Raw genomic sequence first — 57,037 nt, 5'->3', positions numbered from 1 at the left:
CCGCTTGCAGCAGCTTCTTCTTGTCGAAGAGATCTGCCATCTTGCCCCAGATGGGGGTGGTGGCGGCATTAGCCAGCAGCGTGGTGCTCAAGACCCAGTTGAAGTCGGTTTGCGAGCCGCCCAGGACATCCATGATGGTCGGCAGGGCAATGGACACGATGGTCGCCGCGAGCATCGCGGCGAAGAAGGATGCCAAGACTCCAGCGATGGATTTGAGCACCTCGCGCTGGTCCATCTGCGGCTGGTCCGCGGCCACCTCGGTGAGGTCGGTAGGACGGTTTTTTTCCGGCATGCTCTTATCCAAGGTCGGTATTTTCTGCGTTGTTTCCGGTGGTGCTTTGCTCGGTGCCGAACTGATCGGCGCGCTGGGATTGGATACCGCGGATCATCGTATCGTTCAACTCGCCCAAAGCGTGGGCAACACTGGCCATGCGGGAGCTGTCCCAGTCGGGAAGGACCTGGCGCATGCGCTCCAGGCGCAATCGGTCGCGGAATTCAAGCCGCTCGCACCCCGCCTCGGTCACCCAAAGCACATGGCGGCGGGCATCGATTTGGCTGGGCCGCCTGTCAACCAGGCCCGACTGCTCCAGTTCCGCCAGGTGCCGGCTCATTGCCGCAGTGCCGATGCCGAGTACCTGGGCAAGGTCGGCAGCATGCGTGGGTTCACGGGATTTCAGCGTCTTGAGCACATGATGGGAGGCGTTGGAAACCTCGGGATCCGTCTGGTCCATATGCGAGAACACGCGTAGGATCCTGGAACTGCGCGCCAGCTCGTCGAGCAGGCTCTTGAGCTCTGAATCCGAATGGCTGTCTGGAGACTTGTCCACGGTCTATCGGCTGCCTATCTATTATGTTTCCACCACAGTAAGTTTAATTAGTTGCTTTAGTCAACGTTTTGGCGTTGCGTGCCGGCGGTAAGCTGGACTTCGTGAATGATCAGCGAGTCCAATCCCGCACCAACAACGCCGAAGAACTGCGCCTTGCAGCGCTTGAAGCAGCTCGCCAGTCCGCCGAACTGCTGCGCGCTTCTTTCCGCGGCACCGTGCACGCCGAACACAAAACCAACACGCATGATCTGGTCACCGACATCGACCGGCGCAGCCAGCGGATCATCACCGACGCGTTGCTCTCGGCCTGCCCCGGTTCCTGGGTGCTCGGCGAAGAGCGGATCTCCGGCGAGCACGGCCAGCAGGCTCCCGGCAAGGTGCAGTGGATCGTTGATCCGATTGACGGCACCAGCAATTTCGTCCACGGCGTGGCATTCTTCTGCATCTCGATCGCCGCCGCCATCGGTGGCCAACTGGTTGCCGCCGCAATCCTCGATCCGATCTCCGGCGATGAATTCAGTGCCAATTCGGATACCGCATTCCTCAATGGACAAGTCCTTGAGCCCGGTGCCCGTCCCGAGCAGTCCCGCGCCAACCTGATGACCGATTACCCGGGAGCGGAATCCATGCTCAAGGACGGAGATCTGTCGCTGAAGCTTCTGGGCCAGTGGATCCAGGACTTCGCCACGGTGCGGCGCAAGGTCTGCGCCGCGTTGTCCCTGGCCCATGTGGCCGCAGGCTGGTGCGATGCCGTGATCGGTTTCGATACCAAGGTGTGGGATGTGGCCGCCGGCGCGCATCTGGTGCGCATGGCCAAGGGCACGTTCCGCGGCCTGTCCTACGGGCAACCGGGGCTGGCCGACCACCACTGCCCCGGATTCATCGCCCAGGGGCCAGGTGCCGACTATCCCTCACTGGCCTCCGCTGCCGAGCAAATCCACCAGCTGCGCACCGGCCGCTGAGCCAACAAAGCAGACAATATCGAAGTTATTGGCCCCACCCCTCGGCTTTGGCCGGTTTCGGACGTACCATGGCGGCATGGCACCACTAATTAACCGGACCGCACACTCCGCCGTGCGGCACCATGGTGGCGGAGGGGTGATCCTGGGAGGCATCGGAGCAATTCTGCTTTTCGCTACCTTCGCAGTGATGTTGGCAGCCCAGTCCCTGGACTGGGAGCCACTGCTCATCGGCATTTGCCTGGGCGTCTCGACAGTGCTTTTCGGCGTGGTATTCCACTTCACCCACTGACCTGCACCGTTTCACCATCTATTAATCACCACGGCCCCGGACCCACCGCTCGTGAGAGCAGTGGATCCGAGGCCGTCGACGTGTCCGGATGCCTTTACAGGTGCGTGGGCGCGAACATCTTCAGCAGGGTGCGGACCACAATGACGTTCGGCCCGTCCGCCTCCAGCGCCTCGGCGAGCGCGGCACCGATGCCTTCCGGTTCCACCGCCCGGGCGGGGATGCCGAAGGACTGGGCCAGCGCGACGAAGTCGGGCCGCGCCAGCTCGGTGGCTGTGGCCTTGCCGAAGGCTCCCTCCATGTACTCGCGCAGGATGCCGTAGCCGCCATCATCGACGATCAGCCAGGTGACCGGTGCATGGTGCTGCTTGGCGGTGGCCAGCTCGGCGATGGAGTACATCGATGAGCCGTCTCCGCTGACCGCCAGCACGCGCTGCTTCGAGCCGATGGCTCCGCCGATCGCGGCGGGGAAACCGAAGCCGAGGCCGCCGGCGCCCTGCGCGGAATGGAATTCGCCGTCCTTGGCGTCCCAGCAGCTCCACCCCCAGTAGGCGGCAATAGTCATGTCCCAGAAGGTCTGCATCCCTGCCGGGACGGCGGCCCGGATATCGGCCATGAACTTCCGCTCCTTGCCCAGGTCCTGGGCATCCAGGCGGGCCTGCACCTTCTCCAGGGTCTCGGCCACCACCTGCTGCGGGGTGTTCCCATGCCACGAGGCCTGGGCGGTGAAGCCGGTCTTGCGCATTTCCCCATCGAGGAATTTCAGGGCCTCGCGGGCATCGGCGCGGATGCCCAGGGCGGGGGTGTTGGATTCGAGCACGCGCGGCTCGGCGTCGATCTGGATCATCTTGCCGCGCGGTTCCAGGGTGAAGTAGTTGCTCGTGACCTCGCCCAGGGATGACCCGATGACCACCAGCACGTCGGCGTCTTCCATGACCTCCGAGACGTAGCGGTCCTCGACCCACGACTGCAAGGAGAGCTCGTGCTCCCAGGGGAAGGCGCCGTTGCCGCCGGGGCTGCACAGCACCGGGGCCTGCAGCTTCTCCGCCACGGCCAGCAGCTCGGCCTGCGCCCCGGCCCGGCGCACGCCGCCGCCGGCGATGATGGCCGGGCGCTTCGCCTCGGCCAGCCAGCGCATGGCTTCGCCGATCAGCTCTTCGCGCGGCGGATGCTCATAGGCTTCGGCCAGGGCGTCCTGCACCGGCGGCACCATCACCGGCGCGAGCAGCACGTCCTGCGGCACCTCGACCCAGACCGGCCCCATGGGCACGGTGATGGCCCGGGCCCAGGCGTCCTGGATGGCCGAGGGGATGCCGGAGGCATGGTGCACGGTCTGCTGGAACTTGGTGACATTGGCGGCCGAGGCCTTCTGGTCATCGAGCTGGTGCAGCATGCCCTTGCGGCGGGCGCCCAGCCCGTCCAGCGGGATCTGGCTGGCGACCACGACCATCGGCACACCGGTGGCGTAGGCTTCCTGCAGCCCGGCCAAGGAAGTCAGCGCCCCGGGGCCGGTGGAGAGGAACAGCACGCCCACTTCCCCGGTGGCCCGGGAGTAGCCGTCGGCGGCGAAGGCCGAGTTGTTCTCGACGCGCGAGGAGATGAATTCCAGGCTGGAGCGCGAGAGCGCGTCGAATAGTCCCAGGGCGTGCTGGCCGGGGATCCCGAACACGGTCTTGGCGCCGAGTGCGGTGAGGGTCTCGATGACCAGGTCGCCGCCGTTGCGTTGCGGTTGCTCGCTCATGAGGCATTCATTCCCTTGCTGGCGCGGAAGTCGCTGATTAGGCTGATCAGGTCGTAGGTGACGTGGCTGGCGGCCACTCCGGTCAGTTCCGCATGGTCGTAGGCGGGGGCCACTTCCACGATATCCGCGCCGACGATGTTCAGCCCGCGCAGCCCGCGCAGGATTTCAAGCAGCTCGCGGCTGGTGATGCCGCCGGCTTCCGGGGTGCCGGTGCCCGGGGCGTGCGCCGGGTCCAGCACGTCGATGTCCACCGAGATGTACAGCGGGCGGTTGCCGATGCGGTCCCGCAGCTTGTCCACGATTTCGCGCACGCCCTGGTAGTAGACATCCGAGCTGGTCACGATGCCGAAGCCGAAGCGCTTGTCGTCCTCCAGGTCCTTCTTGCCGTAAAGCGGGCCGCGGGTGCCCACGTGGCAGATCGCCTCGGTATCCAGGATGCCCTCCTCGACGGCACGGCGGAACGGGGTGCCGTGGGTGTATTCGGCGCCGAAGTAGGTGTCCCAGGTATCCAGGTGCGCGTCGAAGTGCAGCATCGCCACCGGGGCTCCGGCGCGTTGGGAGGCGGCGCGCAGCAGCGGCAGCGCGATGGTGTGGTCGCCGCCCACGGTGACCAGGGTGGAGCCGTCGCTGGTCAGTTCCAGTGCGTTGTGCTCGATGGTCTCGATGGCCTCGTTGATGTTGAACGGGTTGACCGCCATGTCCCCGGCGTCTGCCACTTGGCTCTGCGCAAAGGGCGAGGTGTCGGTGGCCGGGTTGTAGGGGCGGATCAGGCGCGAGGATTCGCGCACGTGGTTGGCGCCGAAGCGGGCGCCGGGACGGTAGGACACACCGGTATCGAAAGGCACGCCAACGATCTTGATGTCGGCCTGCTCCACCTGGTCCAGGCGCGGCAGCCGGGCGTAGGTGCCGCCCCCTGCATAGCGGGGAATCTCCGCGGCATTGATCGGTCCCAGCCGGCCATTTTCCTCGATGCGGATTTCCTTCATCGCAACTTCCTCCCCAGACGCACGAGGACCACAGCCCAAGTTGTCTAATATGAAACTTCAGTTTTCCATTATGCTATTTTGTCTGCTGGGTCACGTCAAGATCCAACGACAGGGCCAGGCAGAATGCGGGCATAAAAGGGCGCAAGCCGCAGTCCGGGAAAGGACTGCGGCTTGCGCTGGGATTCCAGGGAGGAGAAGTGAGGAGATCAGCTGGCAGCGCTGCGGATCTGCTGGGCAAGCACCCCCAATCCATCGCGCAGCAGTTCTTCGCCGATCACCAGCGGCGGCAGCAGGCGCAGCACGTTGCCGTGCGTGCCGCAGGTCAAGGTCAGCACCCCGGCGCCATGGCAGGCCTTGGACACTGCGGCGGCCACATCAGGGCGCGGCGCCAAGCTGCCCGCGTCGGCGAACTCGATAGCCAGCATGGCTCCGCGGCCGCGCACTTCGGCCACCACCGAGGTCTGCCGCACCAGCGGTTCAAGGATTTCGCGTGCTACCCGCTCAATGAGCTGGGCATTTTCCAGCAGCGCCCCGTCCTCGAACTGCTCGAAGACTGCCAGCGCCGCTTCGCAGGCCAGCGGGTTTCCGGCATAGGTGCCGCCCAGGCCTCCGGCGTGCGGGGCATTCATCAGCTCCTTGCGGCCGGTCACCGCAGACAGCGGCACTCCGTTGGCCAGCGCCTTGGCCGTGAGGATCAGATCGCCTGCCACGCCCTCGTGCTCCGAGGCAAAGAGCTTTCCGGTGCGCCCCATGCCGGCCTGGATCTCGTCGATGACCAGCACAATGCCGTGCTTGTCAGCCAGCTTGCGCAGGCCCGGGATGAATCCGGCCATCGGAACCACGAAACCTCCTTCGCCCTGGATCGGCTCGATGACCATCGCGGCGAAGGTCTGCGGGCCGTGCTCCACCAAGGTCTGCTCGACCGAGGCCAAGACCGCCTCGACGGTGGGCGCGCCGGCGGCGGGACGCAACGGGTTCGCCGAAGCGGCGCGCACAATATGCTCGGGCATCGGGCCGAAGTTCAGCTTGTACGGATTGACCTTGGCGGTCATGCCCATGGTCAGCAGCGAACGGCCATGGTAGGCCTCGTCGAAGACCAGCACATTGGCCCGCCCGGTGGCGGCACGGGCAATCTTAACCGCGTTCTCCACGGCCTCGGCCCCGGTGGAGAACAGCGCCGTGCGCTTCTCGAAATCGCCGGGGGTGTGCTGGTTCAACCAGCTGCACACCTGGGTGAAGGATTCGTATTCCGTGACCATGAAGCAGGTATGGGTGAAGTCCTCCAGTTGCTTGGCCACTCGTTCGGCCACACGGCGGTTGGAAGCACCCAGTGACGTCACGGCAATTCCCGAAGCGAAGTCGATCAGGCGATTGCCATCGACGTCTTCGATGATCCCGCCATCGGCCCGGTTGACGAAGACCGGCAGGGTGATGCCAAAGCCGCTGCTGACCTGCTGCACCCGCTGCTCGTGGAGCACAGCTGAGCGGGGGCCGGGAATGCTGGTGGCAAGATAGCGGGTCTGGGGCAGGGCTGGCGCGTCGATGGCGGCGAGGGTTTCAGTCATGGCTCAAGCCTAGAAATCCGCGTGACACGCGTCATTGGCCATTACATCCAAACTTGGCATCTTTCTTGGATAATTTACCCAATGATTACCCTTTTGCAGCTCGGCACGGAATTGGGTGCTGAATTCCTCCCCGCTACTGCCGGAACCTTCCGGGCCCTGCCGGTCAGCGGGGTGCATGTCTCCGAGCTGGAGGATCCCACCGCCTACTTGGATGGCGGCGAGCTGCTGCTGACCACCGGCATGCCCTTCGCCGCCAGCGCTGAAGCTTCCCGCGCCTACATGCGCCGGCTGCAGGCCAAGAAGGTATTCGCTTTGGGACTGGGGCTCGGTCCCTGGCTGCGCGCCGTGCCCGAGCATGTCGTCGAGGCCTGCGACCAGGCCGGCATTGAGCTGGGCATCGTCCCCGACCAAATCCCATTCCAGAATATTTCACGGGCTTACTGGCGCCTGGCCTCACGCGACCAGGAGTCGAACCTGATGGGCTCGTTGGGCACCCAGACTGCGCTGGCGCGGGCCGCGGTCCGTCCGGATGCCATCAATGCCGTAGTGCGCGGCTTGGCCGAAGCCCTGAAAGGCTGGGCCGCCTACCTCTCGGTCGATGCCCGCCCGGCGACCTGCTACCCGGCGTCAGCCGAAGCATTCCTGGACGAGCTCCACCATGAATCCATGCGTTTCCGGCGCAACGGCATGCCCGCTGCGTCCACGTTCGAGGTCCAGGGCCACGAAGTGGTGCTCTACCCTATCCTTTCCGGGACCAGGATCCAGGGATATCTCGGCGTATCCGCAGGCCGCAAGCCGACCAAGGCCGACCGGCAGATCATCATGACCGCGTGCACGCTGCTGTCCCTGCGCGCCAGGCAGCGGGAATTGGCCGCCAGCACGCATCAGGCGCTCAGCGCGGCCACCGCCAAATTGCTGCTGCATGGCCAACCCGAGGCGGCGCGCCTGGTCGGGGAAGACGCCGGGTTGGACAGTTTGCCTTCCCGCGTGCGGATCCTGGTGTACCGGGCAGGAGCCAATACCGATGCCGCGACCGCACTGCATGCGTTGCCTTCGCTCCAGCGTCCAGCGGCGTTGCCCGATATCTCCGCCGCGGTCGAAGAATGCCAGCTCCACTACCAGGATGGCTCCGAAAATTATCTGGTCCTCCCCGAACCAGCGGAACATCCCGGCACAGACGCGCCGCTGGCGCCGCCGGCCGGCAGCACCACGGAACCGATGGCGCGCGAACCATTCGATTCCCCGGCACCCGAGGTCCGGGCGGTGCTCTCCCACCCGCTGAACCTGGCCGAGATCCCCGCCAATCTCCCTGCCCTGCGCCACGCGCTGGATGCTGTCCCGGTGGGGACCATGGCCCCCAGCTCCCCGGGCTTCGATGCCCGCGCGGAAACCTGGGTCACAGCTCTCGCCGAATACCCGCGCGCCGATCTGCTTTCGGCGGTCACCTCCTATCTGCGCCACCGCGGGCATTGGGAGGAAGCCTCCCGCGAACTGGGCATCCACCGCAATTCCCTGCGCCACCGCATCAGCGTGGCGCAGGATGTGCTTGGCATCGACCTTGATGATCCGGATGCCGCCGCCTCGCTATGGCTGGCACTTCGCCGGATGCAGAAATAAGCATGCCGCGGGATCTGGCAGTACCAGATCCCGCGGCGTGCTTCGGGTGCAGCGGACCTCAGCCCTTGAGCCGCGTTGAGCTTGGGTTCGGCGCAACGGTGCGGCGCCCCGCCACTGCATCCGGCCCGGTGGCACCGAGCTTGGCCTGCTGGCGGATGCTCAGCTTCTGCAGCAGCTCGTCTTCGGCGAATTCGCCCGGGGCGACCCCGCGGGGAACCCGTAGCAGGAAGCCCGTGCCCAGCACCCACCATGCAGCGAAGAGCAGCCACGGCTGCCAGGCGATGGCCGCCGGCATTCCCGGAAGGTACAGCGAGATCAGCCCGGCGCAGAACACCACCGACAGCACGCCGATTACCTTGCCGCCGTTGCCCGCGCCGCCCACGCGCAGCGGGCGCGGCATCTGCGGTTCGCGCTGGCGCAGGATCAGGAAGGCCACGCCCACGAGCAGGTAGGCAATCACGATCGATGGCGAGCCGGAATCCACCAGCCAGCCGAGCATGGCGGAGCCGAAGAATGGAGCCAGCACCGACAGCCCGCCAATGAAGAGCAGCGCGTGGCTCGGGGTGCGGTACTTCGGATGCAGGTAGGCGAACCAGCGCGGCAGCATTCCCGAGCTGGCCATCGCGTACATCAGCCGCGACGCACCCATCAGCAGGGAATTCCACGACGTGAGGATCCCGGCGATGCCGCCGGCGATCAGCACCTTGGCCATGATCCCGGAATTGAACAGCGCCCCCATCGCGTCAGCCGTGGCCAGCTCGGATCCGGCGAGTGCGGAAGCGCCCATTCCCGAGGAGGTGGCCAGGATGATCCCCACGTACCAGGCGGTGGCGATGAGCACCGAAACCACCACGTACTTGCCGATTTTCCGCGGGGCGATGTCGCATTCCTCGGCGGATTGCGGGATCACGTCGAAGCCGACGAACATGAACGGCACCACGATCATCACGCCGAAGAAGCCGGCAACCCCGTTCTCGAAGAACGGTTCCATGTTCGTGCTCTGGCCGCCGCTGAATGCACCGGCAAGCAGCATGGCGCCGATGACAAAGAGGAAGATCACCACGAAGGTCTGCACCACACCGGCGGTCTTGATGCCGCGGATGTTGATCCAGGTGATCGCCACCGCCCCGGCTACACCGACCAGAGCCCAGGTCAGGTAGACCTCGGAACCGGCGATTTCCCATAATTTGATGTGCGAAAGATCCGGGAAGAGGTAGAGCACGGATTTGGGCAGGGCCACTGCTTCGAAAGCCACGATCGTGATATAGCCACCGACGATCGCCCACGAACCGGCAAAGGACCAGCGGGCGCCCATGGCGCGCAGCAGATAGTTGTGCTCGCCTCCAGCTTTCGGCATGGCGGCAACCAATTCGGCGTAGGTCAGGCCCACGACCGCCATGATCGCGCCGCCGACCAGCATGGCCAGCGCGGCTCCTATCGGACCGGCGGTGGTGATCCAGTCGCCGGTAAGCACGACCCAGCCAAAACCGATCATCGCGCCAACACCTATGGCCAAGGCGTCCCAGCGGCCCAGGACCTTCTTGAGTCTTGGTTCTGCGGAGTGGTTCTTTGCGGTGTTTCCTGCCATGGCATTCCCTCCTGGAAAGATGATCAGGATCACACTATGCGCAAACACGCCACAACGTATTGGATGTTTTGACTACATTTCAGGCCGTTTCATCCAAACCAGGAACTCAGGCCGCTTCGGAGCCCTTCTTGCTGGCATTCACCAGCGCCCGATCGACCTCATGGATGCCCAGTGCGAAGCCCGCGGACATCACCAGTGACTTGATGGTCAACTCGGAAAGGTCATCGGCCACGTATACCAGCTGGATCGGGCCGGCCAGGATGAGCAGGATGGCGGTCCACAGCGCATAGGTCCAGGAGGTGCGCGCCTGCGCCATCTGCGGGAAACGGGCACGCCGGCGAATTGTCCGCACGCCGATGGTCACGATGACAACAGCGAGAATCACGGCGCCGAGGAAGAAGAAATTGCGCTGGGTGCGGATCCAGGTCAAGGTGGTGCCGACAAGAACGCCGAAAAGCACCGAAGCCCACCAGCTGATGCTGCGCAGCTGGTCCTGCGTCGCGGTTGGTTCGCCTGTCTTCACGCCTCTCCCATCGCCAATTGTTCCGAGCGCCCGGAACAACGCATCGTTCCTAGAATACGCGGTTGCCCACCCCGCCAGCGAACGCGCAGCCGCATCGCGCCGAGCGTGCCGCGGCAGCGAACGCGCAGCCGCATCGCGCCGAGCGTGCCGCGGCAGCGGGCGCAGGGGCCGGGCTCAGGAGAGGATCAGCGTCCAGGTCACCACGGCCGGCTCATCGGAAGGGTTCTCCCAGCTATGCGGCTCGCGCCCCGGGAAGGTTACGGTGTCGCCCGCTTGAAGCTCCAGCCGCTGGTCGGGCAGGATCAGGATGAATTCTCCGGCGATCACGTGCAGCACTTCCAGCTCGCAATCCATCGAATACAGTTCCGCTTCGCCAGTGCCCCTCGGCGCAATCTCGGCGCGGATCATCTGCAGCCGCTTTTCGCTGCGTGGCGTCACCAGCTGCTCGGTGATCCCATCGCCACCCAGTGAAACCCGGGGTGCCTGGTCCAGGCGCACCAGCTTCGTTTCCGGAACCTCGAAAAGCGTGCCGACCTCGATGCCCAGCACCTCGCACAAGCGCAGCAGCGTCGCCACCGATGGGCTGGTCAGGTCGCGCTCCACACGCGAGAGGAAGCCCTTGGTCAACCCGGAGAGCTCGGCGACCTGGTCAATGGTCATCCGCTGGGTCTGCCGCACCCCGCGCAGCCGCGCACCGATGTTGATCGCAGCACCGGTTGGTTCAACGGGCAGGGTTTTCATCGTTTTGCTCCATCGACGTCGTGGGCGGCAGCTGCAGCCGCAAGCACTGGGTTTTCACGGCCTGCAGGCAAGTTTACCAATGGTAAACACGCGGTGTCCCCTACCGCGGGCCGGCCGCGATCATTAGACTCTGTCCATGGACAGCACCAAGGACAAGCTCTGCGGGTACCTGAATGAGGCGCGCGAGAATGCGATCTTCAAGGCCGAGGGCCTGGCCGAGCAGCTGGCCCGCACCCCGCTCACCCCTACCGGCACCCATATCCTGGGCGTGCTGCACCATCTGGTGATCAACGAATACGAGTATTTCGGCACCTGCCTGCAGCGCGAGGCCAACGACGCCTATGTCCGCGAGTTCATCTCGCCTCATGATCCCGACGCTGATTTCCTTCCGCCCGCGGACATGGACGGGCAGCAGCTGATCGGCCTGTACCGCAAGGCCATCGCCTTCGCGGACGAAGGCATCGCCGCCTTGGCCCTGGATTCTGCAGTGCACGTCCCGTGGTGGGGGCCGGCCGGGCATACCACCTTGGATCATCTGCTCATCCATGCCTTGGCCGAGACCTCCCGGCATGCAGGGCAGCTGGATATAATCCGCGAGCAGCTCGACGGCCGTGCCGGCTGGACCGCGACGCTGGATTTGCTGCCCGGCTACACCACGGCGCAGTGGGCTGAACACCGCCAGAAGCTGCAGCAGCTGGCCGATTCCCTGGCCCCGGAGAACTGACCGGAAGTCATATTACGCAGTACGGCTTCATCTGGCGCCGCATGCGGCGGTACGCTCGGAATTGTTGCTTCACGAGACGCGGCGCCAAGCTCCGACTGGCCGCGCACCAACCCCAAGTTCATGGGTGGTTCGGATGAAGAAGCGGTCCGCGCATCAACTGGTGCACGGGCAAGAGCTCGCCAGAGAGTTGATATCCATGGCTATCCCGATTCTTCCCATCATCGACCGCCAGACCGGCCAGGTGCAGTTCACCGCCGGGGGCCGCTGGTGCACCCGCTACGTTGCGGACCCGCTCAGGCTCGAACGCCTCATCGCCCGCTGCTCCCGCCGTCCGGCCTTCGACCCGGACACCTCCGAATTGCTGCTGGTGGTGCCGGAAGCAGGGAATCCGGCAGGCAGGCGCCATGCATTTAGCCTTGCCAAATTCCCAAGTCCAGGGGCGCTGGCTAAAGTGGAAAGCTGAGCCGATCCACGGGTTTCCATGGGAAACTCCACGTTCCAGGAGAGCCTTTTCGAGATGCCACAGCACCCAACCGCCGAACCGACCAAAGCGCAGATCCAGCGATGGCGCAAGTATCTCGCCGATGAAGTCGCCGAGGGCGCCATCTACCGGGCCCTGGCGGAAAAGAAGACCGGGCAGGAACGGCAAATCCTGCTGGGCCTGGCCGAAGCCGAAGCACGCCATGAATCCCACTGGCGCACGCTGCTCGGCGAGCATGCCAAGGAAGTCAGCCCCTCGCTGCGCCGCACCATGCTGCGCTTCCTCGCCCTGCACTTCGGGTCGGTGTTCGTGCTGGCCATGGCCCAGCGCTCCGAGAGCAGCTCCCCCTACCGCAATGACAAGGACGCCACCGCGCAGATGGCTGCCGACGAGCAGGTCCACGAGGAAGTCGTCCGGGCCCTGGCCACGGCAGGACGCGCACGGCTGTCGGGCAACTTCCGCGCCGCGGTCTTCGGCGCCAACGACGGGCTGGTATCCAACCTGGCATTGATCATGGGCATCGGCGCCACCGGCGTTTCTTCGGCCTTCGTGCTGTTCTCCGGCATTGCCGGCTTGCTGGCCGGAGCGCTGTCCATGGCGGCCGGCGAATACGTTTCGGTGCGTTCCCAGCGCGAGCTGCTGACCGCCTCGCGGCCCACCCAGGTCACGCTGACCGCAGCCCCGAACCTGGATCTGGACGCCAACGAGCTGGTGCTGATCTACAAGGCCCGCGGCATGAGCGACGAGGACGCCGAGCACCGGGCCGCCGAACGCATGGGCCTGTTCACCTGCGACTGCAACCCTGATTTCTCGCTGAACCCGGAAGGCCGCGGCGAGGAGCTCGAGAAGGAGCACCAGGAGCTGGGCTCGGCCACCGGGGCGGCCACCACCTCATTCCTGCTCTTCGCTTCCGGCGCGGTGGTGCCGATCCTGCCCTACATCTTCGGCCTCTCCGGGCTGGCCGCGATCATCGTGTCGGTGGTGCTGGTGGGCATCGCCCTGATGATCACCGGCGGCATCGTGGGCCTGCTCTCCGGAGCCTCCCCATTCAAGCGCGGCTTGCGCCAGCTGGCCATCGGCTGGGGCGCGGCGGCCGTCACCTACTGCCTGGGCCTGATCTTCGACGTCAGCGTCAGCTAATACTCCGCTTGGCATCGAAAATGCCGGGACAGCTTCGGCTGTCCCGGCATTTTCGATGCCCCGGACTAGTTGTCCTTTGCCGGCCGGGTGCGCCGCCGCAGGGTTTCCATGGACTGGATAAACGCCAGTGCTTCCTCGGCGGTGTCCACCAGGGCGATCTTCTGCTCCATCACGCGCTCCTTGGCCAGGGCCTGGAGCAGCGGCCACGCCGGAAGGTCATTTCTCCAGTAGTCGCGGCCGACCAGCACCATCGGCACCACGCGGGCACCGATGGCGTAGTAGTTCTCGCAGGCATCCTGGAAGATTTCCTGGACCGTGCCGGCCGCCCCGGGCAGCACGACCAGCCCGCCGTTGGACTGCTCCAGCAGGATCGCCTCGCGAATGGAATTGGTGAAGAACTTGGCGATCTGGGTGGCAAACAGATTCGGCGGCTCATGCCCGTAGAACCAGGTCGGCACGCCCAGCGACTGCCGATGGCTGGGGAAACGCTCCTTCACCATCAGGGCGGTTCTCGCCCAGCCGGTGCGCTGATGGATCGCATCAGGCGCTTCGGCAAGCATCTGCAAGGCCGTCGCAATCTCATCTGCCCCATAGTCGGCCAGCCACGCACCGGCATTGGCCGCTTCCATGGCTCCTGGCCCTCCCCCGGTGGCCACCGCGTAGCCAGCACGGGTAATCATGCGCCCGAGCTCCAAGGCCTGCGCGTACTGCGTGGTGCCCCGGTTCATCGCATGCCCGCCCATCACCCCGATGATCGGAGTGTCCTTGAACTTACCCTCATACACCTCCGAGACCAGCGCCTGGCCAATGTGGTGATCGTGCAGGGTCGTGGCCAGCGCACTGTGATCGCTGTCGGCATTCGCCGCCGCATGCTGCTGGGAGTACGCATATATTTTGGCATCGGGCACCTGCTGGTAGGTCTGCGTCCAGATCCCCGAGTACAGCTCTTCTGCCGTGTACAAGCCGCGGGCGCCGGTCTCGAACGGCAGCTGCGCCCCCGAGCTCATGCACAGCCCGCCCGTCGCCTGAACGATCTGCTGGCCTTGGCCGGAAAACTGGCAATCGATGAACAGCGCTTCGGAAAGATCCAGCGATTTCAGCACGGTATCCCGTTCGCGCAGATCCACGCGGTGCACGCGCCAGCCTTTTCCGTGGGCATGGTGGGAAACCAGCGCTTCAGCGGCGAGACGGTCGAATTCGACGAGCGAGGTGATGTTCACTGCTCGGGCTGGAAGGTAGGGCCACACGTGGGACATGCGTCAACGCTACGTCATGGATAGTGATTATTCACAGAAGGGCCCTTCAACTTTCGCGACGGCCCGGAACGTGAAACGATGAGAGGATGACTGAATCTGTTCCACCAACCATTGACGCCCGCCATTTACTGGCTTTTCTGGGCAACGTTCCTTTCTTCTATGGAAAGAACCTGGCCGCAGAAGCAAATTCCGTGGTTGACGTGGAATTCGATGAAAGCATCAGGCAGATCGAGGGCACAGTCACCGATTCCGGCGAAGAATACTCTCCGATGATCCAGGTCCGCTTGGAGGGTGGCGAGTGGAAGATCGAATCCTGCGAGTGCACCTGCGACACGCCAGGCATCTGCTCTCATATCGCGGCTTTGGCCATTACCTCCAATAAGATCGCCTCCCAGCCTCGCCCACTGCCGATCCCTGAAGAGAAGCCGGACACCGTGTGGTCAAAGCAAATCGATTCATGGTTCGAGGAGTCCGAGCCGGGCCCGGCCGACGGGCTGCTCGGTTCGCAGCACGATCCGGTGGTGCCGATGGCGCTGCAGTTCCTGCTCTTCGATTCGAAGGACGCCACCCAGCAGCAGCAGTGGATGCCGACCGGGACCATCCCGCACCCGACCCGCAACAAGCGCTTCCGCTTGGGCGTGCGCCCCATGGTCCGCAATGCTGAAGGCCGCTGGGTGCGCGGCCAGCTGCGCTGGACCACCCTGGGCTTCAAGACCTACGGCTGGAACCTGCTGCGTGCACAGCACCACTGGTTCACCCGCTTCGCCTCCATGGCCCGCAGCGACAGCCAGTTGCAGTTCAAGGTGGACGAAGACTGGCTGTTCCTGGACGAGTACGCTTCCGAGCTGCTCTGGCCGCTGCTCGAACAGGCTGGCGAGCTGGGCATTGCGCTGATCACCACCCGTTCCGAGCAGCGCGTGCGGATCGTTGATCCGGCCAGCTTCAGCATGCAGGCCTCCCTGGATGAGCAGCAGCTGCAGCTGGACGGTGTCCTGCACATCGCCGGGCAGGATCTCGTGCTTGATCCGGAGGCACCCAGCGGTGTCATCGCCGAGCATGGTTTCTATGCGCAAATGGCCCAGCCCGATGAAATCTGGCTGGCTCCAAGCACCGAGCCGGTTCCCGACGCGCACCGCCGCTGGTATATCGACCGCCGCCCGGTCACCGTGCCCGCACCGGAGATCAACGACTTCTTCGAATCCTCCTACCCTCGCCTGGCTCGCCGTTTCGAGCTGCGCAGCGTCAGCGACGAGCTGGTCCTGCCGGATCTGAAACCTCCCTATGTGCACGCCACCGTGGTCTACAAGCGCGAATTCAACGAGAACAAGGAACCGAACGATACCGCCGCGCTGGACTTCCAGATCCGTTACCCGGGGATCCCCAGCGACCAGGAAGTGTACGACGTGGAGGCCGAGGAACTGCTCCAGGCCGCCGTGCATGAGGTGTTCCTGGAGCATGAGGAAGCCGGCAACCCCAACCTGTCGCCGAAGTTCTACGCACGCGATGACACCATTGATTTCGTCACCGAGATCCTGCCCGCGCTGGAGCGCCTTCCGGAGGTCCAGCTCGTCGAGCAGGGCACCCGGCCGACCTTCTGCCAGCTGCGTGAACTCCCCCAGCTGAAGATCAATGCCGTGAATCATGAACGGACCGACTGGCTTGATCTCGGCTTGCTGATCACCGTAGGCGACCATGAGGTTCCCTTCTCGCAGATTGTCGAGGCCATGAGCAATGGCCAGATGAAGCTCCGTCTGCCGGACAACACCTGGTTCTCGCTGAACCACCCGATGTTCGCCAAGCTCAAGGCGCTGGTTGACGAAGCCCAGGCGATGAACGACAAGCCGAAGGAGGGAGACCTGAAGCTGACGGTCTTCCAGATCTCGATGTTCGAAGAACTGGACGAGATGGCTGAAGGCATCGACGGCGCTGACCTGTTCATCGCACGCATGCGTTCGCTGCTCAAGGTCGCCGAGGCCCACCATGCCCAGGTTCCGAACACGCTGGATGCCCAATTGCGTCCCTACCAGGTGGAGGGGTTCCACTGGCTTTCCCGCCTGTACGAGGGCGGATTCGGCGGCATCCTCGCCGATGACATGGGCTTGGGCAAGACCCTTCAGACGATTGCCCTGATGCTCCACGCCCACAAGCTCTGGGCGGATCCCGAGGCCTGCGCCCAATTGCCGGCAGCCCAGCGTACCCGCCTGCCGTTCCTGGTGGTTGCCCCGAGCTCGGTGGTGTCCAACTGGGAAATGGAAATCAACAAGTTCGCCCCTTCCCTGCGGGTCGTCAGCGTCGAGGGCACGTTGCCGTCACCGCGGCAGCTTCAGGAACTCGCTCAGGACTACGATGTCATTCTCACGACCTACACCCTGCTGCGCCTGAACGACGAGATCTACGAAGCCCAGCGCTTTGCCGGCCTGATCCTCGACGAGGCGCAGTTCGTGAAGAACAAATCCACCAAAGCGCACAGGACCGCCGTGAACCTGCAGACCAATTTCAAGTTGGCAGTCACCGGTACCCCGATGGAAAACAACCTGTCCGAGCTCGGTGCCTTGCTGTCGCTGGTTGCTCCGGCGTTGTTCCTGAACACCACGCGCTTCAATCGCCAGTTCGCCCGGCCCATCGAGGTCTTGGGCGACAAGGAAACCCTCGCCTTGCTACAGCGCCGGATCAAGCCGTTCATGCTGCGCCGCACGAAGGAATCGGTGGTGCTGGATCTTCCAGCCAAGCAGGAGCAGCAGATTCTGGTGCGCCTGTCCGAAGAGCACCAGCATGTCTACGACACGCATTTGAATCGCGAACGCCAGAAGATCCTGCACCTGGTGGAGGACCTGGATCGCAACCGCTTCACCATTTTCCAGTCGCTGACGCACCTGCGCATGCTGGCCCTTGAGCCGTCCCTGGTGGATCCGGAACTGTCGGATATCCCCGGCTCGAAGCTGGAAGCTCTCTTCGACCAGCTCGATGACGTGGTGGGCGAAGGCCACCGCGCGCTGATCTTCAGCCAGTTCACCTCATACCTGAAGGTGCTGGCCGACAAGCTGGCCGAGCGCGGCGTGAGGTTCGTGTACCTCGATGGCAATACCCGCAACCGTTCCAAGGTCATCGAGCAGTTCAAGGAAGGCGAAGCACCGCTCTTCCTGATCTCCTTGAAGGCCGGCGGCTTCGGCCTGAACCTCACCGAAGCCGACTATTGCTTCTTGCTGGATCCGTGGTGGAACCCGGCCGTTGAAGCCCAGGCGATCGACCGCACGCACCGCATTGGCCAGACTCGGCAGGTGATGGTGTACCGGATGATTTCCCAGGGCACCATCGAGGAGAAGGTTGTGGCACTGCAGGAAAGCAAGCGCAAGCTGATTTCGACGGTGATGGATGAGGCCGATGGATTCTCCAAGGCCTTGACCGCCCAAGACATCCGAGGACTGCTTGAGTAACAGGTTGATTAAATCCGCCGTCTTAGCAGGCGGCTGTCAGCAAAACCCTGTATATTCAAAATGTCCGACGTTGTGCGCTGCGCCACACACTGTGCGCTCGTCGGGCTAGGACCCGGGCGGCTCCTCGTCCGGGTGATACGAACGACTAAGGCGGTAATATCCGTGTCCCTGATTAAATCGGAGACTCTCAGTACCCCCGATGACGACTGGATGAGCGCATCGGTGAGTATCGACAAAGATCGTGTGGTGATTGAAACCAAGCAGGAACGCCTGTCCTTGGAGAATGACCGGCTCCTGGAAAAGATCCGCAGGGTCCTGGCTTCCCCTCTCGAAGAGATTTTCTACAATCCGAAGCACCGGATGCTCCTGATCCCGGGGGCTTTCGCTGCCATCGGCTCTTCATTCCTCAGGATCGACACCGAAGCTGCAGCCGGCCTACGCGGCTAGCCTGCTTCGACTTCATGCCCCAAGCTGCCTACCGGCGACCTTGGGGCATTTTTGCGTCCGGCAGAGACGGTGCCGGGCGCGGATGAACAGCTCACGGGATTCTTGCCGTCTGAAGCCCCTGCTTGCCCCCCTGGATCCACGGCTTCAGAAACAGAGTTTTCGCTCAGATTCTCCGTTTTCCACCCCGTGGCGGACCGAGTCCTTCGCCACAGTTTGAGTTTTTCGGGCAGTTCGATCCGAGCCTTCGCCGATCGCCCGTTTGCCCTATGCTTCCGTGGCTAATCGGCGGTCGGCACGTCCGCGATCTGGCTATCTGCCCGGGCCCGCATTGGCTCAAGAGAGCCTCTCGATCAGGGAATTAATCTAATTTTTGGTAAACTTAACGATTGTCCGCTTAAGCGTTTCATCGCTCAAAGCCGGTTTTTGACCGGATTTTTGAGTAGAAATCTATCGATTTCGACGAGTCACACGGCGGCCGCAACCAGCTTCAAGGAGCAGAAATTTCGCTCCTCAACATTGTGGACGAGGATGGTCGCCGGCACCGGGACAAGATCAGGAAAGATATGAGGAGTGAAACTATGGAAGCACGAAACTCACGGAAGCCACGGTTCCGCAGAAAACGTCGGCTGAAGGTCGAAGACGTCAACGTTGTCGACGATTCGATGCTCAAGAAAGCCATCGGCGGCACCGTCGTTGGCAACTTGATGGAATGGTACGACGTAGGTGTCTACGGCTACCTCGCAGTGATCATCGGCAAGCTTTTCATGCCTGACACGGTAGACCCTGCCATCCAAACCCTGTTCAGCCTAGGCGTATTCGCCGTGACCTTCGTTGCCCGCCCGCTTGGCGGCGTGATTCTGGGCCAGCTAGGCGACCGCGTAGGACGCCAGAAGGTCCTGGTCTTCACCCTGCTCATGATGGCTTTGGCCACGTTCGGCATCGGTATCCTTCCGGACTACTCGGTATGGGGTGTAGCAGCGCCAATTCTCCTCGTCGTGCTGAAGCTGATCCAGGGCTTCTCCACCGGCGGCGAGTACGCCGGTGCTACTACATTCATTACCGAATACGCTCCGGATAAGCGCCGCGGCTTCTTCGCCTCGCTGCTGGACCTCGGCTCCTACATGGGCTTTGCCTTGGGCGCCGCATTTGTCTCCATTCTCCAGCTGACCCTGAGCGAAGATGTCATGGAAGGCTTCGCCTGGCGCATTCCATTCCTGGTCGCTCTTCCGCTCGGCGTCATCGCACTGTGGTTCCGTTCCAAGATTGAAGACACTCCTGCCTTCAAGGAAGCCCAGGAAGCCGCTAACCGCGCCAGCGACGACGCGCGGAACTCCGCCGATGCTCCGAAGGGCGTCATCGACCTGGTCAAGGCCTACTGGCGCGAATTGCTGACCGGTTTCGTGCTGGTCTCGGCCGCCAACACTGCAGGTTATGCACTGACCAGCTACATGCCTACCTACCTGACCGAGACCCTGAAATACGATCCGGTGCACGGCAACCTGCTGACCCTGCCGATTCTGGTTGGCATGTCCCTGTGCATCCCGCTGGCCGGCATGCTCTCCGATAGCATAGGCCGCCGCAAGGTCCTGTTCATTGGCTCCGGCTCGGCAGTTGTCCTGGCCATTCCAGCCTTCTTGTTCATGATGCATGGACAAATCTGGTCCACGCTGACGGGCCTTGCCCTGTTGGCCATCCCCGTGGTCTTCTACGTTTCCAACCTGGCTTCGTCGTTGCCAGCCCTGTTCCCCACCGCCTCGCGTTACGGTGGCATGGGCATCTCGTACAACTTCGCGGTAGCCATCTTTGGCGGCTTCGCACCGTTCATCATGCAGGCTCTGGTCACCATGACCAATTCTTCCCTGGCACCTGCCTTCTGGGTCATGGGAACGTCGGTTGCCGGCATCATCGCCGTGTGCTTCTTGAAGGAATCCGCACGCAGGCCGCTTCCGGGTTCGCTGCCTTCGGTGGCCACCGAGGAAGAAGCAGTAGAGCTGGTTGCAACCCAGGAAGAAAACCCTGACCTGGACGTGGAAGAAATCTTCGAGCAGGTTCCTGCTCTGGAGGAAACCTACCAGCAGGAGATTGAAGCAGAGAAGGCCAAGTCCTAGGCCAGTTACCGCTCAAAGGGCGATCTGACGATGGTGGGGCTGGTTCTGCAAAGGACCAGCCCCACCGTTGTCCTACCCGGCAGAACCGCCAGCAGCCCGCATAGCAGGGCTTGCATGCTGCAGGCGCAGGTCGATGGATTCTGCGCCGGATAACGCCCAAGCGACCGGTAGACCGGGCAACGCACCTGGCCATTGCTTGGGGCCGGTCGATGGCATGGCAGCCGGCGGCGTTTCATCGGCATTCGGATTCTTCTTGAAGTCCGGGGTCTTCGGGCTCAGGGGTTCACTCCGGCTGGTTATCCGGCCCGCCCGTGCCCAGAACAGGCCACGGCTTCTCGGGTTAATGCGAAACGGCCGCCGCGGCTCCTGAAAAATTCAGGAGAAGCGGCGGCCGTTTGTTCCCGGATGAAACCCGGGAATCAGCTTTGCTCCAGCGTCAGCTTAGAGAGCTGCGAAGACTTCGCGCAGCAGGCGGGCGGTCTCCGAAGGAGTCTTGCCAACCTTGACGCCTGCAGCTTCCAGGGCTTCCTTCTTCGCCTGGGCGGTGCCAGCCGAACCGGAAACGATGGCGCCTGCGTGGCCCATGGTCTTGCCCTCAGGAGCGGTGAAGCCAGCCACGTAGCCAACAACTGGCTTGGTGACGTTGGCCTTGATGAATTCGGCAGCGCGTTCCTCGGCGTCGCCACCGATTTCACCGATCATGACGATGGCCTTGGTCTCTGGATCAGCTTCGAAAGCAGCCAGGGCGTCGATGTGGGTGGTGCCGATGACTGGGTCGCCGCCGATGCCGATTGCGGTCGAGAAGCCCAGATCGCGCAGTTCGTACATCATCTGGTAGGTCAGGGTACCGGACTTGGAAACCAAGCCGATTGGGCCCTTGCCGGTGATATTGTTCGGGGTGATGCCAACCAGCGCCTCGCCCGGGGTGATGATGCCTGGGCAGTTAGGGCCGATGATGCGGGTGATCTGGTTGCCGTCGGCGTCAACCTTCGACTGTGCCAGAGCCCAGAACTCAGCGGAGTCCTGCACTGGAACACCTTCGGTGATGACTACGACAAGGCCGACCTCGGCCTCGATAGCCTCAACGACTGCGTCCTTGGTGAACTTAGGTGGCACGAAGACGATCGATACGTCTGCGCCGGTCTCGGCCTTGGCTTCAGCCACGGTGCCGTAAACCTTGATGTCCTGGTCACCGTGGGTCACGGTGGTGCCGGCCTTGCGGGCGTTCACGCCGCCAACAATGTTGGTGCCAGCCTTGAGCATCAGGGCGGTGTGCTTGGTGCCTTCGCCGCCGGTGATGCCCTGGACGATGACCTTGGAGTCCTTGTTCAGGTAAATGCTCATTGTTCGCTAATCCCTCTTACTTCGCTGAGTTGGCGAGCTCGGCAGCCTTGTCGGCGCCCTCATCCATGGTTGCTGCCAGGGTGACCAACGGGTGGTTGGCCTCGGCCAAGATGGCGCGACCCTCTTCAACGTTGTTGCCGTCCAGGCGGACAACCAGTGGCTTGTTCGCTGCGTCACCCAGGGTGTTCAGCGCGCCGACGATGCCGTTTGCGACAGCGTCGCATGCGGTGATGCCGCCGAAGACGTTGACGAAGACCGACTTGACCTGTGGGTCGTTCAGGATGACGTCAAGTCCGTTGGCCATGACCTCGGCCGATGCGCCACCGCCAATGTCCAGGAAGTTCGCTGGCTTCACGTCGCCGTGGTTCTCGCCTGCGTAGGCGACAACGTCCAGGGTGGACATGACCAGGCCTGCACCGTTGCCGATGATGCCGATTTCGCCGTCCAGCTTGACGTAGTTCAGGCCCAGGGCCTTTGCCTTGGATTCCAGAGGATCGGCTGCGCCCTTGTCCTCGAGCTCTTCGTGAGCTGGGTGGCGAACCTCGGATGCGTTGTCATCCAGGGAGACCTTGCCGTCCAGCGCAACGATGTCGCCGGCACCGGTCTTCACCAGTGGGTTGACCTCAACGAGGGTGGCATCCTCTTCCTTGAAGACGGTCCACAGGGTCTGCAGAGTTTCTGCAACCTTGCCGCGCAGTTCTTCTGGGAAGCCTGCCTCGGCGACGATCTCTGCTGCCTTGTCGGCGTCGATGCCAACCAGCGGATCAACAGCAACGCGGGCCAGAGCTTCTGGGCGCTCCTCAGCCAGCTGCTCGATCTCCATGCCGCCCTCTACCGAGCACATTGCCAGGTAGTTGCGGTTTGCACGGTCCAGCAGTACCGAGAAGTAGAATTCCTCGGCAATGTCGGCGCCCTGAGCGATCATGACCTTGTTTACGGTGTGGCCCTTGATGTCCATACCGAGGATGTTGGAAGCGTGCTCGAAAGCTTCGTCGGCGGTCTTAGCGACCTTGACGCCGCCAGCCTTGCCACGGCCGCCAACCTTGACCTGTGCCTTAACTACTACAACGCCGCCGATCTTCTCAGCTGCGGCTTTGGCTTCTTCCGGGGTGTAAGCGACGATACCGGCAAGCACGGGAACGCCGTGTGCCTCGAATAGATCGCGCGCCTGGTACTCATACAGGTCCACGGGTTTGTGTCCTTCGTTCGAAGTTCATGCTGACTCGCGGCACGGCCACAGACCGAAATCCATGCCATGCCATAGAGAGCGCACCGCAACTACCGGGACGTCGTAAGGCGCCGTAGCCCGTGCGCACCTCTCAGACTATCCCGACTTTCGCAAACTTCCCACTTTTACAGCATGTAGAGAAACCTGAAAACCCAGTCGGGAAGCATCAAGATGTGACGTGTAAAACAGTCAACGCCTGCAGGCTAGTCCACGATTTCCAGCGGTGCATAGCGCAGCAAAAGCCGCTTCTCAGAGTCCGGGAACTGCACCTTGGCCACGGTCTTGTCTCCTGCACCTTCCAAAGCAATAACAGTTCCCAAGCCAAACGAAGAATGCTTGACGCTTTGCCCGACTTCAGGGATGGTGATGTCCTTGTTCTGCACGACGCGTTTCTTGGACACCGGAGCGGCGTTGTGCCCGCGCACCGGTTGCGGCGACGCCGAACCTGCACCCCAATGGCTGCCGCGGTCATATCTGCTGGTGGCGAAATTCACCGCTGCGTTACCGTAACCGAAGCCCATTCCACCGCCAGAGCCCTCGCGTTTCCAGTCGATGAGCTCGTTCGGCACCTCTTCCAGGAACTGGCTCGCCGGGTTGTATTGGGCCTGTCCCCAGAGGCTGCGCTGCTCGGCGCGCGTCAGGTACAAGCGTTCGCGGGCACGGGTCAGCCCGACATAGGCCAAGCGGCGCTCTTCGGCGAGTTCCTTTTCGTCGGTCATGGAACGCTGGTGCGGGAAGACGCCGTGCTCCATGCCGGTCAGGAAGACCACCGGGAATTCCAGGCCCTTGGCGGTGTGCAGGGTCATCAAGGTGACCATGCCTTCCTGCGCGGCCATGGCCGCTCCCTCGTCATCGCTGGGCGCCTCCGGGATCTGGTCGGCATCTGCGACGAGAGCCACGCGCTCCAGGAAGCCTTCGAGGCCGCCTTCAGGTTCTTCGTTCACGTAGTCGCGGACCACGGCAACCAGTTCGGCGAGGTTCTCCACACGCGACTCATCCTGCGGATCCGAGGAGAGCCGGAGAGTTTCCAGGTATCCGGTCTGCTCAAGCACCGCTTCAAGGGCTTCTGCCGGGCCCGAGCCCTCCGCCACGGTCTTCAAGTCATCCATCATGGAGACAAAGGCTGCGGTCATCTTGATTCCGCGGGTTCCCAGCCCCGGCGCCTCGTCGGAACGGCGTAAGGCTTCCATGAAGGAAATCCGGTCCCGTTCAGCCAGCGCCGCCACGGCGCCTTCAGCACGGTCGCCGATGCCGCGCTTGGGCTCATTGAGAATGCGGCGGACGTTGATGTCATCGTCCGGGTTCACCAGGGCGCGCAGGTAGGCCAGCGCGTCCTTGATTTCCTTGCGGTCGTAGAATCGGGTGCCGCCAACGACGCGGTACTTCAGATCCACGCGCATCAGCTGCTCTTCCAAGGCACGCGACTGGGCGTTCGTGCGGTAGAAGATTGCCACGTCGCCCGGGCGGACATCCTCGTCATCATTCAGACGCAGAATTTCTTCAGCAATCCAGCGTGCTTCGTCGGATTCGGATTCGCCGACATATCCGGTGATCTTCTCGCCGTCGCCGCTGGCAGTCCACAGCTTCTTGTCGTTGCGGTCGGGGTTTCGCTTGATGACCTCGTTGGCGGCCGACAGAATGGTCTGGGTGGAACGGTAGTTCTGTTCCAGCTTGATGGTTGCCGCGTTCGGATAGTCTTTTTCGAAGTCGACGATGTTGCGGATGTCGGCACCGCGGAAGGCATAAATCGACTGGTCCGAGTCGCCGACCACGGTCAGTTCGCCAGGCACGGTGTCGCCTTCGGCGCCGGTGAGCTCACGCACCAGCGAATACTGTGCGTGGTTGGTGTCCTGGTATTCGTCAATGAGCACATGGCGGAACCGGCGGCGGTAGCTGTCGGCCAGTCGCGGGAAGGCACGGAACATGTAGACGACCTGTCCAATCAGGTCGTCGAAGTCCATGGCGTTGGCGGCGCGCAGGCGGCGGGTGTATCCGCGGTAGACCTCGGACACGGCACGCGAGAACGGATCATTGGTGTTGATCGTTGCCGCGTAGTCCTCCTCGTCAATCAACTCGTTCTTCAGCGAGGAAATCTTGTGCGCAATTGCCTTTGGAGTGAAGCGCTTCGGGTCGATCTCCAAGGACTTGGCGACCAAGGTGATCAGGCGCAGCGAATCAGTGGAGTCGTAGATCGAGAAGTTGGATTTCAGCCCAATGGTGGCCGCTTCGCGACGCAGAATACGCACGCATGAAGAGTGGAACGTCGAGATCCACATCTTCTTCGCCTGCTCGTCGCCGATGAGCTCAGCGGCTCGTTCGCGCATCTCGGCAGCGGCCTTGTTGGTGAAGGTGATCGCCAGGATTTCGTGCGGCCGAGCGCGTCCGGTCGCCAAGAGATAGGCAATGCGGTGCGTCAGCACACGGGTCTTTCCGGAACCAGCGCCAGCCACGATCAGCAATGGTCCGCCGGCATAGCGAACTGCTTCTTCCTGCTGCGGGTTCATGCCGACCAATAGCTCCTCGGCAGTGGGCATGGCCTGCTGTGCGGAATCCGGGGCGAAATCATCAAAAAGGAAATCCATGATGTAGCCAGTCTACGTGGAGCGCCGGACACTTTTCAGTGAGCGCGGGAAAGCCCGCATAGCTCGCCGGGCATAATAGAAGATATGGCAAAAAAGGTCAGGAAAAGCAAAGAGTATCGCAAGCCTGCGCAGTTCAGTGAGCAGCCGAACCAGTCGCAGGGTCCTAGCATGGGGCCAGGCAAGGTGCAGAGCACCTCCCACGAGAACAAGTCAAACCCGATGCTGCTCATCTCGGTGGGCTTGATCGTATGCGTTGCCTTGTTCGCGTACTACCATCTGCTCACGATGGTGCAGATGAAGGACCTCAGTGATTCGCTGTCGATGCCCGATCAGCGGATTTTCGGCTACACGACCAGCGATATAGAAGCATTGCGCGGCGCCATGGATGATGACGCTGTCGGCCAGCTCAACTACCTGCATAAGACCGCGGGTTTCCTCTTCCCGATGTTTACCGCAGTGTTCTCCATGCTGTTGTTCATCCGCTGGATTCCCAACCGCCAGATGCGTTGGCTGGCCTGGATTGCCCCCTTGGGCTTCGCGGCCATTGATATCTGGGAGAACTTCGCCATTGATGCCCTGTTCACTGGAGACTTGAGCAGTGGAGCCGTCGTATTGGCATCGATCCTCACGACGATCCGCTGGGCACTGCTGGTCATCACCGCCGGTCTTGTCATAGGTCTGGGGGCTCTTCGTGCCAATCGTGCGCTCAAGGCAAAAATGCTTGCGATTCGCGAAGGCACGGCCTGAGCCGTGGCGTGAGAATTACGCCCAGCACGCCCTAGTAAGATAGTGTTGTTGGTGTTTTCACGCCCATGCCTCTGTAGCTCAGTAGGATAGAGCGACCCTCTCCTAAAGGGTAGGCCGTCGGTTCGATTCCGGCCAGGGGCACCACTGAAGCCTTGTTTCCAGTCTTGCGATTGGGAACAAGGCTTTTGCCGTTGCTACGGCAGCAAGCACTGAGGGTACGTTCCATGCGGAACGTACCCTCAGTGCTTGAAGTTGGCTGTTGCTTAGCGCAGCAGCAGTGCGGTCGCCTTCGGAGACAGCGAGGCATCCATGACTACGCAAGCGCCACCGATGGCACCGACGTTGGAGCCGAGCTCGGACGTGCGGGTCTCGATTTCATGCACTCCGCGCAAGGCGAAGCGGCGGCCAATGGCATCCTGGACTTGATCATCGACCAGTTCGCGCACCTTTTCCCACTGCGGTCCGCCGAAGACAACTTCGCGCACGTCCAGCGAGTTGGCCAGCTGGCCGGCAACTTCGCCAACCTTGATCATGATCTCGGTGACCAGTTCCTTGGCGACCTTGTTTCCTTCATGGGCCAGCTCGTAGAGGCGGTTCATGCCGGCAGCGCGCTGTTCCGGACCAACGATTTCGAAGCTCGGCAGTTCCAGACCGCGCTCCTTGGCCTGGGCGGCGATGAATTCGTAGGAGGTGCCTGCGGCGAGGCAATCATCTGCACCGCATTCCTCGCAGGCCACAGATTTGCGACCGGTCGAGTAGTGGCCGATTTCGCCTGCGTTGTTGCTCGCACCATGGTGGACGTCGCCGTTGAACACGAGACCAGCGCCGAAGCCGTGTCCGCAGTAGATGAAGACGAAGTCGTTGTTCTTCTCTTCCTTGGACTGCCACAGTTCGCCAACTGCCGAGGCAATGGTGTCCTTTTCGATGATGACCTGCAGGCGCAACAGCTTGCGCAGCGGGTTCAGCACCACACCTTCTTCGACGTTTACTGGACCCGGAACTGCAATGCCGACGCCGACAATGTGCTTCTTTGGCACGCGGATCTCAGCAATGAGCTCCTTGACGGTGGTTGCCATGAGCTGGACAGTTTCGGTAGCAACTTCGAGGTTGGGAACTTCGATGCTGCGTTCGCGCAGGACTTCACCGCGCAGGTTCATCGCAACAAAGGTCAACACGCTAGGATCTAGGTGGATGCCAATGGAAACGAGACGGTTGCCTTCGAGCTCCAGTACGGTGCGAGGCTTGCCTGGGCCGGAAACGATAGTGCGGTCTTCTCGAACGATTCCGTCATCCAGCAAGCGGCGGACAACGTTGGAAATGGTCTGCGGCGACAGGCCAGTCGAACCGGCCAGTTCAACGCGGCTGATTCCTTCCGGTGCCCGTCGAATCGACTCGAGAATTACGGCTTGGTTGAAGTCTCCCAAGCGCCCTAGATTTGTACCCCGTCGCATTTATTGCTCCATAGATCTGTAAATTTGATGGATCGATCTTTCATTTCCAATGTTTTCGGTAGTCATCAATACCGCGGTTAGATACTGCGAGTAAATTAACCTTGATCAACTAGAACTAAAACCGTTGGAGATCCAATTAAGCACGTTACCATCTCTAACTCATATAAACACGCGATATTGTGTTTTGGTGAAGAAAAATTTGACGATCTCAGCGGCCTGTTTAATCAACAACCATGGAGAAATCCTGCTCGTACGCAAGCGCGGGACAACCATGTTCATGCAACCTGGCGGCAAGCCGGAGCCTGGGGAATCCGCGTTACAAACTATCATTCGAGAAATTCGCGAAGAACTGGGGCTGAGCTTCACCGCTGACGAACTGCGCTTCGACGGCGAATGGATCGGGCCAGCAGCCAACGAAGAAGACACCTCGATCCACGCATCTTTGTACAGTGCGGCTTTCCATGGCGAGCTCGCCCCGCTGGCAGAACTGGAAGAGCTGCTCTGGATCGACCCGCAGGCCGCGTTGGAACGCGAGGATATAGCTCCCCTGCTGCGCGACCACGTCCTGCCGCTAGCAATCGAGCGAAGCAAGAAGTAGGTCCCACACGGCCTAGCTGAAGGCCGCTGGGCCAGCGGCTAGCAGCTAGCAGCTAGCAGCTAGCAGCTAGCTAGCATGCAGGTATTCGTCCCACGCCGCGTCAACATGCTGCAGTCCCGAAACCAGATGCCCGGCAACCCGTGGACGATGCGGCGTAATGCGCAATTGCCATCCCAACTGCGAGAGCATCTTGTCCGCTTTGCGGCTGTTGCAATGCAGGCAGGCGGCCACGAGGTTCTCCCAAGTGTTCTGCCCGCCCCTGCTGCGCGGGATCACGTGGTCAATCGTATTGGCTGCTTTGCCGCAATAGGCGCAGGTGAAGGAGTCCCTACGTAAAACGCCCCTACGGGTGACATGTTGCATGTCCCGGTAGGGGCGTCGTACATAGCGTTTCAGCACGATGACAGTTGGCCGCGGTAAATCTCCTTGAGAACTGCGAACGGGTGCGAGATCGTCTTGGAGGACGATGCTCGCTTTCTCGGTCATGACCAGCACTAGCGCTCGACGGAACGTCACTACTGCCAGTGGCTCGTATCCTGCGTTTAATACCAATGTTCGCATTGCTCGTACTACCTTCATGAACCGATGGCTACCATCTGGCATTGATGGAGCTCGCGTTCTGCTCGGAGTGTCTCTAAGCGCTAGCCTATGCGATGCTTTCGGTTATTGGTGGGTATCTCGCCAAGAAATTGTCTTCTTTTCATCACCTTGACGCCCATAGTTCATCTGATTAAACGAACATAGGCCATCGGATGTCTTTCTCATCCGATGGCCTATGAAAAGTTTTCGTGCTTAGCCAGCCAAGGTGTAGTAGCCGTACAGCGGGTTGCGCGAAACCGAGTGGATCATGGTGTCCACGGTTGGGTTCTGCGCACCGATCATCTGGCCGCCACCGAGGTAGATGCCAACGTGGCCGCCACCGTTCTGGAATACCAGGTCGCCTGGCTTAGGGTTGCTGGTGCGAACGAACTGGCCGGATCCGAGGATGGCCGAGGTGCCGCGAGCAATGTTGATGCCGTGCTGTGCGTAGACGTACTTGACGAAGCCGGAGCAATCCCAGCCGCTTGGGCCGTTGCCGCCCCATACGTATGGAACTCCAACGTACTTGGCAGCGGTTGCTGCGATGCCCGAAAGGTTGGAAGTCTGAACCTTGGTTTCAGCCTTTGGCTGGGCCTGCTGCTGCTGCTGCGGAGCCGATTCCTGTCCACCCGAACGGCTCTGACGAGTCATTGGTGCCATCGAATCCGAGCTGCCCGAGTTGCTGTTGCGGGTAGTCGGGGTGATGTCATTCGAAACTGCGATGACAACTGGCTCTGGCTTCTCTTCAGCAGTGAAGCTAGCGCGCTCGATCTCGACGTCAGCCTTCTTGTCGGCAGCAACCTTCACTGCCTTGACTGCGACACGCTCTGGGTTGATGGTGTCGACAGGCGCTGCGGAAACGTCACGTGGTGCGGTTGCCTGACCTGGCACACCGAGAGTAACGATCAAGCCGGATGCTGCTGCGACAACGGCTGCCTGGCGTCCCACCGAGCCAGCGTTGGATGCTACGGCCTGTGAAATCGCCTGTAGCGAATTAGTGCGTGGTACGTCGGCGCGGCGACGTCCGCGTGCATGACTCTTGGTCAAAGTATTGCCTCTCCTTGATACCTACGAGGTAAGCTGTCGGGTTCGAAGTGGAGTTACCTCGGTGGATTCGAAGTTGCCTTCTCTATCCACTTCACCCCTAGGGTTGTCAGCCAAAACTAACCACCCGATATTGGTTCCCCCGCCACTGCCGTACGAGTTGTGTATAACTACTCATTGCGTGTTGGCAGTGCTCGGTTCTCACGCAATGATGCCCAGGGATCCCCATGGCACGCATACAAGACTATAGGAAGTTTTTTGAAATGTCACGTTTTGATCACGGAATGGTGACGAACGTCGTTATAACCAACCTGCTGGGTCTTTGAACTGGCCGTTAACGATCACTTCAAAGTGCACGTGAGGTCCGGTCGAGTTGCCGGTGCTGCCAGCCAATGCAACGACGTCACCGCGCTTAACCTTCTGACCGACCTTCACAACCAGCTTGCTGTTGTGGCTGTAACCGGTCTCCAGGCCGTTGCCGTGGTCAAGCGTGATCCGGTTGCCGGAGTGCCCGGCCCAGCCGGATACGGTCACTACGCCGTCAGCTGCCGCGTACACCTTGGTACCGCTCGGCACACCGTAATCGGTACCGCTGTGGATCATGAATCCAGGACCGGTTGGGTTCTTGCGGTGCCCGAACGAAGAGGTGATGCGCTGCGTAGTAACTGGCGCAGCAAGCAGACCCGAAGTGTCCTTGATAGCCGTGATGCTACCGCCCGAGGCGGTCATGACCTCGGCGAATTTCTCTTCCTTGGCAACCTCGGGGTTCAGCTCCGAGGTCAAGGCTGCGCGTTCGACGGACAGTTCCGCATTTGCAGTTGGCGCCTTGACATCCACAACTGCGGAAGTGGCGGTGCGCTGAGCGGCAATCTCGCCAGCCGTGTTCTCGCCCGCACCACCCGAAAGCTGCGGGGTTACGGCAGCCAGCGCCAAGCCCGAAACTGCGGCGACAGCTGCCACCTTGTGGGCGAAGCCGCGGTGGGTGGACTTCTGTGCCTTCGACTTCAGGCTCGAAATGAATGCGACATTGCCTGCAGCCTCAACCGCTGCAGGGGTGCTCGGAGTCGCTTGAACAGCTCCTGGCAAGGCAACGACATTGCTCGCGGTGTCCTTGCCTGCAAGCAGGGCCTGGTTAGGCGCAACGCCGTAGCGCTGCATGGAGTCGAAGCGTCGACCAACAAAATCTGCATGGACCGGCTTGACCGGTGCAATCATCGGGACGGTGGCAGCAGCTCGTGCTGCCCGGCGCCCGCCGGTGCGCTCGATCGTCGAAGCGGTGACTTCTGCAATCACATCTACTTCAACGTCGGCAGCGCGGCGACGTCCCGCAGTCTTGGTTTCTACCAAAACATTCCTCTCACTGTTGCGCCTACGAAGTTAGCTGTCGGGTTCGGCTACAGAGAATCAGCCGGCCTGCTTCACGCAGAACTTCACCCCAAGACGTTTGCACGCCGGAAAGTGGGTCCCCCGTTATTGCCCTCAAGATTTGGTGACCGTTTCTGGCGCAGGGCAACACTAGGCGGTCGCACCAGAAATGGATAGAGCTAGCTAGTTCGCTAGCTTCGATGATTAACGCTACCTGTCAACGCCGAAAGTTACAATTTCGTTATCTTTTCAGGGACTTTACAAATACGTGGGCACTGACCTCAACCGGCAGCTCCAGCGCGCCTTCGATGCCATCCACACGCACGACAACGTAGTCGTCGGCGCGCTCCAAGGTGACAATCGCACCCGGGCGGATTCCACCTTCGTTCAGTTGTCCGAGCAGGATTGGGTCGGTTTGGATCGGTTCGGCCAGACGCTCAATCGCCACCGGGCCGACGTTTCCGGACAACAGCGCATCATCCAAATTCTCGACCTCATGTGAGATTTCGCCCACATTAGGGCCACCGAGGACTTCCAGACCCGGCATCGGGTTGCCATATGGCGACACGGTTGGCTTGCCAAGTAGGTCGAAGAGCCGGCGCTCAACACGCTCACTCATGACGTGCTCCCAGCGGCACGCTTCATCGTGCACGTATTCCCAGTCCAAGCCGATGATGTCCGAGAGCAGGCGCTCCGCTAAACGATGCTTGCGCATCACGCCCGTGGCCAATTCGTGACCTTTCTCGGTCAACGCAAGGTGGCGATCGGTCGATACGATAACCAGGCCGTCGCGCTCCATGCGCGCAACCGTCTGCGACACAGTCGGGCCCGAGTGGCCAAGACGCTCTGCGATTCGGGCACGCAGTGCCACGATCTCCTCTTCTTGAAGCTCAAGAATGGTACGCAGATACATCTCGGTTGTATCGATAAGATCAGACACAGCAGCCGCTCCTGGAAGTCACAACAAATAAGTTCGCTCGAAAAATACGTGGCGTCAATACCCCACTCTACTTGGTTGGAGCGACAGAAAGCTCTGTAACCCGCCAAGCCTTCGGCGTAACCGACCGACGCGCTTTTCTCACGACCCCCCGCTATTTGCGAAGATAGCTATTGAAACGCCAAGGCTATCTATCAATATTCCGAACCACGGGTAATAGTGGCCGACATGGCACTTCAATCTATCGCTACAAGAGGAGCGCGATGAGCACGGACATCAACATTCCAGAAAATCTTCTGCCCGCCGATGGTCGATTCGGCGCAGGACCGTCCAAGGTCCGCGCAGAACAGATCCAGGCCATCGTCGATGCCGGCCCCGAATTGCTCGGCACGTCCCACCGCCAAGCTCCGGTCAAGAACCTCGTCGCTTCGGTTCAGGACGGCTTGAAGGAAATGTTCAACGCTCCCGAAGGGTACGAAGTTCTCCTCGGCGTAGGTGGCTCCACCGCATTCTGGGACGCCGCAGCATTCAGCCTGGTCCGCTCCAAGGCGCAGCACCTGTCCTTCGGCGAATTCGGCTCGAAGTTCGCCAAGGCCACCGACAAGGCACCGTTCCTGGAGCCTTCCTCGATCATTGTCGGCGAGCCGGGCACCGTTCCCGAGCCAGTCGCCGAAGCCGACGTAGACCTCTACGCATGGCCGCACAACGAGACCTCCACCGGCGCTGCGGCCCCAATCAAGCGCCTTCCTGGCGCCAATGATGATGCGCTGGTAGTCATTGACGCAACCAGCGCCGCCGGCGGCCTGGATGTCGATCTGGCCGAAACCGACGTGTACTACTTCGCTCCGCAGAAGAACTTCGCCTCGGACGGCGGCCTGTGGCTCGCCTTCGTCTCCCCTGCTGCCATTGCCCGCATCGAGGAAATCGCGGCAACCGACCGCTGGATCCCGGACTTCTTGAACCTGGCGACCGCGCTGGATAACTCCTTGAAGAACCAGACCTACAACACCCCCTCGCTGACCACCCTGGTCGGACTGGACGCACAGATCAAGTGGATCAATGCCAACGGCGGCCTGAAGTGGGCAGCGCAGCGCACCGCGGAATCGGCGGGCAAGATCCGTGATTGGGCCGAGGCTTCCGACGTCGCTTCGCCCTATGTTGCCAACCCGGCGCACCGCTCGAATGTCATCTCCACCATCGACTTCGACGACTCGGTCGATGCCTCGGCAATTGCCAAGGCGCTGCGCGCCAATGGCGTTGTCGACGTGGAGCCATACCGCAAGCTCGGTCGCAACCAGCTGCGTATCGCCACGTTCGTTGCAATTGAGCCAAGCGATGTCGAGGCACTGCTCAAGTGCATCGACTACGTGATCGAACAGCTCTAAGCCGCCGATTAAGGCCAAAGACCTTCGCGCAACGATTCATCATCGTTGCGCGAAGGTCTTTTTCGCTGCTGCTTAGCTTTCCTTGCGCGTGCGGTTGCGCTGCGCTGCCCTGCGGCGGGCTGCCGTGCGCTGCGCGGTGCGGCGGCGACGCACCTGGCGACGAGCTGGCGACTTGTGCGGCTGCGAAGCCTCATCATCGTTCTCGGCATTCACCGCTTCGGTTTCGGCGTCCTGGTCCTTCGCCTCAGCTGCTGGCTCCGATGCTTCCGGATTCTCCGCCGGCTTCGCGGATTCGGCTGCTTCAGCTTCGTTGCCGGATCCAGCCCCGTCTCCTGCGGCTTCTGCGGCTTCCGCCGCCTTGGCTGCTTCAATCTCTTCCTTGGCCAGGCGGTCTGCCCATGGCACCCAGGCCGGGGCCAGCAGTGACTGCTCCCCTGCGATGATGCCCACTTCGCACACCGTCAGATCCTTGGACTTGGCCCGTGGCACCCGCGCAAGCGTGGCAAACCAGGTCCATCCTTGATATCCCGTTTTCTGGGAGACAAAACGATGGGTGACAAGTCGCTCACCTTCCGCCGTGACGCCTAGGTGTTCGCCGACTTCCGACGCACCGGCAATTTCTGCGAGCGCGCCGCGAGCAGCATCCACTGCTTCGGCGAGGATGGTGTCCAACTTGGGTTTACGGGCCATTATTTATGCGTCCAGATCGTCGGCTACCGCGCGAAGCACGGTAGCAACCTTCTTGCCATATGCCTGTTCAGGATAACGCCCATTGCGCAAGCTATTGGAAACGTTGTCGAGCAGCTTAATTAGATCCTCGATCAGCACGGCTTCGTCTTCGGGCTTCTTGCGCTTGGCGCGAGCTACCGATGGGGCCGCTTCCAGCAGGCGCAGGCTCAGCGCCTGCGGTCCGCGACGGCCTTCGGCAACGCCGAATTCCAATCGGGTTCCGGGGCGCAGGTCATGCACGCCTTCGGGCAATGCCGCGGCATTGACGTAGATTTCCTTGCCGTCTTCTGCGGTGATGAAACCGAAGCCCTTGGCCTTTTCGTACCACTTAACCTTGCCGCTAGGCATGATCATTTACCTCGTTCGTTCTTTAACTAAGCTGCATGGCCGAGGCCGGCTCAGCGCCATGCATATTCATATGTTCGATCCAACGGAGCCACTGCCGGAATTCTTCTGTGCTTTTTTGCCGGGTGCTCAATCTGCTGGATCGGTTGAAGTCCTTTATCTAAGATTATGTCATCACTGGCACGCGGAATTCATCTTTGCCCGCCGTTCTCGGCATTCGGCACCGCCAGCCCGGGCTCCACGGCTAAACTTGGTACCGTGAGCGATTCATCCAAAACCATGACTGCACTGTCCCGCTTGGCGATCATCATCGCCATCCTTTCCACCCTGGCGCTAATTGGAACTCTCGTCTTCTATTTCCAGGAGATCGCCATCCCGCCCGTGCTCATGCTCTTCGCGCGCGTAGGCTTGCCCATTGCATTCATCCTGGCCGCCATCGTGGTCTTCGGAAACATCGCCAAGCGCCGGAAAAACTAAGCAGCTACCCCAGGATTCGCTCAGGAGACTCCCAGACTACTTCGGCACACTGGGATTCATGAGTCCAAAAACTGCTGAGGCAAAACTTCTCGTTGTTGACGACGAGCCGAACATCCGCGAACTGCTCTCCACTTCCCTGCGCTTTGCAGGCTTCGAAGTTGTCGCTGCCGCCAACGGGCGCGAAGCCCTCGCGGCCGTCGAGGCCGAGGAACCCGACCTGGCTGTCCTGGACGTCATGCTTCCGGACATGGACGGCTTCACCATCACCCGCAAGCTACGCGCCGCCGGACGCCACTTCCCGGTGCTGTTCCTGACCGCCCGCGATGACACCAATGACAAGGTCACCGGCCTGACCGTCGGCGGCGACGACTATGTCACCAAGCCATTCAGCTTGGACGAGGTCGTAGCCCGCATCCGTGCCGTGCTGCGCCGCACCGCCAGCGGCGAGGACGAGAACGCGACGATTGTCGTTGCCGACCTTGAACTAGATGACGACGCGCACGAGGTCCGCCGCGCCGGCGAGATCATCGATCTCTCCCCCACCGAATTCAAGCTGCTGCGCTACCTGATGATGAATCCGAACCGCGTGCTGTCCAAGTCGCAGATCCTGGACCACGTGTGGGAATACGACTTCAACGGCGATGCCTCGATCGTCGAGTCATACATCTCCTACCTGCGCCGCAAGGTGGACCGCCCGGAATGGCCAGCACTGATCCAGACCAAGCGCGGCGTCGGCTACCTGATGCGCACCCCGGACCGCCGCTAGCGGCACATGTAACGGTCCGCGCCAATAGTTGAAGGCCTTGTAAAGTCACCATATGAAGTCATTTCGAGCCCAGTGGCGCCGCACCTCGCTGCGGACGAAGCTGGTCGCGGTCATGCTTGGCCTGATGATCGTCGCGATCTTCGCTACCGCCATCGGCTCAGCGCACACGCTGAGGATCGCGATGACCAGCCAGATCGACAAGCAGCTGAACGTGTCCAAGTCGACGATGGCCTACGGGCTCAACAAGGCCTACCTCTACTCCCTGAACGAGGACAACGGCAGCCATGACGCGCTGGACGTCGATGCCACGCTGCTGGGGCTGAGCAGCGCCTACGCCGACATCCGCGACCAGGATGGCGAGATCGTCTACGTGATGCCGCGTTCGCGGGTGGGCCCATCCAACGGCACGGATTTGCCGTTGCTGAACATGGAACAGATCCAGCAGCTGGCGGCCCACCCGAATTCCCCAGCCACGGTTCCCGGTGCTTTCCCCACCTCCGCTGGCTGGCGCACGGTCATGATACCGCTGAAGAGCAGCGAGCTGAACCTGTTCTTGTCCCTGCCGCTGGACAATGTGAACCGCACCGTGAACCAGACCGCGGTGCTGGTGCTCTCCACCGGCACGCTCGCCGCGCTGCTGATGTCGATGATCGCCTATGGCCTCACCGGGCGTTCGCTCAAGCCGCTGATCAATGTGGAGCGCACCGCGTCGATGATCGCCGACGGCGACCTGTCCCAACGCGTGAAGGACTACCCGGCAGAGACCGAAGTGGGCAGGCTTTCCCGCTCGCTGAACGCCATGCTGGCCCAGATCGAAAAGGCGTTCAACGACCGCGAGGCCTCCGAGCAGAAGATGCGCCGCTTCATCCAGGATGCCTCGCATGAGCTGCGCACCCCGTTGGTGACCATCCAGGGCTACTCTGAGTTCTATCGCTACGGCGGGCTGGCGGATCCGGAAGCCATGGATTCGGCGATGAGCCGCATCGAAGGCGAATCCAAGCGCATGGCGCGTCTCGTCGAGGACCTGTTGATGCTCGCCCGCCTGGACGAGCAACGCCCCATGGAACGGCAGCCGGTGGACCTGCTGGTCCTCGGCCAGGACGCGGTGGAAGACACCAAGGTCCGCGCACCTGACCGCACCGTCAAGCTCGTCGGGCTGACCTCCGACCGGCCAAGCCCGGCCAGCACCGTCGGCGATGACGCCAGGATCCGGCAGATCATTGCCAACCTGCTCACCAATGCGCTGCGCTACACCCCGGAAGGTTCCCCGCTGGAAATTGCCGTGGGCGTGCGTTCACTGGTGGCCGGAACGATGGACGCAGTCGTCGAGGTCCGCGACCATGGCCCGGGCATCCCGTCCGAAGACTCCAAGCGGATCTTCGAACGCTTCTACCGCTCCGACAGCTCGCGCCATCGCGAGACCGGCGGTTCCGGACTGGGCTTGGCAATCGTCGCGGCCATCGTCCAGCAGCACGGTGGTTCGGTGGCGTTGGCCGATACCCCCGGCGGAGGCGCAACGATGTCCATCTCGATGCCCTACGTGCCGCTTCCTGAACCGAAGGCCCCGGAAGTCGACGATACCGCGGATTAGCGCCGTTGGACTTCTCCACACCCCGTGCCGGCTTGCGCCGCCACGGGGTGCGGTGTTTCTAGGGTAAGTGCATCAGTGACCGATTCACGTATTTTAGAAAGGGTGATTTCAGTGAGCACGTTCTCCACCAACACCGGTGAGATGCAGGTGAAATCCCAGGCCGTCATGAATACCATCGACCGGCTGCGCAATGAAGTCTCTACCATGCAGATGAACCTAGACCAGTTGCAAAGCACGTGGCAGGGCTCCGCCGCGGCTTCCTTCCAGTCGATCGTGGCCGAATGGCGCTCAACGCATGTCCAGATCGAAGAGGCGCTGAGCAGCATTGCCACCGCGCTGAACCACGCCTCCATGCAGTACGAGGAGGTCGAGCAGGTCAATACCTCGCTGTTCCGATACTGACCAGCGCACGCGCAGCGGCAGGTTGATCAGTAGGCTTAGCCTTATGAGCATTCTGATTGACCCGCCGCGCTGGCCTGCCCACGGCACGCTCTTCGCCCATCTGGTGTCGGATACGTCATTGGCTGAACTGCATCAGTTCGCCGAGCAGCAGGACATCTCGCGCCGGGCCTTCGACCGGGACCATTACGATGTCCCGCGCGAACGCTACGACCAGCTCGTTTCCGCTGGCGCTCTCGAAGTCTCCGGCAGCGAACTGGTGAGGGCACTGGTCAAATCCGGGATTCGGATCCCGGCCAAATACCGTCCGGAGAAATTAGGGGCGGTGCTCGCCCGCCGGTGGTCCCGCACCTTGCCTACCGAACCGCAGCTCGGATCCGAGCTGCTGGGCTGCTGGTCCCAGAGCCACCGGCACTACCATGACCGGGTGCATCTGCTCTCTGTGCTGGAAGCCATCGACTGGCTGGCCAAGAACCAGGCCGATCATGAAGAGCTCATGCTCCTTCAGCTCGCCGCCTGGTTCCACGATGCCGTCTACGAGGGAACCAGCGAAGACGAATTCAAATCGGCAATCATGGCCCGCGAGCGGCTGTGGGGAGTGCTCTCCCCCGGTGCCGTGTCGAAGGTCAGCGACCTGGTCATGCTCACCGCAACGCATGCGCCCGCAGAGACCGATCGCCTGGGACATATCCTCTGCGATGCCGACCTGGAGGTCCTGGCCCGTCCCGCCGCGGCCTACCAGCGCTATGCCGAGGCGGTCTACAAGGAGTACGAGCATCTTCCGCGCCATGTGCTTGCCGCCGGGCGCAGCAAGATCCTGGCCAGCTCGCTGGAGAAGGAACGGATCTACGGCACCCCCGCCGGATACCAGCGCTGGGATCGCAGCGCCCGGCATAATCTGCAGACCGAACTGGAACTGCTGCGCGGCTGGCTTTAGCCCGGTGCCCGTTGCACGCACAACGGCCGATGGCCCGGATCCCTTCTTGGAAGGATCCGGGCCATCGGCGCGTTGACTGCGTGCTTAGTGCATGCGGGAAGCTTAGAAGCCGCCCATTCCGCCCATGCCGCCCATGTCATCGCCACCGGCTGGAGCAGCGCCAGCAGGAGCTGGCTTATCTGCGACAACAGCTTCGGTGGTCAGGAACAGGCCAGCGATCGATGCGGCGTTCTGCAGTGCCGAACGGGTCACCTTCACTGGGTCGTTGACGCCTGCCTCGAGCAGGTTCACGTACTCGCCGGTTGCGGCATTCAGGCCGTGGCCCGCAGCCAAGCCCTTGACCTTGTCAGCGACAACGCCTGGCTCCAGGCCGGCGTTCAATGCGATCTGCTTCAACGGGGCTTCGATGCCAACGCGAACGATATTCGCACCGGTTGCCTCGTCGCCTTCCAGGGCCAGCTTCTCGAAAGCAGCGGCGCCAGCCTGGATCAGAGCCACGCCGCCACCGGCGACGATGCCTTCTTCAACAGCAGCCTTGGCGTTGCGCACGGCATCCTCGATGCGGTGCTTGCGCTCCTTGAGCTCCACCTCGGTAGCAGCGCCGGCCTTCAGCACAGCGACACCGCCGGAGAGCTTTGCGTGGCGCTCCTGCAGCTTCTCGCGGTCGTAGTCCGAGTCGGTGTTCTTGATCTCGGCTGCGATCTGCGCCTTGCGGCCCTCGATGGCGTCGGCTTCGCCGCCGCCTTCAACGATGGTGGTCTCGTCCTTGGTGATGACGACCTTGCGAGCGGTACCCAGGACCTCCAGGCCGACATTGTCCAGCGACAGGCCGATTTCCTCGGAAACAACCTGGCCGCCGGTGAGGATGGCGATGTCGGTCAGCATGGCCTTGCGGCGGTCGCCGAAGCCCGGAGCCTTGACGGCAACGGACTTGAACAGGCCGCGGATCTTGTTCAGGATCAGGGTGGCCAGGGCTTCGCCCTCGACGTCTTCGGCGATGATCAGCAGCGACTTGTTCGACTGCATGACCTTCTCCAGCAGGGTCACCATGTCCTTGACCGAGGAGATCTTCGAGTTCACGATGAGGATGTATGGGTCCTCGAGAACGGTTTCCTGGCGCTCTGCGTCGGTGACGAAGTAAGCGGAGATGTAGCCCTTGTCGAAGCGCATGCCCTCTGCCAGCTCCAGCTCCAGGCCGAAGGTGTTGGACTCTTCAACGGTGATGACGCCCTGCTCGCCAACCTTGTCCAGAGCCTCGGCGATCAGGCCGCCGATCTCGGTGTCGCCTGCGGAGATCGAAGCGGTAGCAGCGATCTGCTCCTTGGACTCGATCTTCTTCGCAGCGGCGAACAGTTCAGCGGTGACGGCTTCTACAGCCTTGTCGATGCCGCGGCGCAGCGCGATCGGGTCGGCACCTGCGGCAACGTTGCGCAGGCCTTCCTTGACCAGTGCCTGTGCGAGCACGGTTGCGGTGGTGGTACCGTCGCCGGCGACGTCGTCAGTCTTCTTGGCAACTTCCTTGACCAGTTCTGCGCCGATCTTCTCGTAAGGCTCTTCGAGGTCGATTTCCTTAGCGATGGACACGCCGTCGTTGGTGATAGTAGGAGCGCCCCACTTCTTCTCCAGAACAACGTTGCGGCCGCGTGGGCCCAGGGTGACCTTCACGGCGTCAGCAAGGGTGTTCAGGCCGCGCTCTAGTCCGCGGCGTGCTTCCTCGTCAAATGCAATCATCTTAGCCATTGTGGCGTACGGTCCTTTCGGGACGATTTTGCGAAAATGCAACCGACAGACAGCGCCCGCGACGGACGAGTGGACCGGTGCGGCATCGGGCCAGCAACCGTTTCAGCTCTCGCTATCTGAGGTATTTTCCACGCTCCACGCGCCGCATCCGCCATCCGGCGCTTTGGACGTCCTGGTGAACGCAAAAGCCGACCGGCGTTAGCAGTCGCAACGCATGAGTGCTAATACAAATATTGGCACTCTCGCATGGCGAGTGCAAGCCGATCGGCTCTGAGCGTATGGAATTATGAACGAATTATTCGTTGAGCCCCAGGGTGTCGTCTGATCCCAAAACGACGGTGACCCGGTTCGGAATGTTGCTGGTCTGCAGGACTTCGTCGATATTCAGGACTTCTGCGGCTTTTTCAGCGGTGGTCCGGTAGGCCTCGGACATGTAGTAGACCGCGGACACTTCGGCCGGCTTGGTCCAGTTGTCGGCGACGACGCTGGTGAACCCGGCTTCGGTCATGGCTTCCTCGCCCGCGTTGGCCAGGCCGGCGACGCTGGCCGCGTTGTAGACGCCAATCAGCTGGCCATAGAGGACGTCCTCGTCATCGATGGTGCTTGATGGCGATTCGGATTCGCTCGGTGCTGCTTCCTCGGAGGACTCGGCCGTCTTTTCCTGGGATTGCGAGGTTTCGCTTTCAGCCGAAGTCGCAAGGGTCTCCTTGAGCTGCGGACCGAAGATGAAGGACAAGGCACCGATCACCAGCACGAGCACTGCGGTCAGCACTACCCAGCGCAATTTCCCACCGGTTGACTTTGACGCGGCGGACTGCGCCCATCCGTGGGCGTGGTGCGAACCCACACGGGTGCTGAATTCCGGAACGCGATCAAATTCGTCACGCGGGTAGTTGGTCATTCTCGTCCTTGCTCGAGGTCTGATTGGTCGCGGCAGGCAGGGTTATCGTCCCGTGCCGACCTTACCGCCCACGCGACGTTTTGTAGAACGTGCTCTGCGCAGGCGCTTGACCAACATCGGGTCGTAGGCCAGTGCCGCGTCGGTTTCAATCAGCTGGTTCAGCAGCTGGTAGTAATTCGTCGGCGACATCGAAAACTGCATGGTAATGGCTTGTTCCTTGGCCCCGGCATACTTCCACCACAACTTTTCCAGGTTGAGGATCTGTTGCGAACGCTCGTCCAATTCCGAATCCGGGTTCATCACGAAATCCGCCAGCAATCCATTCTCAGCCATACGTTCTCACCTCGGTTCTTGGATCGGTTTTCTCGGGTTTCGGCTATGCATGCAATCCACCACCGGTAGATATACCACCGATATTCTAACCAATCTGCTTGCCTAACACCGTGTGGCCGAGCACAGGCACGCCAGAAAAACGGCACAATTGCCTCTATGGACGATATGCAGCCAGCACTTTTCGATGCTCCCGAGCCAGCCGCGACGCCCGTGTATGACGCGGCGGATTTCCCGTTCTACCACGGCGCAAAATCCATGGCCGACCACGGGTTTATTGCCGAAGACTGGGTTCCTGCGCTCAGCCGCCAGGACGCGCTGCTGCGTCGCTTGGCCAGCGATTTGGCGGCCCGCTCGGCCGCCGGCGAGCAGATCCTTCCAGCGCCGGAGGTGATGTTCCGCGCACTGAGCTTGCCATTATCCGAGGTCAAGGTCCTAATTATTGGCCAGGACCCCTATCCGACGCCCGGCCACCCCAACGGCTTGGCCTTCGCGGCGAATAAGCAGGTCCGCCCGCTGCCGCGTTCCCTGGCCAATATCTACAAGGAGCTGCAGGCCGATCTCGGTCTGGATCCGGTCCCGCATCCGGATCTGGGTCCTTGGCTGTCCCAGGGAGTCTTGCTGCTGAACCAGGTGCTCTCGGTGACCGCGGGCAATGCCGGCTCGCACCAGAAGCTGGGATGGGCGCCAATCCTGCAGGCGATCCTCCAGGCGCTGGATGAGCGGCCGCTGCCTTTGGTGGCGCTGCTGTGGGGCAATCATGCGCAGAAGCTTTCCGGATCCCTGCCCAACGCCGTGCAGCTGCAAAGCGCCCACCCCTCGCCGCTGTCCGCCTCGCGCGGCTTCTTCGGCTCCAAGCCCTTCTCGAATATCAATCGGCTCCTGTCCGATAGCGGACAGGAGCCGATCGACTGGTCATTGCCGAGAACTTAGCGTCGGCGGATGCGCCGGCGCTCGCGCCGGGCGGTAGAGGTCAACGGACGGCACAGCGTATCGCCGAAGACGACCCCGCCAGCGATGGAAAGCATGATCGCCATCGCGTTGAACATTTCCACCAGGCCGGTGGCCATGTCTTCCACGTTGATGACGATTCCGTACATTGCGCGGAAGATCATCAAGCCGGGAAGCAGGAACATGACCGCGGGGGCCGCCAGCACCAGCTGCGGGGACCTGAGCTTGTCCGCGGCCAGCCGGGCGGCGAAACCGATCACCGTGGCAACCAGCGCCGGGGTGGCCCGGTCACCGAGTCCAATGCTTACGGCCAGCAGCTGCACCAGGTAGCCGCCAACAGCAATGCCGGCAGTAGGCAGCAGCAGGCGCAGCGCGCTTTGCTCGGTGACCGCACCGGCAACGATGGCCACACCCACCAGGATCACCAGCAGCCAAGCCGGATACTCTGTTGTCGCGATCTGGTGGACATCGACCTTTTCCCCGCCGAGCAGATCCGAGATCACCAACGCCGTGGCAATGCCGCACAGGATCGCCCCGTAGATCAGGCTGGCAGAGAACAGGCGGCCTACCGCGGTCACCGGGAAGCCGTTGATGGCATCTTGCAATGCCGAGACGAACCTGCCCGACGGGAGCAGCAGCAGGATGCCGCCGGAAACCACCAGCGCCGGATCCAGGGGTGCATGGAATTGGTGCCCCAGCAAGGCGATGCCCGTGACCGCCAAGGTCGAGGCGGCGATGGTGAAGAACTCGGGCACCCGCCAGCGCGAACCGTACCGCCCGATCTGCGTCACGAGGCTCGAAGAGATCATCGCCACCAGCGCGCCAGCCCAGGAACCGCCAATGAACAGCACGAACGCGGCGGCGAACACTGCCCGCCCGCAGGCGACGATCCAACGCGGGAACGGCTTGGGTTGACGGGTGATCTCCTTCAGCCGCTTGGCCGAGGCGGTGCGCGATACGCCGCCGGCGATGATGTCCGAGACGAGCTCGTGCACCAGCACCATGCCGGCGTAGTTCGCGGTGTAGGAGCGGACCACGCGCAGCACCGAATAGCTTTCGGCATCCGGCGGGCTGTAGTTCAAATGCAGGGACTGGTTGGTGATGTCCACGTCCAAGTGGCTCAGGCCCAGTGCCGCGGTCACCGCGATGATGCTGGTTTCCACTTCCAGGGCGCCTGCGCCGTAGCGGATCAGGGTCTCGCCCAAGTCCAGCGCGAATTCCATGGTGCGCCGGTTGGATGCGTCCTGGTCCACGTTGATCTTGGGGTTGGCATAGGGCGTGCCCTGGAGGCGCTCGACGATGTTCAGCGCCTGGGTGGGAGGGGTGTCCGAGATCCACATTTTCGCCAGCAGGCGGCGGGCCACCGGGTTGGCGCGGGTAGGCATGAGGGTGATGCCCTCATCGGTGGTGTGGACCTGGCCGGTGCGCCACTCGATATCGGAGGCATCGGCAGCCGCCACATTGGCGCTGACCGCGGTGTTGAGCGGCAGTTCCGAGGCCATGGCAGGCTCTTCGGCGGGTTCCGCCGGATGGAAGCCCATATTGATCTCACTAGTGGCAATGCGGGGCAAAGCGCCAGCGGCAGGAGCCGGATCCTCGCCTGCGGCAGTCGACTCGGCGGACTGCTCCTCGCTAGATCGATGCGCCACGAATCACTCCCCCCTCAACCAAAGTTTTTCCCATGGGATTCACCATACAACCCGTGCATGGAAAGTTGGCCGGAACGTGGTGAATTCGCGAGGTATCCCCGGACACATTCAGGGGTATTTTCGGCCACTGGAATACTGCCGGTCCGCAGTTGGTTGCACCAAGCGGAAGTTAGATGTGTTTGCATATATTCGGAGGTTGCAGTGACTACGCAGTTCCCCTTGCCCGAGATCGGCGCCGAGACCTTCGGCGACATCACCGAGGACGCCGACGGCAACCCGCTGAGCCATGCCCAGGTGATCCGCAATGTCATCACCGAAGGGCAGCAGGCCGAAGCCTCGAATCTTGATTTCTTCGGCGTGGGCGAGCACCACCGCGACGACTACGCCATCTCCTCCCCCGAAATCGTGCTGGCCGCACTGGCCAGCACCACGCAGCGCATCAAGCTGGGCACCGCGGTAACCGTGCTCTCCAGCGATGACCCGGTGCGCGTCTACGAACGCTTCGCGACCTTGGACGCCATTTCCAACGGGCGGACCGAGATCATCGCCGGCCGCGGCTCTTTCATCGAATCCTTCCCGCTGTTCGGCCTGGACCTCGAGGACTACGAGGACCTGTTCGAGGAGAAGCTGCATCTGCTGGCCAAGCTGCGCCACGGCGCACCGGTGTCATGGCAGGGAAAGCACCGCTCTGCCCTGCGCAACCAGCAGATCTACCCGCTGCTGGAGGGCAAGCCGCTGACCACGTGGGTGGGGGTCGGCGGCAGCCCGCAGTCGGTGATCCGCGCGGCCCGGCACGGCCTGCCGCTGTGCCTGGCCATCATCGGCGGCCAGCCTTCGGCGTTCGAAGGCCTGGCCACCCTCTACCGCCGCGCGCTGGAGGAATTCGGCCAGGAGCAGCTGCCGGTCTCGGCGCACTTCCATGGCCTGGTGGCTGGCAGCGACGAGGAAGCCCTGGAAACGCTCTGGCCCCATTACCAGCGCACCATGAACCGGCTGGGGGCCGAACGGGGCTGGCCACCTGCCAGCAAAATGCGCTTGCAGGCCTCCATGGGACCGGAGGGAGCCATGATGGCCGGCAGCCCGGACACCGTGGCGCGGAAGATGGCCAAGGTGGCCCAGCAGCTGGGCCTGTCCCGCGTCGACATCAAGTACTCTGCGGGCTCCTTGCCGCACGAGGCGATGCTGGAGAGCATCAAGCTGCTTGGCGAAGAGGTCAAGCCTCGGGTGCACCAGCTGCTCGGAGCCTAGCTTCCGGACTGTGCCGGAGACGACGAAAACCACCGCATTGCGGTGGCTTTCGATTTTGGTGGATCTTACTGGACTCGAACCAGCGACCTTTCGCGTGTGAGGCGAACGCTCTAACCAACTGAGCTAAAGATCCATCTGCGCCCTGACTTGCTAGCCAAGTGCATAAGCAATCCTACCGGGGAAACGAGCCCCGCTCCAAATCGGCCCCGGCTCAAGCCGCCGGATCCCTGCCCCGAACACGCCGATGTGCCGCATCGAACGCCGCGTTGAATCCCTGCGGCTTGGCCAGTGAGTAGAGCAGAAAAACAATGCCGAATGGTTTATTTGGGATTCACCTGAAAGTACCCTTTTCCACTTGTCAAAAAGGGACTTCAGGCTCCATAATTTTTCTAGCTCATCGAGCTCAAACTGGACCCTACAAGGAAGTTGCCGGAAGCCGCCGGCATCGGTCCCCTCAAGGCCAACGAAACCGCGCAGTGGATTTTGATCCACCGCGCAAAGCCTCATCTTTCGTTCGTTCTTAGCTTTTAGGACCGTACCCCAGTGTTTGAAAACCTGAACTTTTCCTTGTCATCCCTATGCGTTCAGCCAGCCCAGCGCGATGAATTGGCGACCCTCTACACCGTGGTCGACCAGCGCTGGCATCAGAAGTTCGATCGCCTCAGCCTCCTGGTGACCGTGCGCGACCAGGGCACCCTGGTTGCCGCCGGCCTGGTGCACGACTCCATCGTGGCGCCGACGTCCTCGATGAACGCGGTGGAACTGGGCTGCATGGCGGTGCGCGCCGACTACCGCCGCCTGGGCATCCGCCAGCATGTGACCTCATTGCGCCTGGCCCATGCCCTGCGTTCGGGCAAGACCCCGATCAGCGTCATCGATTCGCAGAACCCTGCCTCCTGGGCCTTCTACGAGCGCTCCGAGCTGTGGCAGCGCGAGCGCAGCTTCGAGCACGAGGGCCGGCTCAAGTTCATCTACCGGGCCACCGAAGCCGCCTGGCAGTGGGCCGCGGACCTGCCGCAGGCTTCCGCCGACCAGGTAGCCATCCAGCTGCCCGGCGCCGCGCAGCCGGTCCCGAGCCTGGCTCTGCCCGCCAGCCCGATGCACCGCTTCGCCGCGCAGTTCGGCTCCGAGGATCCGGCCTCCGCCGTGCCGGTGATGTGACGGCCTGGGACGGCTTTCTGGATCAGGCTAGAACAGGGCGTCCTGCTGCTCGTCCACCATGGCGTGGCCCGGCAGCGGGGCGACTTCGCCGGCCCGGCGAGCGCGAGCTGCCTCGTGCAAGTCGATCGGGGTGACCTTCAGGACCGCATCGACCATGGCGTTGAGGAACTGCGGGGCGGCAATGTCGGCAGGCACCGGGGCATGGACGCACTTGACCTCCGGCTGCTCGGCCGCATCATCCCAGTCCACCAGCAGCAGGCCGGTGGCGGTGTAGCCGAAGCCGTCGCCGAAGTCGCGCAGCTTGCGGATCATGTCCACGGTGCGGCGGAAGGCGGCCGGCTCGGATTCCAGGATCGTGGCGCGCTGCACGAAGAAGAACCCGACGGCGGCCAGCGGGTAGCGGGCGCGCAGGTTCGCCGCGTCGCCGTAGGCCTCTTCATAGCGGTTGGCCAGGTTCTTGCCGAAGGACGAAGTCATCGCCTTGGTGCTCAGCAGCAGTTCGGGGCCGGTGGACCAGTGGGTCATCACCACGTCGGTCTGCTTCATGTAGGCGCGGCCCAGGATGCGCGCGTCGGTGCTGCCCGCCTTGCCGGCCATGATGGACTCGTGCACCTCGTCGGCCAGCCGTTCGGGCAGCTTGCGCAGCAGCTCAAGGATGTCGCTGGACAGCACCCGCGGCGCTTCGGGGCGCGGCCAGACCAGGTCGGCATCGAAGCCGGCACGCCGCAGCTCGTGCGCCAGCCAGGCATCCACGCCCTGGGCGAAGCGGCCCGAACGGGTGACGGCCTTGGAACGCACCGGGATGCTCAGCAGCCGTTCGAGCACCGCGTAGGACGGGTTGAATTCCCCGGTGACCGCGCCATTATCCAGCCAGGGCGAATCCTTCGGCGCTGACATCAAGGTGGTGTCGAATTCGGCGAAGGCTAGGGTCTTCTCGATCGCAGGATTGGCCACTCTTATCCCTTCACTGCTTTGCTTCGGGCCTTGCGGCGTTCGAGCATGTTCATCCGCGCCGCGCGCAGCGCCTCGATCGCTTCCGCATCCAGGCCGAGCAGCGCCTGCAGCACCACGGAATCCACCAGGTTCGCCGCTTCCTGCTTGCGCCCATGGGCCAGCAGCTCGCGCACCTCGGGTTTGATGGCGCGCAATTGCGGGGCATGGCGCTGCACCATGCCGATGGCCGGGACCGGCAGCTGGTCTGCTTCGCGCGGCTCCAGCTTCAGGATGCCGCCGCCGTAGGAACGTCCCACCATTTCGGCGCCGAGCATGGTCAGCGTGTTCAGCGATGCCACCGGCAGCAGCTCGCGGCCCAGCTCGCGGGCATCGGCACCCAGGTACACCCCGTGGATCGAGTTGATATGGTGCACCCCGGCCTCGTTGGCGGTCAGCCGCGGGGTATCGGCGTTCATGTAGGTCATGAACAAATCCGGCACCGACAGCACCGGCACCCGCCACCACGGCGAGCGCACCCGGCACTTGTAGGCCGCATCCACGTTCAGCAGTTCGCCGCTGGCCACGAAGCGCGCGCCGGCGCCGCTGGGTTCCGCGGCGGGACGGAACATCCAGGCCGCCGCCCCGTGCGCTGCCAGCTTTTCCCAGCCCTCCTCGCTCAGGTCCAGCCCGCGCAGGTGGCGCGAGCCCGGCGGCGAGATGCGGATCAAATCCTCGTCGGCCAGCCCCAGCTCCTGGACCTGCGCGGCGGAAAGCGTGAACCACTTGTTGTTGCCGGTGACAGCTCCCAGCGAGGTTTCGCCCCAGGACTGCAGCGGAGCCATCCGGCCGGCGGCCAGAGCCGCGGACAGGATCCCCTGCGCTTCGAGGCCCACCAGCGATCCGGTCCAGCGGTCGTTGCCGCCTGCCGGGGTGTGCCGGGTGCCCTCGCCTAGGGTGTGCAGGTCATGGGCATTGCGGAATTGGTGCAGGCTGAAGGAATCGCTGGAGCCCTGGCGGTACCCCTCGGCCAGCAGCAGCACCACTTCTTCCTGCGCGTCGGCAAACAGGCGTTCCTCGAAGACTGCCAGGTGCACGCTGGCGAAGCGCTCGAGCAGCATCTGGCGCACCGGCCCTGCGTAGTTCACGAACATCAGCTCTGCCGGAAGCACCAGCGCCAGGCGCCCGCCGTCGGCCAGGAAGCTGGTGGAGTGCACGACGAAGGCCGCCCAGATGCTGGCCAGCTCGTTCAGCTCCACGCCCGAGGACTTGGCCGCGGCGCGCGAGAGTTGCCGGTCGGCACCGCGGTGCAGCTGGTAGCGCACATAGGGCGGGTTGCCGATGACCGCATCGAAGTCTGCGTGCCCGGGAACCTCGAAGAAGTTGGCCTGTTCGATCTGCGCGTCGATCCCGGCGGCCTGCATCCGCGCACGGGCCGCCTGCACCGATGGCTCGTGCAGCTCCAGGCCCACCAGTTCCACCGGGCCCCTGCCGTCGTCCAGCACCGCGTTCGCTGCGGCCAGGAATTGCGCATCGCCGCAGGAGGGTTCCAGAACCCTGCTGCCGTGCTGCCCCAGCGCCCACTGCGCCATGAAGCTGGCCACTGGTTCCGGGGTGAAGTAGGCGCCGCGCGCATGGCGGGCGGTGGCCGGATCAGTCAATTCTCTATTCAACACTCATCGATCTTTCCACGCAGGCCAGACAGTTTGGCTGGCCCAGAAGACCGGGTCCGGGCTGCAACTTCTCTATTCTACGTGCGCGGGACGCCCGCTGATTTCCGTTCCTAGTGGGCGGCTTCGGCTTCGCCCTTGCGGCGCAGCTTCTGGATGCCCAGGACGATGGCGGTAATCACCGAGCCGATGATGAAACCGGCCAGGCAGGAAAAGGCGGTATTCACCAGCCAGCCGAGCATGGCGCCGGCCTGGCCGGTTGCGTCGTGGACCAGCAGCTCCACATGGTGCACGAAGCCGTACGGCGCATGCCAGCCGAGCTCGTCCATGCCGACCAGCAGCAGGTGCCCACCGACCCAGAGCATCGCGATCACGCCGACCTTGCTCAGGATGGACATCACGATGGGCATCGCCTTGACCAGGCCGCGGCCGATCTTCTGCGAGAGATGGCGCGGCTTGGCGGCCATGTGCAGGCCGATGTCGTCCATTTTCACGATCAAGCCCACGGCGCCATAGACCACGACGGTCATCAGGATCGCGATCACGACCAGGATCAGCGCCCGGTTCAGGAAGGATTCGTGCGCCACCTCATTCAGCGAGATGACCATGATCTCCGCGGAAAGCACGAGGTCGGTGCGCACGGCCGAGCCGATGATCGCCTTCTCGTCGCGCACGCCCTCCTTGCCGCCCGGAGTGTGGTGCTTGATCGCGCCCATCGCTTCGAGCAGCTTCTCGGCCCCTTCGAAGACCAGATAGGCGCCTCCGACCATCAGGATCGGGGTCAGCGCCCAGGGGGCGAACTGCGAAAGGATCAGAGCGACCGGAAGGATGATCAGCATCTTGTTCCGGATGGAGCCAACGGCGATCTTCCAGATGATCGGAAGCTCGCGCTTCGGCGAGAGCCCTGCCACGTATTGCGGGGTGACTGCCGCATCGTCGATCACGACACCCAGGGATTTGGTGCTGGCCTTGCCAGCGCCCAGCGCGATGTCGTCCAGCGATGCCGCGGTGACTTTCACCAGGGCGGCCACGTCGTCCAATAGTGCTGCAAGGCCTCCGGCCATGGTCGGCTCCTCAAATCTAGGTTCTGCGCAGAATTCTACCGGCGGGATCCTAGAGCCTGCCACAGGCGCGAGGTTGCATCGGGCACAATCCGGGGTGAAAACGAAAACCGTGCCATGAAAACTCATCGGCACGGTTCCAGCTGCTGGTCCAAGACCAGATCAGAGCCCCCTACCGGATTCGAACCGGTGACCTTCAGTTTACAAGACAGACGCTCTGGCCAGCTGAGCTAAGGGGGCGTACCGGATAAGAATATCGGAAAACCCCTCGGCACTGCGAATTGGCGCAGCCGCGCAGCGCATGCCCGATTAAATGCCAATGGGAAGGAAGCCAGCATTGGCTTCCTTCCCATCGACCGGGTGCGAGATCACTAAGGATACTACCGGATCCCGGACAATTGTCCAGCGGTGGCTGGATGGGCTTACTTGTTGGCAGCGATGGCTTTCTCGACCTCGGTCGGGAAGTCTTGGGTTCCCAGTGCGAACTCCTTGCCCTGGATGAAGATCGAAGGGGTGCCGGCTACGCCGTCGTACTGGCCAGCGGTCGTGGCGTACTGGACGAATGGACGGAACTTGTCATCCTCGATGCAGCTGGTCACGGATTCCGCTGCACCGTTCTGGATGGCCAGGTCCGCAAGTTCGGCGTTCTTCATCTCGCCCTCTGGGTAGTGGCCCCACAGCGCCTTGACGAAGCTCATGTAGGCAGCTGGGCTCTCGTCGGCAACGCAAGCCAGTGCGTTGGCGCCGCGCGAGGAGAAGTTGGTTGGCGAACCACGGTCCAGGTAGCCGACGTTGCGGTATTCAACGGTGACATCGCCATTGGCCAGCCATTCTTCGATCTGGTCGCCGTAGGTGGCCTCGAAGTCTGCGCAGTGGACGCAGTTGGCGTCGACGTACATGGTGATATTGATCGGCTCGCCCTTGTCAGCCACCGTCAGGTCGCGCGGGGTGGCAGGATTCGGCGCTTCGGCAGGCGCTTCAAGGGTCTTGATGTCCACCTTCTCGATGGTCTTCTGTGCAACGGTGTCTGGCGAGGTGACCATGATGCCGCCCGCTGCGGTACCGCCCTGCGGCACGGCGCCGGAGTCGGCAATCTTGGCGTTGTTGTTCTGCACGATCAAAGTAACTACCAGTGCGATGACCACAATCACTGCAGCCAAGACGCCCAGCTTCACGAAAAGCGACTTGCGCTTCTGGGCGGCTTCTTGCGCGGCACGCATCTGCGCCGCCTTCTCACGGGCACTCGCGGTGCGCTCCGCTTTCGATGGGCGCGGGTTATTCGTAGACATGTATTTGGCGTTTCCTTGGTCAGCGGACAAGTATCATCTGGAGTCAAGCTTAGCCAATTCCCGGGGTCCGTATCCGTGAAAACTCAAGATTGATCCACCTTCACAGGACTCACATATCTTCCGCATACAGCCCCCAAAGTGCCCTTCACGGCTTAACTTGAGCATTAAACCAAGTGACCAGCGGAAATGGTTTGTCTACTGCCATTCCCATCCTGTAGTACACGGCATCTGCGCAAAAGTGACGCGTATGACGGTGCAATCCGCCCCATCGTTCCCTTACCAGCCAGTTTTCATTAGGCTAAATAGCAAGAGCGAGGAAATTAGACGAGAAGTCATTCACTCAGAACCGACGAATCTGCACCACGCCGGTGAATCAGATTGAATAAACCAGGAGGTTTGCAGTGGGTAACCCAGCGCCGAGTACAAAGACCGAGAATTCCTACGATTTCGTGGTTGTGGCCAACCGCCTTCCGGTGGACCGCATCACCAATCCTGACGGATCGCAAGGATTCCAGCGTTCGCCCGGTGGCTTGGTGACAGCCCTGGAACCTGTTATGGCTGCCTCCGAAGGCGCTTGGGTGGGCTGGCATGGCGGTATTGGCGAGGAGCTGGAGAGCTTCGACAAGGATGACATCCATCTGGTTCCGGTCCCCCTGGATGAAGACGACATGACCCAGTACTACGAGGGCTTCTCCAACTCGACGCTGTGGCCGCTCTACCACGACGTGATCGTGCCACCGGAATACCATCGCGCCTGGTGGGACCGGTACAAGAGAATCAACCGGCGATTCGCCGATGCAGTACTGGATATTGCCGCTCCGGACGCGACCGTCTGGGTACACGACTACCAGCTGCAGCTGGTTCCGCAGATGCTGCGGCTGGCACGCCCTGATCTGAAGATCGGCTTCTTCCTGCACATACCGTTTCCGGCAGCCAGCCTGTTTTCGCAGCTGCCGTGGCGGACGCAGATTCTGGAGGGGCTGGCCGGGGCTGATCTGGTCGGATTCCAGCGTGAAACCGATGCCAGCAATTTCCTGCGTTGCCTGCGCCGGTTCACCGGCTACTCGACCAAGGGCGATGTGGCTTCGCCGCCAGCCGGCAACGAAATGCAGAATCTCTGCCGTGCCAAGGCCCATCCGATCTCCATCGATACGGAGCACATCGCCAAGCTATCGCGCGATCCGCAAATCATCGCCCGCGCGGCACAGATCCGCCATGAGCTGGGAAACCCGAAAACCATCATGCTCGGCGTGGACCGCTTGGACTACACCAAGGGCATCCGCCACCGACTGAAGGCCTACGGCGAGCTGCTCTCCGACCAGACGCTGCGCGCCGGCGACGTCTGCCTGATCCAGGTTGCCAGCCCCAGCCGGGAAAACGTGGACAGCTACATCGAGCTGCGCGACCAGGTGGAACTGATGGTCGGCCAGATCACCGGCCAGCATGACACCCTGAGCCACACCACCCTGCGCTACCTGCACCAGTCCTATCCGCTGCGCGAAATGATCGCCATGTACCTGGCCGCCGACGTCCTGCTGGTCACGGCCCTGCGCGATGGCATGAACCTGGTGGCCAAGGAGTACGTCGCCGCGCACCAGGATGGCCGCGGCGTGCTGGTGCTCTCGGAGTACACCGGTGCTGCTGATCAGCTGACCCAGGCGGTACTGGTCAATCCCCACGACATCGACGGGATGAAGGCCAAGATCGTGGAAGCGGTCCAGATGAACGAGACGGAGCAGGAACGCCGGATGAAGCGCATGAACCGCCATTTGGCGCTCAATGATGTTTCCAAATGGTCCGATGATTTCCTGGCTGAACTGGCCGAGATCAATGCGGCCACCTCCGTGCACGAAATCGTTCGCTAAGCAGATTCCCGCGGGAATCGTGATCCTTGATGAGGAACGCATTGCCAGAACTAGATCCTTCCCTGCATGCCGCGCTGGCTGGATTTGCCGGCCACCAGCGGGTGCTCGTGGCTTTGGACTTTGACGGAACGATGTCTCCGCTGGTCGACCGGCCGCAAGATGCCCGGCCGCTGCCTCAGACCGCTGCCGCATTCGAGCAGCTGGCGGCCAGCCCCGGGGTATACACCGCTGTAGTGTCGGGCCGTAACCTGCAGTCCTTGCGCGAGGTCTACCCGCAGCCGCGTCCAGGGATTTGCATTGGCTCGCACGGTGCCGAACGTTTGGTTCCGTCCTGGCTGGGTGCAAACTGGCAGGATGAGCCGCTGACCGCCGAGCAAACCGCACTGCTTGGAACAGTGACCCAGCGATTGGAGCACGTCGCGGCAGCGCATGAGAACGCGAGCCTGGAGTACAAGCCGTCGGCCACGGTCCTGCATGTCCGCCAGGCACTGCCGGATGCGGCTGCCAAGGCCTTGGCACAGGCGCGGCAAGCCCTTGCTGATTTGGACGGTGTGAAACTGCTCGATGGCAAGGCGGTCTTGGAAGCCACCGTGCATCACGGCGACAAAGGCCAAAGCCTGCAGTGGCTGCGTGAGACCCTCGACGTGCAGGCGGTCCTTTTTGCTGGCGATGACGTCACCGACGAGAACGGATTCAGGGTCCTCGGCGCGGAAGATGTGGGCATCAAGGTGGGATCCGGGCCAACAGCGGCAGCGTATTCTATCTCTTCGCCTGCTGATCTGCCAGATCTTTTGAAAAGTCTCATTTCCATGCGAAACTGAAGTGTCCCAATTCACTTTCACTACGGATCGTCGGGCACGTACCTGCCCGTGAAAGGATTGTCATCATGGCAACTGTGACCTTTGAAAAGGCCACCCGCATTTACCCGGGCGCACTTGTGCCCTCCGTCGACGCAATCGACTTGGAAATCCAAGATGGAGAATTCCTTGTTCTAGTTGGCCCCTCGGGTTGCGGCAAATCCACGACTCTGCGCATGCTTGCAGGCTTGGAAGAAGTAAATTCCGGCCGCATTCTCATTGGCGACAAGGACGTGACCAACGTTCCGCCAAAGGACCGCGACATCGCCATGGTCTTCCAGAACTACGCGCTGTACCCCCACATGACCGTCGCCGAGAATATGGGCTTTGCCTTGAAGATCGCCGGCGTCGACAAGGAAGAGCGCAAGCAGCGTGTGCTGGAAGCAGCCAAGCTTCTGGACCTGGAGAAGTACCTGGACCGCAAGCCCAAGGCCCTCTCGGGCGGCCAGCGCCAGCGTGTGGCCATGGGCCGCGCCATTGTTCGTTCGCCCCAGGTGTTCTTGATGGACGAGCCGCTGTCCAACCTCGATGCAAAGCTGCGAGTGCAGACCCGTACCCAAATTGCTTCGCTGACCCGTCGTCTCGGAGTCACGACCGTATACGTGACCCACGATCAGGTGGAAGCGCTGACCATGGGCGACCGCGTTGCAGTGCTCAAGGACGGCGAGCTGCAGCAGGTAGGCACCCCACGCGAGCTCTATGATCGCCCACGCAATGTGTTCGTCGCAGGTTTTATCGGCTCCCCTGCCATGAACCTGGTGCAGCTGCAGTCATCCAATGGACAGGTGGCTTTCGGTTCAACCATCATCGACGCACCGGGAGCCCAAGGTGGAACGACTTTGGGCTTCCGCCCAGAGGACATCGAGATCGTCAGTGCCGGCGAAGGCGTCGAGATTGTTGTAGACGTGGTTGAAGAGCTCGGCGCAGATGCCTACATCTTCGGCTCAGCGGAGTTGGGCGGCAAAACCCAGATGGTAGTTGTTCGTGTTGATGGCCGTACGCCTCCTGCACGTGGAGCGCGCATCAACATTGCACCAAATCTGCAGCACGTGCACCTATTTGATACTGAAAGCGGTCTGCGTTTGGACAACGCCTAGTACCTGCAACATCGGCGGCTCGGAAATGAATTTCCGAGCCGCCGATGAATTTAAACGGTGGCGTACCTTCTCGGTTAAACCTCGAAAGCCCCGAACTCTCGTTCGGGGCCTTCGGCAAATTATGCCCGGCGATGACCTACTCTCCCACACCCTCCCGAGTGCAGTACCATCGGCGCTGTGGGTCTTAGCTTCCAGGTTCGGTATGGAGCTGGGCGTTTCCCCCACGCTATGATCGCCGTAACTCTATACCTCATGGGTAACCATGGGAAAACTACGGTGTCATTCGCGATTGCGACAACTCCATAACTATATCAAGCACGCAGGGGTTGCGCCACTTCAGAACCGGTTAGCAGCAGTGTCCTTCGCCATACTCAGCTGCCAGGTCTAGCTCCAGATGTTATCCCCGCGCAACGTCGCCTCCGCACCGCCGTCACAGTAGATGGTTTGGCCGGTGACGTGGGTGTTTTCTTCACTCGTCAGCCACAGGAGCAGCCTGGCGATCACCACAGCCTCAGAGTGATAGTTCAGCGGCATCGGCACATTCTTGTCGACCATTGCCTTGCCTTCGTCGGTGGCCAGCAATTCGCGAGTCATGTTGGTGATCACGGTGCCAGGAGCCACAGCATTCAATGGGATTCCTGCGCCGGCCCAGTTCTCCGTGATGCATTCACGACGTACCCAGCGGCTCAGCGCGCGCTTGGAGGACGGGTAGTTCAAGTAGCCGGCTCCAGGGCCAGCGGCTTCCAGCTCTGCGCCAATGGCCAGGGATGCCTCTTCGTCGCCCGTAAGCAATGCTTCAACCAGTTCAGCGGAATTCTGCTGGATCGAAGCCATCGAGGACACGACGGCCACACGCGGTGCCTCCGATTGCCCCAGAGCTGGCAGGAGGCCTTCCAGATACTCGGTAACACCGAAGTAATTTACCGACACCGTAATTGCCTTAGGAGCCGAAATTCCCGCGGCAGCGATGACAGCGTCAATCTTGCCCTCGGAAAGCACTAGAGTCTGCTTGATGGCACTTTGCCGGCCTTCCTGAGTCGACAGGTCAGCCGCGACGTCAGTATCGCGTAGATCAACGCCGATGACCTTGTGCCCACGTTCGCGAATCAATTCAGTTGTGGCTGCACCAATGCCGGAAGCAGCGCCAGTAACGACATAAGTTCTCACGTTTGGTTTCCCTCTTTCGCAATTGGAAGATGAGTCGAGAGACCATCGATGAGTCAGTCGCGGCCTCGCTCATATCCCACACTAGGCCTATTTTCGGTGTCCTCTTGAACTACGATGCCTAAGTCAAGCATTTGTGGTCGCAGGTCGACGCGGCCAGCGGCCAGCGGCCGAACCCCCTTTAAACACGAACA

51 protein-coding genes, 3 tRNA genes, 1 rRNA gene and 3 riboswitches (1 of these 58 cut by a window edge) are annotated in these 57,037 nt (G+C 62.1%); of the genes, 24 read left to right on the top strand and 31 right to left on the bottom strand.

Annotated features, from left to right (window positions below; all coding sequences use genetic code 11):
- Positions 1-292, bottom strand: partial view of an MFS transporter gene (locus ANI01nite_RS11950; protein WP_255314527.1) — the 5' end (the start) only. Its footprint begins 1,256 nt before the window's first position; the window shows 292 of its 1,548 coding nt (coding positions 1-292); its start codon is at positions 290-292; its stop codon lies beyond the left edge, outside the window.
- Positions 293-296: 4 nt separating this feature from the next.
- Entirely contained in the window at positions 297-827 is a 531-nt protein-coding gene (locus ANI01nite_RS11945) for a MarR family winged helix-turn-helix transcriptional regulator (protein WP_141358220.1), read from the bottom strand.
- Positions 828-928: 101 nt separating this feature from the next.
- On the opposite strand from ANI01nite_RS11945, the gene ANI01nite_RS11940 reads away from it, so the two are divergent.
- Both ANI01nite_RS11940 and ANI01nite_RS11935 read left to right on the top strand, forming a co-directional pair.
- Positions 929-1,789: an inositol monophosphatase family protein gene (locus ANI01nite_RS11940; protein WP_141358218.1), complete on the top strand. Its 861-nt coding sequence runs from the start codon at positions 929-931 to the stop codon at positions 1,787-1,789.
- 76 nt (positions 1,790-1,865) lie between these two features.
- Positions 1,866-2,078, top strand: coding sequence for a hypothetical protein (locus ANI01nite_RS11935; RefSeq protein ID WP_141358216.1), 213 nt, complete (start codon positions 1,866-1,868; stop codon positions 2,076-2,078).
- A gap of 94 nt (positions 2,079-2,172) precedes the next feature.
- Here the strand turns inward: ANI01nite_RS11935 and ANI01nite_RS11930 are convergent, their stop codons facing one another.
- From ANI01nite_RS11930 to ANI01nite_RS11920, 3 genes are all read right to left on the bottom strand, one after another.
- Entirely contained in the window at positions 2,173-3,816 is a 1,644-nt protein-coding gene (locus ANI01nite_RS11930) for a thiamine pyrophosphate-binding protein (RefSeq protein WP_038990018.1), read from the bottom strand.
- Positions 3,813-4,802, bottom strand: a complete 990-nt coding sequence (gene speB / locus ANI01nite_RS11925) for an agmatinase (RefSeq protein WP_038990019.1) — start codon at positions 4,800-4,802, stop codon at positions 3,813-3,815. The genes ANI01nite_RS11930 and speB overlap by 4 nt, the downstream gene beginning before the upstream one ends.
- A 206-nt stretch (positions 4,803-5,008) precedes the next feature.
- Entirely contained in the window at positions 5,009-6,367 is a 1,359-nt protein-coding gene (locus ANI01nite_RS11920; RefSeq protein ID WP_141358214.1) for an aminotransferase class III-fold pyridoxal phosphate-dependent enzyme, read from the bottom strand.
- A gap of 81 nt (positions 6,368-6,448) precedes the next feature.
- Between ANI01nite_RS11920 and ANI01nite_RS11915 the strand changes: the two genes are divergently transcribed.
- A complete protein-coding gene (locus ANI01nite_RS11915) occupies positions 6,449-7,984 on the top strand; it encodes a PucR family transcriptional regulator (protein ID WP_141358212.1) in 1,536 nt (511 codons plus the stop codon).
- Between the two features lie 58 nt (positions 7,985-8,042).
- On the opposite strand, the gene ANI01nite_RS11910 is transcribed toward ANI01nite_RS11915, so the two are convergent.
- From ANI01nite_RS11910 to ANI01nite_RS11900, 3 genes are all read right to left on the bottom strand, one after another.
- Positions 8,043-9,572: an APC family permease gene (locus ANI01nite_RS11910; RefSeq protein ID WP_141358210.1), complete on the bottom strand. Its 1,530-nt coding sequence runs from the start codon at positions 9,570-9,572 to the stop codon at positions 8,043-8,045.
- Between the two features lie 106 nt (positions 9,573-9,678).
- A complete protein-coding gene (locus tag ANI01nite_RS11905; RefSeq protein WP_073706503.1) occupies positions 9,679-10,095 on the bottom strand; it encodes a hypothetical protein in 417 nt (138 codons plus the stop codon).
- 174 nt (positions 10,096-10,269) lie between these two features.
- Positions 10,270-10,836: a cupin domain-containing protein gene (locus tag ANI01nite_RS11900; protein ID WP_038990023.1), complete on the bottom strand. Its 567-nt coding sequence runs from the start codon at positions 10,834-10,836 to the stop codon at positions 10,270-10,272.
- A 136-nt stretch (positions 10,837-10,972) separates the two neighbouring features.
- Here ANI01nite_RS11900 and ANI01nite_RS11895 point away from each other — a divergent pair, with 136 nt between their 5' ends.
- The 3 genes from ANI01nite_RS11895 (at position 10,973) to ANI01nite_RS11885 (ending at position 13,181) form a co-directional block, all read left to right on the top strand.
- Positions 10,973-11,560, top strand: coding sequence for a DinB family protein (locus ANI01nite_RS11895; protein ID WP_141358208.1), 588 nt, complete (start codon positions 10,973-10,975; stop codon positions 11,558-11,560).
- Between the two features lie 67 nt (positions 11,561-11,627).
- Positions 11,628-11,741: riboswitch (SAM riboswitch) on the top strand.
- A 15-nt stretch (positions 11,742-11,756) separates the two neighbouring features.
- On the top strand, positions 11,757-12,023 hold the full coding sequence (locus ANI01nite_RS11890; protein WP_141358206.1) for a hypothetical protein: 267 nt from the start codon (positions 11,757-11,759) through the stop codon (positions 12,021-12,023).
- A 54-nt stretch (positions 12,024-12,077) separates the two neighbouring features.
- A complete protein-coding gene (locus ANI01nite_RS11885) occupies positions 12,078-13,181 on the top strand; it encodes a VIT1/CCC1 transporter family protein (RefSeq protein ID WP_141358204.1) in 1,104 nt (367 codons plus the stop codon).
- 65 nt (positions 13,182-13,246) lie between these two features.
- Here the strand turns inward: ANI01nite_RS11885 and ANI01nite_RS11880 are convergent, their stop codons facing one another.
- A complete protein-coding gene (locus ANI01nite_RS11880) occupies positions 13,247-14,437 on the bottom strand; it encodes an LOG family protein (protein WP_141358202.1) in 1,191 nt (396 codons plus the stop codon).
- Between the two features lie 86 nt (positions 14,438-14,523).
- Here ANI01nite_RS11880 and ANI01nite_RS11875 point away from each other — a divergent pair, with 86 nt between their 5' ends.
- The 3 genes from ANI01nite_RS11875 to ANI01nite_RS11865 all read left to right on the top strand — a co-directional run bounded on the left by ANI01nite_RS11875 (position 14,524) and on the right by ANI01nite_RS11865 (position 20,426).
- Positions 14,524-17,871, top strand: a complete 3,348-nt coding sequence (locus ANI01nite_RS11875) for a DEAD/DEAH box helicase (RefSeq protein WP_141358200.1) — start codon at positions 14,524-14,526, stop codon at positions 17,869-17,871.
- 162 nt (positions 17,872-18,033) lie between these two features.
- The gene (locus ANI01nite_RS11870; protein ID WP_141358198.1) at positions 18,034-18,318 is read left to right on the top strand and encodes a hypothetical protein; all 285 of its coding nucleotides are present in this window, start codon (positions 18,034-18,036) and stop codon (positions 18,316-18,318) included.
- A gap of 578 nt (positions 18,319-18,896) precedes the next feature.
- Positions 18,897-20,426, top strand: a complete 1,530-nt coding sequence (locus ANI01nite_RS11865; protein WP_141358196.1) for an MFS transporter — start codon at positions 18,897-18,899, stop codon at positions 20,424-20,426.
- Between the two features lie 441 nt (positions 20,427-20,867).
- On the opposite strand, the gene sucD is transcribed toward ANI01nite_RS11865, so the two are convergent.
- The 3 genes from sucD to pcrA form a co-directional block, all read right to left on the bottom strand.
- Entirely contained in the window at positions 20,868-21,770 is a 903-nt protein-coding gene (gene sucD / locus ANI01nite_RS11860; RefSeq protein WP_038990032.1) for a succinate--CoA ligase subunit alpha, read from the bottom strand.
- A 16-nt stretch (positions 21,771-21,786) separates the two neighbouring features.
- Positions 21,787-22,959: an ADP-forming succinate--CoA ligase subunit beta gene (gene sucC / locus ANI01nite_RS11855; protein ID WP_038990033.1), complete on the bottom strand. Its 1,173-nt coding sequence runs from the start codon at positions 22,957-22,959 to the stop codon at positions 21,787-21,789.
- Positions 22,960-23,201: 242 nt separating this feature from the next.
- A complete protein-coding gene (gene pcrA / locus ANI01nite_RS11850) occupies positions 23,202-25,580 on the bottom strand; it encodes a DNA helicase PcrA (protein WP_141358194.1) in 2,379 nt (792 codons plus the stop codon).
- A 168-nt stretch (positions 25,581-25,748) separates the two neighbouring features.
- On the opposite strand from pcrA, the gene ANI01nite_RS11845 reads away from it, so the two are divergent.
- Both ANI01nite_RS11845 and ANI01nite_RS11840 read left to right on the top strand, forming a co-directional pair.
- On the top strand, positions 25,749-26,327 hold the full coding sequence (locus ANI01nite_RS11845; RefSeq protein WP_128471405.1) for a hypothetical protein: 579 nt from the start codon (positions 25,749-25,751) through the stop codon (positions 26,325-26,327).
- Positions 26,328-26,394: 67 nt separating this feature from the next.
- Positions 26,395-26,471, top strand: a tRNA-Arg gene (locus ANI01nite_RS11840).
- Positions 26,472-26,590: 119 nt separating this feature from the next.
- Here ANI01nite_RS11840 and ANI01nite_RS11835 read toward each other — a convergent pair.
- Positions 26,591-27,751, bottom strand: a complete 1,161-nt coding sequence (locus ANI01nite_RS11835) for an ROK family transcriptional regulator (protein WP_255314525.1) — start codon at positions 27,749-27,751, stop codon at positions 26,591-26,593.
- 214 nt (positions 27,752-27,965) lie between these two features.
- Between ANI01nite_RS11835 and ANI01nite_RS11830 the strand changes: the two genes are divergently transcribed.
- Complete coding sequence (locus ANI01nite_RS11830) at positions 27,966-28,376, top strand: NUDIX hydrolase (RefSeq protein ID WP_073706488.1); 411 nt, start codon at positions 27,966-27,968, stop codon at positions 28,374-28,376.
- 66 nt (positions 28,377-28,442) lie between these two features.
- Here ANI01nite_RS11830 and ANI01nite_RS11825 read toward each other — a convergent pair whose 3' ends face one another.
- The 4 genes from ANI01nite_RS11825 to ANI01nite_RS11810 all read right to left on the bottom strand — a co-directional run bounded on the left by ANI01nite_RS11825 (position 28,443) and on the right by ANI01nite_RS11810 (position 32,304).
- On the bottom strand, positions 28,443-28,937 hold the full coding sequence (locus ANI01nite_RS11825; RefSeq protein WP_038990036.1) for an HNH endonuclease: 495 nt from the start codon (positions 28,935-28,937) through the stop codon (positions 28,443-28,445).
- A 231-nt stretch (positions 28,938-29,168) separates the two neighbouring features.
- On the bottom strand, positions 29,169-30,002 hold the full coding sequence (locus tag ANI01nite_RS11820) for a C40 family peptidase (RefSeq protein ID WP_141358190.1): 834 nt from the start codon (positions 30,000-30,002) through the stop codon (positions 29,169-29,171).
- Between the two features lie 3 nt (positions 30,003-30,005).
- Positions 30,006-30,176: riboswitch (cyclic di-AMP (ydaO/yuaA leader) on the bottom strand.
- Between the two features lie 123 nt (positions 30,177-30,299).
- Entirely contained in the window at positions 30,300-31,346 is a 1,047-nt protein-coding gene (locus ANI01nite_RS11815) for a M23 family metallopeptidase (protein WP_141358189.1), read from the bottom strand.
- A 4-nt stretch (positions 31,347-31,350) separates the two neighbouring features.
- Positions 31,351-31,501: riboswitch (cyclic di-AMP (ydaO/yuaA leader) on the bottom strand.
- A gap of 104 nt (positions 31,502-31,605) precedes the next feature.
- Complete coding sequence (locus ANI01nite_RS11810; protein ID WP_141358188.1) at positions 31,606-32,304, bottom strand: iron-dependent transcriptional repressor DtxR; 699 nt, start codon at positions 32,302-32,304, stop codon at positions 31,606-31,608.
- Between the two features lie 260 nt (positions 32,305-32,564).
- Here ANI01nite_RS11810 and serC point away from each other — a divergent pair, with 260 nt between their 5' ends.
- Positions 32,565-33,686, top strand: a complete 1,122-nt coding sequence (serC, locus tag ANI01nite_RS11805) for a phosphoserine transaminase (RefSeq protein ID WP_141358187.1) — start codon at positions 32,565-32,567, stop codon at positions 33,684-33,686.
- Between the two features lie 72 nt (positions 33,687-33,758).
- On the opposite strand, the gene ANI01nite_RS11800 is transcribed toward serC, so the two are convergent.
- Both ANI01nite_RS11800 and ANI01nite_RS11795 read right to left on the bottom strand, forming a co-directional pair.
- Complete coding sequence (locus ANI01nite_RS11800) at positions 33,759-34,376, bottom strand: DUF3027 domain-containing protein (protein WP_066140224.1); 618 nt, start codon at positions 34,374-34,376, stop codon at positions 33,759-33,761.
- 3 nt (positions 34,377-34,379) lie between these two features.
- Positions 34,380-34,763, bottom strand: a complete 384-nt coding sequence (locus ANI01nite_RS11795) for a cold-shock protein (protein WP_038990235.1) — start codon at positions 34,761-34,763, stop codon at positions 34,380-34,382.
- 255 nt (positions 34,764-35,018) lie between these two features.
- Here ANI01nite_RS11795 and ANI01nite_RS11790 point away from each other — a divergent pair, with 255 nt between their 5' ends.
- The 5 genes from ANI01nite_RS11790 to ANI01nite_RS11770 all read left to right on the top strand — a co-directional run bounded on the left by ANI01nite_RS11790 (position 35,019) and on the right by ANI01nite_RS11770 (position 38,930).
- The gene (locus ANI01nite_RS11790) at positions 35,019-35,237 is read left to right on the top strand and encodes a hypothetical protein (RefSeq protein WP_141358185.1); all 219 of its coding nucleotides are present in this window, start codon (positions 35,019-35,021) and stop codon (positions 35,235-35,237) included.
- A gap of 58 nt (positions 35,238-35,295) precedes the next feature.
- Positions 35,296-36,003 carry a response regulator transcription factor gene (locus tag ANI01nite_RS11785; RefSeq protein WP_038990042.1) on the top strand — a complete coding sequence of 236 codons (708 nt, stop codon included), beginning with the start codon at positions 35,296-35,298 and terminating at the stop codon, positions 36,001-36,003.
- Positions 36,004-36,055: 52 nt separating this feature from the next.
- Positions 36,056-37,594, top strand: coding sequence for a sensor histidine kinase (locus ANI01nite_RS11780; RefSeq protein WP_141358183.1), 1,539 nt, complete (start codon positions 36,056-36,058; stop codon positions 37,592-37,594).
- Between the two features lie 111 nt (positions 37,595-37,705).
- Positions 37,706-37,996, top strand: coding sequence for a WXG100 family type VII secretion target (locus tag ANI01nite_RS11775; RefSeq protein WP_038990044.1), 291 nt, complete (start codon positions 37,706-37,708; stop codon positions 37,994-37,996).
- 43 nt (positions 37,997-38,039) lie between these two features.
- Positions 38,040-38,930 (top strand): DUF4031 domain-containing protein, encoded by an 891-nt coding sequence (locus ANI01nite_RS11770; RefSeq protein WP_141358181.1) that lies wholly within the window; start codon positions 38,040-38,042, stop codon positions 38,928-38,930.
- Positions 38,931-39,032: 102 nt separating this feature from the next.
- On the opposite strand, the gene groL is transcribed toward ANI01nite_RS11770, so the two are convergent.
- The 3 genes from groL to ANI01nite_RS11755 form a co-directional block, all read right to left on the bottom strand.
- Positions 39,033-40,670, bottom strand: coding sequence for a chaperonin GroEL (gene groL / locus ANI01nite_RS11765; RefSeq protein ID WP_038990046.1), 1,638 nt, complete (start codon positions 40,668-40,670; stop codon positions 39,033-39,035).
- Positions 40,671-40,965: 295 nt separating this feature from the next.
- On the bottom strand, positions 40,966-41,571 hold the full coding sequence (locus ANI01nite_RS11760; protein ID WP_038990047.1) for a LytR C-terminal domain-containing protein: 606 nt from the start codon (positions 41,569-41,571) through the stop codon (positions 40,966-40,968).
- A gap of 42 nt (positions 41,572-41,613) precedes the next feature.
- Entirely contained in the window at positions 41,614-41,904 is a 291-nt protein-coding gene (locus tag ANI01nite_RS11755) for a DUF3263 domain-containing protein (RefSeq protein WP_141358179.1), read from the bottom strand.
- A 156-nt stretch (positions 41,905-42,060) separates the two neighbouring features.
- Between ANI01nite_RS11755 and ANI01nite_RS11750 the strand changes: the two genes are divergently transcribed.
- The gene (locus ANI01nite_RS11750) at positions 42,061-42,834 is read left to right on the top strand and encodes a uracil-DNA glycosylase (protein WP_141358177.1); all 774 of its coding nucleotides are present in this window, start codon (positions 42,061-42,063) and stop codon (positions 42,832-42,834) included.
- Here the strand turns inward: ANI01nite_RS11750 and ANI01nite_RS11745 are convergent.
- Entirely contained in the window at positions 42,831-44,501 is a 1,671-nt protein-coding gene (locus ANI01nite_RS11745; RefSeq protein ID WP_038990049.1) for a threonine/serine exporter family protein, read from the bottom strand. The genes ANI01nite_RS11750 and ANI01nite_RS11745 overlap by 4 nt on opposite strands.
- 201 nt (positions 44,502-44,702) lie before the next feature.
- Between ANI01nite_RS11745 and ANI01nite_RS11740 the strand changes: the two genes are divergently transcribed.
- On the top strand, positions 44,703-45,749 hold the full coding sequence (locus tag ANI01nite_RS11740) for an LLM class flavin-dependent oxidoreductase (protein WP_083515530.1): 1,047 nt from the start codon (positions 44,703-44,705) through the stop codon (positions 45,747-45,749).
- A gap of 56 nt (positions 45,750-45,805) precedes the next feature.
- On the opposite strand, the gene ANI01nite_RS11735 is transcribed toward ANI01nite_RS11740, so the two are convergent.
- Positions 45,806-45,882 (bottom strand) — tRNA-Val (locus tag ANI01nite_RS11735).
- Positions 45,883-46,292: 410 nt separating this feature from the next.
- Here ANI01nite_RS11735 and ANI01nite_RS11730 point away from each other — a divergent pair.
- Complete coding sequence (locus ANI01nite_RS11730; protein WP_128471657.1) at positions 46,293-46,910, top strand: GNAT family N-acetyltransferase; 618 nt, start codon at positions 46,293-46,295, stop codon at positions 46,908-46,910.
- 27 nt (positions 46,911-46,937) lie between these two features.
- Here ANI01nite_RS11730 and ANI01nite_RS11725 read toward each other — a convergent pair whose 3' ends face one another.
- The 5 genes from ANI01nite_RS11725 to ANI01nite_RS11705 all read right to left on the bottom strand — a co-directional run bounded on the left by ANI01nite_RS11725 (position 46,938) and on the right by ANI01nite_RS11705 (position 51,860).
- Positions 46,938-47,864 carry a hypothetical protein gene (locus ANI01nite_RS11725; protein ID WP_255314523.1) on the bottom strand — a complete coding sequence of 309 codons (927 nt, stop codon included), beginning with the start codon at positions 47,862-47,864 and terminating at the stop codon, positions 46,938-46,940.
- A gap of 2 nt (positions 47,865-47,866) precedes the next feature.
- Positions 47,867-49,501 (bottom strand): N-6 DNA methylase, encoded by a 1,635-nt coding sequence (locus tag ANI01nite_RS11720; RefSeq protein WP_255314522.1) that lies wholly within the window; start codon positions 49,499-49,501, stop codon positions 47,867-47,869.
- A gap of 122 nt (positions 49,502-49,623) precedes the next feature.
- A complete protein-coding gene (locus tag ANI01nite_RS11715; protein WP_073706481.1) occupies positions 49,624-50,574 on the bottom strand; it encodes a DUF808 domain-containing protein in 951 nt (316 codons plus the stop codon).
- 163 nt (positions 50,575-50,737) lie between these two features.
- A tRNA-Thr gene (locus ANI01nite_RS11710) sits at positions 50,738-50,811 on the bottom strand.
- Positions 50,812-50,993: 182 nt separating this feature from the next.
- The gene (locus tag ANI01nite_RS11705; RefSeq protein WP_066140239.1) at positions 50,994-51,860 is read right to left on the bottom strand and encodes a DsbA family protein; all 867 of its coding nucleotides are present in this window, start codon (positions 51,858-51,860) and stop codon (positions 50,994-50,996) included.
- Between the two features lie 401 nt (positions 51,861-52,261).
- Here ANI01nite_RS11705 and ANI01nite_RS11700 point away from each other — a divergent pair, with 401 nt between their 5' ends.
- From ANI01nite_RS11700 to ANI01nite_RS11690, 3 genes are all read left to right on the top strand, one after another.
- On the top strand, positions 52,262-53,725 hold the full coding sequence (locus ANI01nite_RS11700; protein WP_141358175.1) for an alpha,alpha-trehalose-phosphate synthase (UDP-forming): 1,464 nt from the start codon (positions 52,262-52,264) through the stop codon (positions 53,723-53,725).
- Positions 53,726-53,766: 41 nt separating this feature from the next.
- Positions 53,767-54,546 (top strand): trehalose-phosphatase, encoded by a 780-nt coding sequence (otsB, locus tag ANI01nite_RS11695; RefSeq protein WP_167550497.1) that lies wholly within the window; start codon positions 53,767-53,769, stop codon positions 54,544-54,546.
- A 65-nt stretch (positions 54,547-54,611) separates the two neighbouring features.
- Positions 54,612-55,679 carry an ABC transporter ATP-binding protein gene (locus ANI01nite_RS11690; protein ID WP_141358173.1) on the top strand — a complete coding sequence of 356 codons (1,068 nt, stop codon included), beginning with the start codon at positions 54,612-54,614 and terminating at the stop codon, positions 55,677-55,679.
- 123 nt (positions 55,680-55,802) lie between these two features.
- On the opposite strand, the gene rrf is transcribed toward ANI01nite_RS11690, so the two are convergent.
- Together rrf and ANI01nite_RS11680 are read right to left on the bottom strand one after the other, a co-directional pair.
- Positions 55,803-55,919 (bottom strand): 5S ribosomal RNA (rrf, locus tag ANI01nite_RS11685).
- Between the two features lie 144 nt (positions 55,920-56,063).
- Positions 56,064-56,846 (bottom strand): SDR family oxidoreductase, encoded by a 783-nt coding sequence (locus ANI01nite_RS11680; RefSeq protein ID WP_141358171.1) that lies wholly within the window; start codon positions 56,844-56,846, stop codon positions 56,064-56,066.
- Between the last annotated feature and the right edge of the window lie 191 nt (positions 56,847-57,037).

Source organism: Glutamicibacter nicotianae (genome assembly GCF_006539525.1).
In the GTDB taxonomy this organism is placed as follows: domain Bacteria; phylum Actinomycetota; class Actinomycetes; order Actinomycetales; family Micrococcaceae; genus Glutamicibacter; species Glutamicibacter nicotianae.
The sequence above is the reverse complement of the archived record's forward strand: the minus strand, read 5'-3'. Positions and strand labels throughout refer to the sequence as shown.

What these genes read in the sequence shown, in the direction of transcription:
- ANI01nite_RS11750 (WP_141358177.1), top strand. Translation starts at nt 42,061, where the DNA reads ATGGACGATATGCAGCCAGCACTTTTCGATGCTCCCGAGCCAGCCGCG.
- pcrA (WP_141358194.1), bottom strand. Translation starts at nt 25,580, where the DNA reads ATGGATTTCCTTTTTGATGATTTCGCCCCGGATTCCGCACAGCAGGCC.
- ANI01nite_RS11875 (WP_141358200.1), top strand. Translation starts at nt 14,524, where the DNA reads ATGACTGAATCTGTTCCACCAACCATTGACGCCCGCCATTTACTGGCT.
- ANI01nite_RS11845 (WP_128471405.1), top strand. Translation starts at nt 25,749, where the DNA reads ATGGGGCCAGGCAAGGTGCAGAGCACCTCCCACGAGAACAAGTCAAAC.
- ANI01nite_RS11895 (WP_141358208.1), top strand. Translation starts at nt 10,973, where the DNA reads ATGGACAGCACCAAGGACAAGCTCTGCGGGTACCTGAATGAGGCGCGC.
- ANI01nite_RS11935 (WP_141358216.1), top strand. Translation starts at nt 1,866, where the DNA reads ATGGCACCACTAATTAACCGGACCGCACACTCCGCCGTGCGGCACCAT.
- ANI01nite_RS11690 (WP_141358173.1), top strand. Translation starts at nt 54,612, where the DNA reads ATGGCAACTGTGACCTTTGAAAAGGCCACCCGCATTTACCCGGGCGCA.
- serC (WP_141358187.1), top strand. Translation starts at nt 32,565, where the DNA reads ATGAGCACGGACATCAACATTCCAGAAAATCTTCTGCCCGCCGATGGT.
- sucD (WP_038990032.1), bottom strand. Translation starts at nt 21,770, where the DNA reads ATGAGCATTTACCTGAACAAGGACTCCAAGGTCATCGTCCAGGGCATC.
- ANI01nite_RS11705 (WP_066140239.1), bottom strand. Translation starts at nt 51,860, where the DNA reads ATGTCTACGAATAACCCGCGCCCATCGAAAGCGGAGCGCACCGCGAGT.
- ANI01nite_RS11880 (WP_141358202.1), bottom strand. Translation starts at nt 14,437, where the DNA reads ATGTCCCACGTGTGGCCCTACCTTCCAGCCCGAGCAGTGAACATCACC.
- ANI01nite_RS11755 (WP_141358179.1), bottom strand. Translation starts at nt 41,904, where the DNA reads ATGGCTGAGAATGGATTGCTGGCGGATTTCGTGATGAACCCGGATTCG.
- ANI01nite_RS11760 (WP_038990047.1), bottom strand. Translation starts at nt 41,571, where the DNA reads ATGACCAACTACCCGCGTGACGAATTTGATCGCGTTCCGGAATTCAGC.
- ANI01nite_RS11900 (WP_038990023.1), bottom strand. Translation starts at nt 10,836, where the DNA reads ATGAAAACCCTGCCCGTTGAACCAACCGGTGCTGCGATCAACATCGGT.
- ANI01nite_RS11825 (WP_038990036.1), bottom strand. Translation starts at nt 28,937, where the DNA reads ATGCGAACATTGGTATTAAACGCAGGATACGAGCCACTGGCAGTAGTG.
- ANI01nite_RS11780 (WP_141358183.1), top strand. Translation starts at nt 36,056, where the DNA reads ATGAAGTCATTTCGAGCCCAGTGGCGCCGCACCTCGCTGCGGACGAAG.
- ANI01nite_RS11715 (WP_073706481.1), bottom strand. Translation starts at nt 50,574, where the DNA reads ATGGCCGGAGGCCTTGCAGCACTATTGGACGACGTGGCCGCCCTGGTG.
- ANI01nite_RS11890 (WP_141358206.1), top strand. Translation starts at nt 11,757, where the DNA reads ATGGCTATCCCGATTCTTCCCATCATCGACCGCCAGACCGGCCAGGTG.
- ANI01nite_RS11930 (WP_038990018.1), bottom strand. Translation starts at nt 3,816, where the DNA reads ATGAGCGAGCAACCGCAACGCAACGGCGGCGACCTGGTCATCGAGACC.
- ANI01nite_RS11785 (WP_038990042.1), top strand. Translation starts at nt 35,296, where the DNA reads ATGAGTCCAAAAACTGCTGAGGCAAAACTTCTCGTTGTTGACGACGAG.
- ANI01nite_RS11795 (WP_038990235.1), bottom strand. Translation starts at nt 34,763, where the DNA reads ATGCCTAGCGGCAAGGTTAAGTGGTACGAAAAGGCCAAGGGCTTCGGT.
- speB (WP_038990019.1), bottom strand. Translation starts at nt 4,802, where the DNA reads ATGAAGGAAATCCGCATCGAGGAAAATGGCCGGCTGGGACCGATCAAT.
- ANI01nite_RS11885 (WP_141358204.1), top strand. Translation starts at nt 12,078, where the DNA reads ATGCCACAGCACCCAACCGCCGAACCGACCAAAGCGCAGATCCAGCGA.
- ANI01nite_RS11800 (WP_066140224.1), bottom strand. Translation starts at nt 34,376, where the DNA reads ATGGCCCGTAAACCCAAGTTGGACACCATCCTCGCCGAAGCAGTGGAT.
- ANI01nite_RS11770 (WP_141358181.1), top strand. Translation starts at nt 38,040, where the DNA reads ATGAGCATTCTGATTGACCCGCCGCGCTGGCCTGCCCACGGCACGCTC.
- ANI01nite_RS11920 (WP_141358214.1), bottom strand. Translation starts at nt 6,367, where the DNA reads ATGACTGAAACCCTCGCCGCCATCGACGCGCCAGCCCTGCCCCAGACC.
- groL (WP_038990046.1), bottom strand. Translation starts at nt 40,670, where the DNA reads ATGGCTAAGATGATTGCATTTGACGAGGAAGCACGCCGCGGACTAGAG.
- ANI01nite_RS11910 (WP_141358210.1), bottom strand. Translation starts at nt 9,572, where the DNA reads ATGGCAGGAAACACCGCAAAGAACCACTCCGCAGAACCAAGACTCAAG.
- ANI01nite_RS11915 (WP_141358212.1), top strand. Translation starts at nt 6,449, where the DNA reads ATGATTACCCTTTTGCAGCTCGGCACGGAATTGGGTGCTGAATTCCTC.
- ANI01nite_RS11865 (WP_141358196.1), top strand. Translation starts at nt 18,897, where the DNA reads ATGGAAGCACGAAACTCACGGAAGCCACGGTTCCGCAGAAAACGTCGG.